The organism is Streptomyces bugieae (genome assembly GCF_036352915.1).
In the GTDB taxonomy this organism is placed as follows: Bacteria; Actinomycetota; Actinomycetes; order Streptomycetales; family Streptomycetaceae; genus Streptomyces; species Streptomyces endophytica.
This window is the reverse complement of the sequence record NZ_JAZBJP010000036.1, coordinates 1-57,671: the sequence shown is the minus strand read 5'-3', so window position 1 is coordinate 57,671 and position 57,671 is coordinate 1. Positions and strand designations below refer to the sequence as shown.

At 74.0% G+C, this 57,671-nt stretch carries 46 protein-coding genes (1 of these 46 running past the window's edge); 25 read left to right on the top strand and 21 right to left on the bottom strand.

Features of this window, described 5'->3' with window-relative positions:
• The 10 genes from V2J85_RS34140 to V2J85_RS34095 all read left to right on the top strand — a co-directional run.
• A protein-coding gene (locus V2J85_RS34140) for a Crp/Fnr family transcriptional regulator (RefSeq protein WP_261956861.1) crosses the window boundary here: on the top strand, window positions 1–238 show its end. It extends 473 nt beyond the left edge of the window; 238 of the gene's 711 nt are visible here — the last part of the coding sequence; its start codon lies off the left edge, out of view; its stop codon occupies window positions 236–238.
• A gap of 163 nt (window positions 239–401) precedes the next feature.
• A complete protein-coding gene (locus V2J85_RS34135; RefSeq protein WP_261956860.1) occupies window positions 402–1,310 on the top strand; it encodes a nucleotidyl cyclase domain-containing protein in 909 nt (302 codons plus the stop codon).
• 5 nt (window positions 1,311–1,315) lie between these two features.
• Window positions 1,316–3,826, top strand: coding sequence for a hypothetical protein (locus tag V2J85_RS34130; protein WP_330823726.1), 2,511 nt, complete (start codon window positions 1,316–1,318; stop codon window positions 3,824–3,826).
• The gene (locus V2J85_RS34125; RefSeq protein WP_261956858.1) at window positions 3,819–4,898 is read left to right on the top strand and encodes a hypothetical protein; all 1,080 of its coding nucleotides are present in this window, start codon (window positions 3,819–3,821) and stop codon (window positions 4,896–4,898) included. Before V2J85_RS34130 ends, V2J85_RS34125 begins: the two co-directional genes overlap by 8 nt.
• Window positions 4,898–5,449 (top strand): Pycsar system effector family protein, encoded by a 552-nt coding sequence (locus tag V2J85_RS34120; RefSeq protein WP_261956857.1) that lies wholly within the window; start codon window positions 4,898–4,900, stop codon window positions 5,447–5,449. The genes V2J85_RS34125 and V2J85_RS34120 overlap by 1 nt, the downstream gene beginning before the upstream one ends.
• Window positions 5,450–5,589: 140 nt before the next feature.
• Window positions 5,590–7,860, top strand: a complete 2,271-nt coding sequence (locus tag V2J85_RS34115; protein WP_330823725.1) for a choice-of-anchor X domain-containing protein — start codon at window positions 5,590–5,592, stop codon at window positions 7,858–7,860.
• Window positions 7,861–7,984: 124 nt separating this feature from the next.
• Window positions 7,985–11,497 carry a tubulin-like doman-containing protein gene (locus V2J85_RS34110; protein WP_261956855.1) on the top strand — a complete coding sequence of 1,171 codons (3,513 nt, stop codon included), beginning with the start codon at window positions 7,985–7,987 and terminating at the stop codon, window positions 11,495–11,497.
• Complete coding sequence (locus tag V2J85_RS34105) at window positions 11,494–14,091, top strand: hypothetical protein (RefSeq protein ID WP_330823724.1); 2,598 nt, start codon at window positions 11,494–11,496, stop codon at window positions 14,089–14,091. The genes V2J85_RS34110 and V2J85_RS34105 overlap by 4 nt, the downstream gene beginning before the upstream one ends.
• Window positions 14,088–16,196, top strand: coding sequence for a serine/threonine-protein kinase (locus tag V2J85_RS34100; RefSeq protein ID WP_261956853.1), 2,109 nt, complete (start codon window positions 14,088–14,090; stop codon window positions 16,194–16,196). Before V2J85_RS34105 ends, V2J85_RS34100 begins: the two co-directional genes overlap by 4 nt.
• The gene (locus V2J85_RS34095; RefSeq protein ID WP_330823723.1) at window positions 16,193–18,493 is read left to right on the top strand and encodes a hypothetical protein; all 2,301 of its coding nucleotides are present in this window, start codon (window positions 16,193–16,195) and stop codon (window positions 18,491–18,493) included. The genes V2J85_RS34100 and V2J85_RS34095 overlap by 4 nt, the downstream gene beginning before the upstream one ends.
• 57 nt (window positions 18,494–18,550) lie before the next feature.
• Here the strand turns inward: V2J85_RS34095 and V2J85_RS34090 are convergent, their stop codons facing one another.
• On the bottom strand, window positions 18,551–18,787 hold the full coding sequence (locus tag V2J85_RS34090) for a chaplin (protein WP_261956851.1): 237 nt from the start codon (window positions 18,785–18,787) through the stop codon (window positions 18,551–18,553).
• Window positions 18,788–19,095: 308 nt separating this feature from the next.
• Here V2J85_RS34090 and V2J85_RS34085 point away from each other — a divergent pair, with 308 nt between their 5' ends.
• Window positions 19,096–20,211: a TerD family protein gene (locus tag V2J85_RS34085; protein ID WP_330823722.1), complete on the top strand. Its 1,116-nt coding sequence runs from the start codon at window positions 19,096–19,098 to the stop codon at window positions 20,209–20,211.
• Between the two features lie 79 nt (window positions 20,212–20,290).
• On the opposite strand, the gene V2J85_RS34080 is transcribed toward V2J85_RS34085, so the two are convergent.
• Both V2J85_RS34080 and V2J85_RS34075 read right to left on the bottom strand, forming a co-directional pair.
• Window positions 20,291–20,962 (bottom strand): DUF305 domain-containing protein, encoded by a 672-nt coding sequence (locus V2J85_RS34080; protein ID WP_330823721.1) that lies wholly within the window; start codon window positions 20,960–20,962, stop codon window positions 20,291–20,293.
• 98 nt (window positions 20,963–21,060) lie between these two features.
• A complete protein-coding gene (locus V2J85_RS34075) occupies window positions 21,061–21,537 on the bottom strand; it encodes a DUF6153 family protein (RefSeq protein WP_330823720.1) in 477 nt (158 codons plus the stop codon).
• A gap of 288 nt (window positions 21,538–21,825) precedes the next feature.
• Between V2J85_RS34075 and V2J85_RS34070 the strand changes: the two genes are divergently transcribed.
• Window positions 21,826–22,734 carry an SCO2400 family protein gene (locus tag V2J85_RS34070; protein ID WP_261956848.1) on the top strand — a complete coding sequence of 303 codons (909 nt, stop codon included), beginning with the start codon at window positions 21,826–21,828 and terminating at the stop codon, window positions 22,732–22,734.
• Between the two features lie 16 nt (window positions 22,735–22,750).
• On the opposite strand, the gene V2J85_RS34065 is transcribed toward V2J85_RS34070, so the two are convergent.
• Both V2J85_RS34065 and V2J85_RS34060 read right to left on the bottom strand, forming a co-directional pair.
• The gene (locus V2J85_RS34065) at window positions 22,751–24,268 is read right to left on the bottom strand and encodes a chitinase (RefSeq protein WP_330823719.1); all 1,518 of its coding nucleotides are present in this window, start codon (window positions 24,266–24,268) and stop codon (window positions 22,751–22,753) included.
• A 175-nt stretch (window positions 24,269–24,443) separates the two neighbouring features.
• Window positions 24,444–25,847, bottom strand: a complete 1,404-nt coding sequence (locus V2J85_RS34060) for an MFS transporter (protein WP_330823718.1) — start codon at window positions 25,845–25,847, stop codon at window positions 24,444–24,446.
• A gap of 138 nt (window positions 25,848–25,985) precedes the next feature.
• Between V2J85_RS34060 and V2J85_RS34055 the strand changes: the two genes are divergently transcribed.
• The 4 genes from V2J85_RS34055 to V2J85_RS34040 all read left to right on the top strand — a co-directional run bounded on the left by V2J85_RS34055 (window position 25,986) and on the right by V2J85_RS34040 (window position 29,098).
• Window positions 25,986–26,924, top strand: coding sequence for a LysR family transcriptional regulator (locus V2J85_RS34055; protein ID WP_261956845.1), 939 nt, complete (start codon window positions 25,986–25,988; stop codon window positions 26,922–26,924).
• Window positions 26,925–27,064: 140 nt separating this feature from the next.
• Complete coding sequence (locus tag V2J85_RS34050) at window positions 27,065–28,255, top strand: helix-turn-helix domain-containing protein (RefSeq protein WP_330823717.1); 1,191 nt, start codon at window positions 27,065–27,067, stop codon at window positions 28,253–28,255.
• A gap of 73 nt (window positions 28,256–28,328) precedes the next feature.
• Entirely contained in the window at window positions 28,329–28,712 is a 384-nt protein-coding gene (locus tag V2J85_RS34045) for a DUF6415 family natural product biosynthesis protein (RefSeq protein WP_330823716.1), read from the top strand.
• A complete protein-coding gene (locus V2J85_RS34040) occupies window positions 28,709–29,098 on the top strand; it encodes a hypothetical protein (protein ID WP_261956842.1) in 390 nt (129 codons plus the stop codon). Before V2J85_RS34045 ends, V2J85_RS34040 begins: the two co-directional genes overlap by 4 nt.
• A 39-nt stretch (window positions 29,099–29,137) precedes the next feature.
• Here the strand turns inward: V2J85_RS34040 and V2J85_RS34035 are convergent, their stop codons facing one another.
• From V2J85_RS34035 to V2J85_RS34025, 3 genes are all read right to left on the bottom strand, one after another.
• Window positions 29,138–30,649, bottom strand: coding sequence for a protein kinase domain-containing protein (locus V2J85_RS34035; RefSeq protein ID WP_261956841.1), 1,512 nt, complete (start codon window positions 30,647–30,649; stop codon window positions 29,138–29,140).
• 157 nt (window positions 30,650–30,806) lie between these two features.
• Window positions 30,807–31,547 (bottom strand): PP2C family protein-serine/threonine phosphatase, encoded by a 741-nt coding sequence (locus V2J85_RS34030; protein WP_261956840.1) that lies wholly within the window; start codon window positions 31,545–31,547, stop codon window positions 30,807–30,809.
• 45 nt (window positions 31,548–31,592) lie between these two features.
• Window positions 31,593–32,729 (bottom strand): site-2 protease family protein, encoded by a 1,137-nt coding sequence (locus V2J85_RS34025; RefSeq protein ID WP_261956839.1) that lies wholly within the window; start codon window positions 32,727–32,729, stop codon window positions 31,593–31,595.
• A 123-nt stretch (window positions 32,730–32,852) separates the two neighbouring features.
• Between V2J85_RS34025 and V2J85_RS34020 the strand changes: the two genes are divergently transcribed.
• On the top strand, window positions 32,853–33,140 hold the full coding sequence (locus V2J85_RS34020) for a hypothetical protein (RefSeq protein ID WP_261956838.1): 288 nt from the start codon (window positions 32,853–32,855) through the stop codon (window positions 33,138–33,140).
• 251 nt (window positions 33,141–33,391) lie between these two features.
• Window positions 33,392–33,805 (top strand): hypothetical protein, encoded by a 414-nt coding sequence (locus tag V2J85_RS34015; RefSeq protein ID WP_261956837.1) that lies wholly within the window; start codon window positions 33,392–33,394, stop codon window positions 33,803–33,805.
• A 71-nt stretch (window positions 33,806–33,876) separates the two neighbouring features.
• Here V2J85_RS34015 and V2J85_RS34010 read toward each other — a convergent pair whose 3' ends face one another.
• From V2J85_RS34010 to V2J85_RS34000, 3 genes are all read right to left on the bottom strand, one after another.
• Window positions 33,877–34,263: a hypothetical protein gene (locus tag V2J85_RS34010; protein ID WP_261956836.1), complete on the bottom strand. Its 387-nt coding sequence runs from the start codon at window positions 34,261–34,263 to the stop codon at window positions 33,877–33,879.
• A gap of 377 nt (window positions 34,264–34,640) precedes the next feature.
• Complete coding sequence (locus V2J85_RS34005; protein WP_330823715.1) at window positions 34,641–35,366, bottom strand: transglycosylase family protein; 726 nt, start codon at window positions 35,364–35,366, stop codon at window positions 34,641–34,643.
• A gap of 280 nt (window positions 35,367–35,646) precedes the next feature.
• Complete coding sequence (locus V2J85_RS34000; RefSeq protein ID WP_261956834.1) at window positions 35,647–36,456, bottom strand: 4'-phosphopantetheinyl transferase family protein; 810 nt, start codon at window positions 36,454–36,456, stop codon at window positions 35,647–35,649.
• A 326-nt stretch (window positions 36,457–36,782) separates the two neighbouring features.
• On the opposite strand from V2J85_RS34000, the gene V2J85_RS33995 reads away from it, so the two are divergent.
• Both V2J85_RS33995 and V2J85_RS33990 read left to right on the top strand, forming a co-directional pair.
• A complete protein-coding gene (locus V2J85_RS33995) occupies window positions 36,783–38,000 on the top strand; it encodes a sensor histidine kinase (RefSeq protein WP_330823714.1) in 1,218 nt (405 codons plus the stop codon).
• Window positions 38,001–38,177: 177 nt separating this feature from the next.
• Complete coding sequence (locus tag V2J85_RS33990) at window positions 38,178–38,828, top strand: response regulator (RefSeq protein ID WP_261957539.1); 651 nt, start codon at window positions 38,178–38,180, stop codon at window positions 38,826–38,828.
• Between the two features lie 12 nt (window positions 38,829–38,840).
• Here the strand turns inward: V2J85_RS33990 and V2J85_RS33985 are convergent, their stop codons facing one another.
• Window positions 38,841–39,446, bottom strand: coding sequence for a TetR/AcrR family transcriptional regulator (locus tag V2J85_RS33985; RefSeq protein WP_330823713.1), 606 nt, complete (start codon window positions 39,444–39,446; stop codon window positions 38,841–38,843).
• A gap of 139 nt (window positions 39,447–39,585) precedes the next feature.
• On the opposite strand from V2J85_RS33985, the gene V2J85_RS33980 reads away from it, so the two are divergent.
• A complete protein-coding gene (locus V2J85_RS33980; RefSeq protein WP_330823712.1) occupies window positions 39,586–40,731 on the top strand; it encodes an FAD-dependent oxidoreductase in 1,146 nt (381 codons plus the stop codon).
• 248 nt (window positions 40,732–40,979) lie between these two features.
• Here V2J85_RS33980 and V2J85_RS33975 read toward each other — a convergent pair whose 3' ends face one another.
• From V2J85_RS33975 to V2J85_RS33960, 6 genes are all read right to left on the bottom strand, one after another.
• The gene (locus V2J85_RS33975; protein WP_330823711.1) at window positions 40,980–42,806 is read right to left on the bottom strand and encodes an FAD/NAD(P)-binding protein; all 1,827 of its coding nucleotides are present in this window, start codon (window positions 42,804–42,806) and stop codon (window positions 40,980–40,982) included.
• Between the two features lie 88 nt (window positions 42,807–42,894).
• Entirely contained in the window at window positions 42,895–42,972 is a 78-nt protein-coding gene (locus tag V2J85_RS41495) for a class III lanthipeptide (protein WP_410011375.1), read from the bottom strand.
• A 287-nt stretch (window positions 42,973–43,259) separates the two neighbouring features.
• Window positions 43,260–43,337, bottom strand: a complete 78-nt coding sequence (locus V2J85_RS41490; protein WP_410011375.1) for a class III lanthipeptide — start codon at window positions 43,335–43,337, stop codon at window positions 43,260–43,262.
• A gap of 9 nt (window positions 43,338–43,346) precedes the next feature.
• Complete coding sequence (lanKC, locus tag V2J85_RS33970) at window positions 43,347–46,028, bottom strand: class III lanthionine synthetase LanKC (protein WP_330823710.1); 2,682 nt, start codon at window positions 46,026–46,028, stop codon at window positions 43,347–43,349.
• Entirely contained in the window at window positions 46,025–46,726 is a 702-nt protein-coding gene (locus V2J85_RS33965; RefSeq protein WP_330823709.1) for a GNAT family N-acetyltransferase, read from the bottom strand. Before V2J85_RS33965 ends, lanKC begins: the two co-directional genes overlap by 4 nt.
• A 63-nt stretch (window positions 46,727–46,789) precedes the next feature.
• Entirely contained in the window at window positions 46,790–48,055 is a 1,266-nt protein-coding gene (locus V2J85_RS33960) for a beta-ketoacyl-[acyl-carrier-protein] synthase family protein (RefSeq protein ID WP_261956827.1), read from the bottom strand.
• A gap of 450 nt (window positions 48,056–48,505) precedes the next feature.
• On the opposite strand from V2J85_RS33960, the gene V2J85_RS33955 reads away from it, so the two are divergent.
• Window positions 48,506–48,685, top strand: coding sequence for a DUF5708 family protein (locus V2J85_RS33955; RefSeq protein ID WP_330823708.1), 180 nt, complete (start codon window positions 48,506–48,508; stop codon window positions 48,683–48,685).
• A 439-nt stretch (window positions 48,686–49,124) separates the two neighbouring features.
• On the opposite strand, the gene V2J85_RS33950 is transcribed toward V2J85_RS33955, so the two are convergent.
• A complete protein-coding gene (locus V2J85_RS33950; RefSeq protein WP_330823707.1) occupies window positions 49,125–50,429 on the bottom strand; it encodes a helix-turn-helix domain-containing protein in 1,305 nt (434 codons plus the stop codon).
• A gap of 485 nt (window positions 50,430–50,914) precedes the next feature.
• On the opposite strand from V2J85_RS33950, the gene V2J85_RS33945 reads away from it, so the two are divergent.
• Entirely contained in the window at window positions 50,915–51,583 is a 669-nt protein-coding gene (locus V2J85_RS33945) for a DUF1707 SHOCT-like domain-containing protein (RefSeq protein WP_261956824.1), read from the top strand.
• Between the two features lie 14 nt (window positions 51,584–51,597).
• Window positions 51,598–52,440 (top strand): ABC transporter permease, encoded by an 843-nt coding sequence (locus V2J85_RS33940; protein ID WP_261956823.1) that lies wholly within the window; start codon window positions 51,598–51,600, stop codon window positions 52,438–52,440.
• Window positions 52,441–52,629: 189 nt separating this feature from the next.
• On the opposite strand, the gene V2J85_RS33935 is transcribed toward V2J85_RS33940, so the two are convergent.
• Both V2J85_RS33935 and V2J85_RS33930 read right to left on the bottom strand, forming a co-directional pair.
• Window positions 52,630–54,354, bottom strand: a complete 1,725-nt coding sequence (locus V2J85_RS33935) for a thiamine pyrophosphate-binding protein (RefSeq protein WP_330823706.1) — start codon at window positions 54,352–54,354, stop codon at window positions 52,630–52,632.
• Window positions 54,351–55,592 carry an aldehyde dehydrogenase family protein gene (locus V2J85_RS33930; RefSeq protein ID WP_261956821.1) on the bottom strand — a complete coding sequence of 414 codons (1,242 nt, stop codon included), beginning with the start codon at window positions 55,590–55,592 and terminating at the stop codon, window positions 54,351–54,353. The genes V2J85_RS33935 and V2J85_RS33930 overlap by 4 nt, the downstream gene beginning before the upstream one ends.
• A 415-nt stretch (window positions 55,593–56,007) precedes the next feature.
• Here V2J85_RS33930 and V2J85_RS33925 point away from each other — a divergent pair, with 415 nt between their 5' ends.
• The gene (locus tag V2J85_RS33925; RefSeq protein ID WP_261956820.1) at window positions 56,008–57,252 is read left to right on the top strand and encodes a helix-turn-helix transcriptional regulator; all 1,245 of its coding nucleotides are present in this window, start codon (window positions 56,008–56,010) and stop codon (window positions 57,250–57,252) included.
• Window positions 57,253–57,671 lie beyond the last annotated feature (419 nt).

Sequence of the window (57,671 nt, the reverse complement as noted above, 5' to 3'; positions counted from 1 at the left end):
GTCCCGGGTCGAGCCCGCCGGCCCCTACGCCCCGCCCGTACCCGGCCGTTCCAGACCCGGGACCGTCGTCCACCTGGCCCAGGACGAGCTGGCGGCCACCGTGGGGGCCACCCGCGAAGCCGTCGCCAAGGCCCTGCGGCTGCTGCGTACGCAGAAGGTCGTGCGTACCGGCAACCGGATGGTGGAGATCCTCGACCCCGCGCTGCTCGCCCTCCTCGCCGAGGGCCATCAGGAATGAGCACGGCCGGAACGCGTGCGGCGGGAACGGGCGCGGCAGGGGCGCGGACCTGACGCGCAGAGCGCACGCCCGGCGTGTGTAAACGGCTACAGACGGCCCCGGTCCCGGGCCGGAAGCTGATGGGGACGGCAACCGAACAGAACGGCAGGACAGGGGGCTCGGGGTGGACGACGGCGCGAGGGATGTCGCGGAGGCGCACTACGAGTTGGTGATCAGCGTCGACGCCCGGCGGTCCGGGGAGTACGACGACGTGGACAGGCCGCGGATGCGTGCCCGGATCTACCGGATCCTGGAAACGGCGTTCAACCACGCCAAGGTGGCCCGGGACGCGGTCCACATGGAGGACCGCGGCGACGGCGTGCTGCTGTCGGTGGCCGGCCGGATCGCGGTGACCCGGCTGCTCGGCCTGTGGATGGTCGAGGTGCGCGAGAACCTGCGGGACGAGAACCGCGGCCTGCGGGTGCCCCTCGGGCTGCGGGTGGGTATGAACGTCGGCCCGGTGGTGCGCGACGGCCGCGGGGTCAGCGGGCGCGCGGTCGATCTCGCCTGCCGGCTGGCCGACTCCCCCGTCGGGCGGCAGCTGCTGGACGCCGAGCGGGCGGATCTCGTGCTGGTGGTGTCCGAGTCGCTCTACGAGGACGTGGTCCGCAGCGGCGGCAAGTTCATCGAGCCGGCGCGCTACTCCCGGGCCCGGCTGGCGCTCAAGGAGGGCGCGGTCACCGCCTGGTTCCACCTTCCCGGACGGGACGCACCGGCGATACCGGACGGCCTCGATCCGGGCGAGGGGCGGACGCGTGCGGTGCGGGGCGCCGGGGACGCGGGGGGCGGGGCCGCGGGGGGCGGGGCCGGGGTCGCCGATGTGGACGGCCGCGACGGCGAGGACGAACAGGACGACGAGGACGGCGGCGAGGACGGCGACCGCGACGGGGGCGGCGGGTCGGGTGGGTCCGGCGGGTCCGGTGGTGACCGGTACGTCGTCCGGGGCGATATGTCCCGGCACGAAAACAACGTCTACCACCAGGGCGTGCACATCGGGCGGATCACCGGCGACACCGAGCGGCGGAAGGGCTGAGGCACGTGGCCGAGGAAGAGCAGGCGGGGGGACCGGCCGAGCCCGAGGCCCCGAAGGCGGCCGGCGGGCCGTCCCCGGAGGGCGAGCACAAGGCCCGGGGCAAGGACGGTGACGACCGGGCGCGCGGGGCGGACGACAAGGGGGACGGCGGCGAGGACGGCGGCGAGGCCGCGGAGCGGGAACGCGAACGGGAGCGCGCCGCGGGGCGGTTCAAGGAGCGCACCGGCAATCCGCTCGCCGGGGAGGAGAGCGAGGACGGGCCGACCGACCTCGCCGCCGCGTCGCGGGCCCGCCGCGCCACCCGGATGCTGTTCGACACCGGGCGGGACCTGAACAGCTTCGACCGTTCGTACATCCAGAGCGCCCACATCGGGGACATCCACCTGCGGATGGACGCCCGGCAGGCCGCGGCGGGGGTGCGCAGCGGGCCGGTACCGGACGAGGAGCTGCGCCGGCTCCGACGGGTGCACGTCGAACCGGAGGGGTACTTACGGCTGCGCAACGCGCTGCGGGCCCGCCGGCTGCTGGTGCTCGGCGCGGCGCCCGGCACCGGGCGCACCAGCACCGCACTGGCCCTCCTCGACGAGGTCACCGCCCTCGCGGGGGACGGCCCGGGCGAGGAATCCGGGTCCGGGCCGCGGGTGTTGCGGGTGGACGTCGAGACGGACGGCGGTGTGCCGAAGCTCGCCGGTTCGCTGGAGGAGCGGCACGGCACCGGCTATCTGCTGGAGCTGTCGCTCGGCAAGCCCGGTGCGCTGCCGCCGGACGCGATGGACCTGGACGGGCTGGCCGCGGCGCTGGACGAGCGGGAGTCGTTCGCGGTGATCGTCGTGACGGTCGGGTCGGCGGCGAATCCGCTGCTGGCCGGGCGGTACGGAATGCTCTGCCCGCCCGTGCCCACGCAGGAACTGCGCACCGCCCGGCTGCGGGAGCGGCTGGAGGAACACGTCGCGGCGGCCGGGGACGAGGGGCCGGACGGCGGGACGCGGGTGGCCGAACTCCTCGCCCGCGCCGAGGAGTTGGCCGAGCGGACGGAGATCAGGGACGCGGTCGGGCTGAACGACCTGCGCCCCGCCGAGGCCGAACTGCTCGCCTCGCTGCTGGCCGGGCATCTGCTGGACGACGTCTCCTACGAGGAGCTGCTGACCGGCTGCCGGAGTCTCGCGACGGGCCAGGCCCACGAGTGGTTCGCCGGGGTGGACCGGGCGCTGGCCGCGCCGCCGCCGGCCGCGGACGGGAGCGCGGGACGGCGGCCGGGGACGGCGGCGCTGTTCCACCCGGTGGCGTTCCGGATCGCGCTGGCCGTCCTGGGCGGCGCCCCGCACAGCGCGGTGGCCGCCGCCGCACACCTGCTGACCTGGGAACTGTCGGTCCAGAGCGATCCGGACCACACCCCGGCCCGGCCGCTGTTCTGCGACGACCCGGAGTCCGACCTGGCGCTGTCCCGGGCCGAACTGACCGACGGCGAGGTCGAGGTGGCCGGCACCGAGGTGCCCGCCCAGCTGATCTGGTACCGGGGGGCGGCGCTGCCCGGCGCGGTGCTCAGCGAGGTCTGGGACCGGCACTTCCCGGTCCGCGGCCCGGTGGTGCGCTGGCTGCGGCTGCTGGCCGACGACCCCCGTCCCCAGGTGTGGATGCGCGCCGCGGTGGCCGCCGGGGAGCTGTGCGTACGGGACTTCGACCACGGTTACGCGGAGCTGATCCGGCCGCTCGCCGAGGCGGGCACGCCGCGCCGGCGGATCTTCGCGGCCACCACGATGGACCAGGCGGCCGGGCACGCCTCGCACCGCAAGGCGGTGCGGCGGCTGGTCGACGACTGGAGCCGGTACGGGACGAAGTCGCTGCGCTGGACCGCGGCGATGGCGCTGGGCTACGGGAACGCCGCGGCCACCACGGACGACGCCCTCGACGCCCTGGCCCGGATCGGGGTGCGGGACGACGGGGAGCAGCTGGCGGTCGCCTCGTTCAACGTCGTCCGGCTGCTGGCGCTGCCGGACGGGGCGACGGTGCTGCGGCGGATGGCGGAGTGGACGCACCACAAGCGCGAGCCGTACCAGGACCTCGGTCTGGTGACCACGGTCCGGCTCGCGGTGACCAAGGTGGACGAGGTGCTGGACTCCGAGCCCGACTCCGGGCTCGGGGACCGCGGGGACTGGCCGCTGCCGCTCGCCCTCGCCGTCGCGCACCCCGAACTCGTCGCCCCCATGGCCGACTTGATGTGGACCGCGCTGAACACCGCGCGGTCGCAGGAAGTGGCGATGGACGCACTGGAGGCCCTGCTGCGCACGGCCGTGCGCAAGGACGGCACGGAGTGGACCCAGCCGGGGCTGGCGGCGCTGCTGCCCGCGCTGGCGACCGAGGAGCACGACCGGCGGCGGCTGGACTGGCTGCTGCGCCGAATGATGAAGGATCCGGACAATCCGCTCCCCGACGCGCAGGCGCGCTCCCTGTGGTGGCTCGCCGTCCCGCCGCGGGACCGGACGGGCGAGAGGTACCAGGAGGAAACGCATGGCTGACGACCAGGGCGTGGCGGGGGGCGGGGCGGACGGCCCGGGGCCGGCGGGTCCGTTCCTGCGGGAGTACGCGCCGACGGGCCCGTTCCGGCACACCAGCGCGCGGACCGCGTCGGTGCTGTTCTACCGGAACGGCGGCTACAGCGTGGCGACCGTCTCCGGCGTCCAGCACCACGACAAGCGGGCGCTGGCCCGGCCGCACACCATCTGCGAGATCGCGCTCGGCACGTTCGTCACGACGCTGCAGCTGGAGCTGCCGGCCGCCGGGGGCACCACGTTCTTCAAGGCCGAGGTGGAGATCCACTGGACGGTGAGCGATCCCCATCTGGCCGCCACCGAGGTGGTGACCGACGTCGCGCAGCGGCTCACCGCGCCGACGCTGGAGCGGCTGCGGGAGGTCTCCGCGGAGTTCCCGGTCAACCAGGCCGAGCAGGCCGACCGCGCCATCACCCGGCAGTGCGCCGGCGGGCGCTGGGACGACCTGGGCGCCGATCTCGGGCTGCGGGTGCGGCTGTACGTACGGCTGCGGGTGGACGACCGGACGATCCATCACATGGACGACATCCGGGACGCGCACGCCTCGGCGGAGGTGACCCGGGTCCACCAGAACAAGTTCCGGGCCATGCTCCAGGGCGGGGAGCTGGACCAGCTCAGCTACATGCTGGCGGCCGAGCCCGAGGCGGCCAAGGCCTTCCTGGAGAAGATCCGCCAGGAGGGCCGGGCCGACGAGAAGGAGCGCGTCGAACGGCTCTTCGCCATGGTCGACAGCGGCCAGATCCACTCCACCGATGTGGAGGCCCAGGCGCTGGAGCTGCTCAACCGGGGCCGCCACAGCGTCCAGGGGCCCATCGGCTCGCTGCCCGCCCGCCGGGACACCCCGCAGCTGGGCCCGGGCACGTCCGAGCCGTTCACCCCGGACTGGGTCGCGGACGACCCGCCGTCCCGGGCCGGGCGCCCGTCGTACCTGGACAAGGACGACCCGGCGGACGGCGGTCCGGTGGACGCCGAGCCCGAGCCGCCGCGCCGCCGCCGGCGCAGCCGCGACGACGGATGGTCCTGGGCGGAGGAGGACTGATGACGGCCGACGGCGGTACGAGGAACTCCCCCGACCCGGTCGTGCCGGTGCCGGACGGGGGTCGGCACGGCCACGACCGGGCGGGGGAACGCATCGCCGAACGGCTGCTGAACACGGTCCGGGAGGACCTCGGACGGGCCGACTCCAAGGCGGCCGTGCTGCTCTCCGGGGCGCTGGCGCTGCCCGCGTTCCTGATCGGGTGGCACGGCGCGCCCGACTGGCGCGGTCCGGCCGACCTCACGCTGGTCGCCGCCGGGGTGCTCTGGGCGGTCGCGGTGGCCGCGCTGGTCCGGGCGCTGATGCCGCGTACCGGCACGCTCCGCACGCAGGACGGGGTGACGTTCTTCGGCGATCTGCTGGCCCCAAACGACCTGCCCCGGCTGGCCGCCGAGGTCGCCGCGGCCGGGCGGGACCCGGTCGGGTGGCTGCTCATCCAGGCCGTGGACGTCAGCTCGATCCTGTCCGCCAAATACCGGGCCATCCGCTGGGCGGTGGGCGCGCTGGCCCCTTCGGCGGCGCTGGCCCTGGCCTGGAGCCTGACCGCGCGCTGACCGGCGGCCGGCCCGGCGCCGCCGCCCGGCGGCGCACCACCACGCACACGACGCAGAAACGAAATAAGGGGACGGCCGTGGGAACAGTGAGGGGAAAACGGCGGAACGGAAGGGGCTGGGCGCGGCGCGGTGCGGTCCGTGTGCTGGGCGGCGCCGCGGCGCTGATATCCCTGCTCGCGCCCGCCGCCCATGATCCGGTGCCGGCGGCCGCGTCGAAGCCGGCCTTCACGTCGGTCAACTACGCGGTGGCGGTGGACGAGTCGGCCAGTCTGGCGCCCGACGACATGAAGGCGGAGAAGGCCGCCGCCGCCCGGATCGCGGTGGGCGACGTCTCCTCGGCGTCCCACGTCACGGTCTTCGGTTTCGCCGCCGCCGAGTCCGGTGACCAGCGTGCGGTGGACCCGGTGTGCCCGCGGACCACGCTGGACGCGGCCGGGCGGGACTCGATCGGCGGGTGCGTCGGCAAGCTGCACGGCCGCAAGAAGGACGAGGGCACCGGCACGGACTTCCCGAGCGCGATACGCCAGGGCGTGCACGAACTGAGCTCCGGCACCGACCCGTCGGTGCCGCGGGTGCTGTTCCTGCTCACCGACGGGCAGATGGACGTCACCGGCAGCCCGCAGTACGGCGACCCCGCGCACCGCAAGGACGAGGGCGAGCGGCAGCTGGACCTGGAGCTGAAGAACGCCCGGGCGCAGGGGGTGCAGATCTGGCCGCTGGGCTTCGGGCCCGACCCGGACAAGGCGCAGCTCGACCGGATGGCCGCCGGCGGCTACCAGAAGGGCTGTGTGGAACTGCCCTCGGCGCTGCCGACGGCCGACAAGATCTCCGGCGCCAAGGACCTCGGCGCGAAGCTGGAGAAGGTCTTCGCCGCGGCGCACTGCCTGCGCTACCAGCCGGGCTCCAGCCCCCAACTGCCGCCGGCCACCATGGAGGTCGGCATCTCGCCGCTGGCGACCGTGGGCAGCATCGTGGTCGACAAGAGCGACCCCAAGGTGACGATCACCTACATCGACCCGAACGGCCATCAGGTGCCCACCTCGGGGTCGTACCGCAAGTCGCACTTCGAGCTGGCGGGCGCCGGGGACACCGTCGAGGCGCTGAAGATCGTCGACCCGGTGCCCGGCGTGTGGCAGGTGAAGGCCGAGGCGCCCGAGGGGCACCGCTCGCTGCCGGTCGGGGTCAGCGTGCTGTGGCAGGGCGAGCTGCGCGGCGCGATCACCATGGACCCGCCGTCGCCGCAGGCCGGCCAGAAGGCCACGGTGACCATGCGACTGCAGACCCGCGAGGGCTACCAGATCAAGGACCCCCGGGACTACGCCGGGCTGCGGGTCCGCAGCGAGCTGACCGGGGACGGCTTCGCCGCGGTGCCGCTGCGGCTCACCGACGACGGCAAGGGGCCCGACCCCACGGCGAGCGACGGCTCGTTCACCGGTTCCGTGACGATCCCGCACAGCGCCAACGGGGCGCTGAAGGTGAGCGGCACGCTGACCGCGTCGGGCCTGAGCGCGGACACCCGCAGCGAGAGCGGCCTGGTCGCGCCGGACGTGCTGCCGGTGTCCGGCACGCTGCGGCTGCCGGCCGCGGACGCCCACCCCGGGGACGAGGTCACCGGCACCCTGAGCGTCCACAACACCGGCAAGACCCCGCACACCCTGCGACTGTCGGTCGCCGACCTCCAGCCGGGGCTGGTGTCGGTCACCCCGGCCGAGATCGAGCTGACGCCCCATGACTCCGGGACGAAGACGGTGACGGTCCGCCTCGGCCCGGCCGACGCCTTCGGCGACCGCCTCGACGACGACGGCCTGAAGCTCGGCGGCACCGTCACCGCCGTCGACACCACCGACCACGACCGGACGGTGGTGCGGGCCCCGCTGTCGGTGACGGTGACGCCGGAGCCCGGCATCTGGGACGCGTACTGGTGGGCGTTCCTCATCGGTGCCGCGGTGATCGCCGCGGTCGTCGCCGTGGTCCTCGCCTGGCTGCGGCAGCGGCGCGGCCGCCTGGACCCGTACGGCCTGGTGCTGCAACTGGTCTCCGAGGACGGCGACGTGGTCGCCACGCACCCGGCCGGGCACGGGCACAAGCAGTGGTACGAGTTCGCGGTCGTCGAACCGCACCGCAGTCCGCGCATCGAGCGGCGCAACCACGGCCGGTACGCGATCCAGCGCAGCCCCGAGGGCGGCGCGTGGCTGCGTGAGCGGGGCGCCGGGCGGACCCGGCTGACCGCACACGGCACCGTCCCGCTGGCCGACGGGCTGAGCCTCTCCCTCGGCGAGGAGACCCGCTCCACCAAGTCCCGCCGCAACCGTCCCACTTGGGGCTCTCGGCCGCGGACCGGCCGGACCCCCACCACCCCCACGGCCGCCACCGAGGACGACGGCACCAGCACCTACGAGTCGTACCGGTGACGCGCGGGGCGGGCCGGTCGCGCACCGGCCCGCCCCGGCGCACCGTCCCGCGGCCGCCGGGCCGCGCGCACCGCACAGATCGACGACGGACCGGCCGCCGGTACGGCCACAACGGGAGGAACCCATGAAAATCTTCCAGCCGATGCTCTTCGTCGGCCTGGGCGGCACCGGTGGCCTGGTCGGCGCCGAACTGGAGCGCCGGCTGCGGGCCGAGCTGTGCGGTCCGGACGGCGTCGCGCTCAGCCACCTCAGCGGCCACGCCCCCTACCAGCTCCCCGACTGCCTGCAGTTCGTGTACGCCGACTACAGCGAGACCGACCTCCAGCGCCTGCCGCAGTTCAACGTGGACCCGTCGCTGCGGGCCGCGTACGCCCGTACCTCGCGGGCCACCCACAACCTGCTGCCCAACTTCGACAGTTCGCCGGAAGTGACCAAGATGCTCCGGGCGAGCCTGCGCGAGGAGGTCGCCGACTGGCTGCCGCCGCGCATCGACGAGCCGAAGGTCACCCCGCTCCACAACGGCGCCGGCCAGCTGCCCACCGTCGGCCGCGCCGCCCTGTTCGCCACCCTGCGGCACAGCCTGGCCCCGGTCCTGGAGCCGCTGCTCCAGGCGATCGACGCGATCGCCAAGTCGGCCGGTGAACTGAGCGAACTGGGCGGCGGCAAGGTCAACGGCTGCGACGTCTTCGTCGCCTTCTCGGTGGCCGGCGGCACCGGCGCCGGGATCTTCCTGGACTACCTGCACCTGATCAACCAGGCGTTCAAGATGCGCCGGTTCGACGGGGTGAAGATCTACCCGCTGGTCGTGATGCCGTCCTCGTTCTCCTCGGCCGCCGGCGGCGGGCGGGAGGCGGACCTCAACGCGGCCCGGGCGCTGGTCGACCTGTTCCGGCTGGTGGACGGGCAGAACGCGCCGACCGAGGGCGCGGAGATCGGCGACCTGGACCACGACTCCTCCGGCCTCGGCATCCGCTACCCCGGTACCACCCCGATCCGGCTGCGGACCGGCATCCTGCCCACCGCCTTCCTGTTCAGCCCGACCGCCGGCATCCGCCAGGACGACCTGCGGCGCTCCATCGTCTCCCTGGTGATGTCGCTGATCGGCACCGAACTGGGCGACGGCCGGTCCCGGGGCCGGACGACCGCGGCCGACGACGACTACCAGACCTTCGCCGCGAGCTTCATCAACCGGGGCGTGCACCGCAGCGCGATGTCCCCCACCGGCATCGGCCGGCAGGGCGTCTCCACCAGCCTGGTGGCCTCGATGACCGCGCCGATGGACCAGCTGGCCGACCTGGTGGCCGGCCGGCTGCTGCGGGAGGCGGTCACCGACCTCGTCGAGCGGCCGCGGACCACGCTGCGGGACGGCGCGGTGCCGATGATCCGGCAGCTGTTCGCCGACTCCGGCCTCGAAGAGCTGTGGGAGCGGCGGCAGTTGCCGGTCCCCGAGCCCGAGCCGCTGCCGCGCGGCAGCCGGGCCATCGAGCAGGCGCTGGGCGAGCGGATCGCGGACATGCAGCGGCTGCTGGCCGACCTGCAGTCCGTCGCCGACCGCCAGACCGCCTCGATGGCCGACCGGTTCGTGCCGCGCCCCGCCATCGACAAGTTCCTGCAGAGCGTCGACCCGTTCCTCGCCGAACGCATCGTGCGCGGCGTCCCGGACAGCGACGAACCGATCGCCCGCCTCGGGTTCCTGGGCATGCTCAACAGCCGCGCGGTCGCCCCCCAGCGCCCGGCGGGGGTCACCGACCAGCCGCCCAAGACGCCGCGGATCAAGGGCCGGCTGGCCGGTATGTCACCGGCCCGCTGGGGCGACGACGACGTGCAGGAGGCCCTCCGGGCGCAGGACGCCTGGTACCTGTGGCGCAGCCGGATCGTCTGGCACGAGGCCTGGCGGGAGCAGCAGCAGCGCTGGCAGCCGCAGGCGGACGCCGCCGGCACCGACCTCGGGCGGCTGGTGAACGCCTTCCGCAAGCACTCCGAGCAGGAGCGGAAGCTCTCCGCGCAGAAGGGCCTCGAACTGTACGAGGACCGCACCGGCATCTCGTACCTGCTGCCGCCGCAGCGCACCCTCAACCACTTCTACGAGGACCTGGTCACCCGGCTGGTCCGCCGCGAGGGCCTGCGCGAGCACGACGACGAGGCCGCGCTGCTGCTCAAGATGGTCGACGGGGACACCTGGCGCGCGGTGCACGCGCAGAGCCGCCGCAACCCGGACGGCGCGGTGGCGGCCGTCAAGGCCCAGCTGGAGGGCCGGATCACCCGGCTGTTCGCGGAGAGCGGCGAGCACCTGGAGGAGCGGCCGCTGCTGCCGCCGATGGGCACCCTGCTGGCCGCCGCGGCGGGCGACGCGGACGCCACCGACCAGGTCAGCAAGGAGGCGCTGGAGCTGTTCGGCCGCAAGCTGACCGGGCTGCTGCCGGTGGGCTTCACGCCGGAGGGCACCGGCCCGCTGCGGGTGTTGGTCACCTACCCGCGCGTCCAGGCCGTGGAGGAGGTGCAGGAGTTCCTCGGCAAGGCGCTGCGGCTGCCCTCCGACGCCAAGAACTCGGTGGAGTACCGCGGTGTGGAGAGCGACTCGATCACGGTGGTGCTGTTCCGCAGCGAGATGAGCCTCACCCAGGTGCCGGAGGCCCGCAAGGTGCTGCGCCAGTGGGCCCGGGCCAAGGACAGCGAGCAGGCGCACGACGTGCTGCGGTGGCGGCAGCGGCTCGGCTACCGGGACAGCTGGATGGTGAGCAGCGAGGAGGACCGCCGCGCCATCCTGCACCGGCTGCTGTGCTGCATGTGGAACGGCCAGGTGGACGTGGTGGACGGCGACACGTCCTCGCCGGACCGGGTGCGGCTGCGGCTGTTCCCCGAGAAGGGCGAGAACGTGCCCGGGGTCCGGCTGCGGCTGGGCGACTTCCCCGGCGGGGTGTCGAGCTGGGCGGAGCTGCTCCGCTCGTACGAGCGCTGGACCGTCCTCGACGACGAGCGGATCGTCGAGGACTACTGCCGCGAGCTGATGGGGGCCCAGCCGCAGGGGCTGGCCCGGAGCGGCAGCGATCCGCATCCGCTCTTCGTCGAGCTGGTCGAGAAGATCGCGCCGGCACAGCTGAGGCTGCTGGAGGACCGCCGGGAGCGCGGCGGGGAGCGGGTCGAGGGCTGGGTCCGGCCGCTGTGGGAGTTCTGGGCGGAGACCCTGCCGGCCGCGCTGGACACCGAGTTCGGCGACCAGCGCGCGATCCAGCCGACCCTGCGCACCCTGCTGGAGCACGTCCGCGGCGGCACACCGGAGCCGCGGCCCCGCAAGGAGTTCTCCGAGCCCCGGCGCCCGGTGACCGAGGACGACGACTGGGGCACCGCGCCGCGGTCCTCGGCCGGGGCGTACCGGGACGACGACGCGTACGGCGAGGACGCGTACGGGAGCGACCGGGACCGCGAGGACCGGGACCGGGACCCGGGCCGCGATCGCGAGGACCGGGACCCGGGCCGCGACAGCGACCGCGACCGGCTCAACGGGCACGCCGCCGGCGACGGCCGGCCGTGGGCGCCCTGGGACGACGAGGCCCGGGAGGACCGCTCGTCCGGCGGTGCCGACGACGGCGGCCGGGACCGTGCCCGCCGCAACCCCTGGGACGGTGATGCGGAGTGACCACGACGGAGGAGGTCACCGCCGTCGTCCACCTGGACCTGCGGACGCAGGCGGGGCAGCTCGACACGTCCGCGGCCGTGCGGTCCGCGGTCGCCCGGCAGCTCGGCCGGGCCGGGTTGCCCGAGCCCGACCACCCGCTGTTCCTGGTGGTGGACACCCCGGCGGGACTGACCGAGCACCAGCGGCAGTACGAACTCCTCGCCGCCTACCGGGCGTTGGGCGAGGTCCGGATGCTGGTGCTGCTGGTGGGCAGCGCACCCGCCGTGTACGCCGGCGACGAGGAGGTGCTGCCGCCGGACCGGCGGCTGGTGCGGCCCGCGGTGCTGCGCGGCTCCGGCACCGCGCTGCTGTGGGCGGGCGATCTGCGCTCCGCGCGGACCGCGCTGGAGCAGCCCGCGGCCGACGATCCGGCGGCGCTGGCGGTCCTGGTGGACCTGCTGTCGGTGCCGGACGTCTTCCAGCGGGTGCTCGACGACCTCGGGTCGCTGCCCGACACCGTCGCCGCGCCCGGGGTCCGGCTGCTGGAGCAGGACCTGCCGCCCGAGGTGCGGGACCGGGCCTGGCGCGATGCGCTCAGCCGGTTCGCCGGCGAGGACTCCGACCACGCACCGGAGTTGCCGGCCACCCGGTCCGGCGCCGATCTGCCGGAGCCGCTGCGCGGCCTGGTGGCCGGCCGCGGCGGCCGCGACCTGCGGCACCGCGAGACCGGCGGGGTGGCGGACGACGCGTACCGCGCGTGTGCGGAGGCGCTGGACGACGCGGAGGAGGAGCTGGCCGGGCTGCGGACCGTCCTCGGCCTGCTGCGGCCCGTCCACCGGGGAACGTTCGAGGCCGAGCTCGACCGGGCGCACCAGGCGCTCGTCGACTACCGGGAGCTGGTCGCGGGCGCCCTGCACAGCGGCGGGGTCTCGGGCGCCGCACCGTCCGCCGCCGAATCCTCCGCCCGGCTCGCGGCCCTCGGCCTGCGGGTGCCCTCGGCCGAGGGCGTGGGCGAGCGGATCGGTGAGGGGCTGCGGGAGTTCGCCGGGAAGCTGCTGGGGCAGGGGCTGGCGCTGCGCGCGGTGGCCCGGCGGTTCACCGCGCTGGCCGGGCGGGTGGAACCGGTGCCGGGCTCGGCACTGCTGCCGCGGCTGGCCGACCTCCCGATCGCCGACGCGGTGGCCGGGCGGTCCGGCGCGGCCGCGGGCCCGCTGCCGGTGGCCCCGGCCGCGGTGGTGGCGGCGGGCGGCGCGGGGCTGCTCGGCGCCATGTGGCAGGGGCCGTTCCTGGCCCTGGCGCTGCTCGTCCCGCTGGTCTTCGTGGGCCTGGCAGCGCTCGGCGCGACCCGGCTGCGGGGGACGGGGCAGCCGGGCCGGTGGGCCGTGGGCCCCTGGATCGCGGCGTTCGTGGGCGCGGCGGCCGGAGTGACGGTGGCGTACGCGACCGACCCGCCGCTGTGGCTGAGCACCGCCGCGGCACTGGTCGGCGTCTGCGCCGCGGTGGAGACCGCGCGCCGGCTGTGGCGTACCGCGGCCGACACCTGGGGCGCCGACCAGGGCACCCTCGCGATGCGCCGGGCCCTGGCCGGGGTGGACGCGCTGCTGGCCGAGGCGGTCCGGGAGCACTGGGCCGCCGACGAGCGGCTGTACTGCGCCGACGCGGCCCGGTCCGTCGCCGGCATGCTGCGGGCGACCGCGGCCGCCGCGGACGCCGAGGCGGCCCCCGAGCCCGACCGGCCGGCCGGCACCGGTACCTCCGGCACCGAGCCGTCGGCCGCCGACGACTGGCTGTCCAGCGCCTCGGCCCTGGAGACGGGCACCTTCGCGGTGGCCGACGATGCGGACGGCGACTGGGCCAGCGCCTACGCCTGGGACGACGAGCCCTCCTGGGACGAGCCCGCCGCCCCGGCCGAGGAACAGCGCCCCGCCGGGCCCGCCGACTCGTGGGAGGACCGCACCGCCGGTGCTCCGCGCTGGCTGGACCGGGAGAGCGGCGAGGGCGGGCCGGAGCTGGTCGCCACCCTCGCCGGGGACCTGACGGACGCCGCCATGGTCGCGATGGCGCCGTACTGGGGCGCCGTCGAACGCGGCCAGGCCGGGACGCTCGCCGTCCGGCGCACCGAGGAACGGGTCCGCGAACTGCTCTCGGCGGCCCGCCGGCACCTCCAGCACAACGGGGTGCTGGCCGCACCGCCGTTCGCCGCCGGCCACCGCGTCCGCGCCACCTCGGCGAACCTCCTGGGGACCGACCCGCAGCGGGTGGCCGAACTGGTGGGCGCGGAGGCCGACCGGCGGGCCGTGGTGCAGCTGTCCTCGCCCGAGCAGGGCACGCTGCTCAACCGCGACCCGGCGGCCGCGGTGTGGCTCAGGTTCGCGCCGGACGCGGTGCGCGGCGAGGTCGAGAAGGCCTGGCGGGCCGGCGGCACGGGCCAGCCGGCCGACGCGCTGTGGACGTCGTCGGGCCGGTACGCCGGGCTGATCCGGCTCACCCCGCTGCGGATGGGCGTGGTCGACACCGTCCGGCCCCGCGAGAGCCCCGGGCCCGACGGGTTCGGCGGCACCGACGGGCACTCCCAGGTCGATGCGTACGAAGGAAGGGACGGCGAGCCCTGGTGACCAGCACCTCGCACCCCCACGTGGTGCAGCCGGACGGTACCCGGCGGGCCACGCTCGCCTTCACCGTCCCGTCGGGGCGGCGCCGGGTCGCCCCGGTCCGCTTCGGCCGCGAGTCCCGCCGCGATCCGCAACTGCCGCAGCGCATCCGCAACGGCCTGCTCGATGACGAGGGCCAGCAGTGCGTCCAGGTCCGGCTGACCGCCGCGGACGCGGCGAACCCGGCGGCCCGGGCCCTGCTGGACGCCGAGGCGGGCACCGCGCTGCGGCTGCACCGGGTGCTCGACGACCCGGAGCACGCGGCGCTCTTCCCGCAGATCATCGGCTACGAACTCGACACCGCCGAGCCGTTCCTGCTGTACGCCGCGCCGCGCGGCACCGCCGCCGCGCGCACCCATGTGATGTCCGCCAGCGACCAGCGGGTGTTCGCCCGGGACCTGCTGCGGGCGCTGTGCCTGCTGGACGGCCAGGGCCTGGTGCTGCGCGGCATCTCACCGGCCAGCGTGCTCTGGGACGGCACCTCGGTGCAGCTCTGGGGGCTGGAGGGGGTGGCCCACATCGGGCGGCCGCGGACCCGGTGGGGCCGGGCCCCCTACTGCCCGCCCGAACAGCGCCGGGGAGAGGGGTTCGTGGACTCCCGGGACGCGGTGTGGAGCGCCGCCCAGGTGCTCTACCAGCTGGTGACCGGACGGCCCGGCCCGGCCGACCGGGCACCCGACGACCTCGCCGCGCACCGGGTGCTCGCCGAGACGCTGCGCGGCGCCTTCGCCCCGCGGGCCGCCGACCGCCCGACCCCGGCCGGGCTGCTCGACCTCCTGGCCCCCGGGGCGGCCCGGCAGCTCACGCTCACCGGGCCCGCCGACGACGAGACGCGCCCGGACCGGGAGGCGTTCGACCAGTCCCTGCGCCTCAAACGGCAGGCCCCCGTCGCCGAGGCCCGGGAGGGGACCGGCGGCGGGCGGGGCACCGGCGACGTCCTCTGCCCGTACTGCCTGGAGCCCATCCAGCTCGACCTCACCGCGCTGTACGTCACCGACAGCCGGATGCAGTACCAGCAGTTGGACGTCAAGGGGATCACCAACGCCCTGCGGCGGCAGGACGTGATGCGGTCCGCCGTCCAGAAGTGCACCGCGGACCCGGACTTCCCCGAGCACTTCATCCCGGTGCCCTACCTCACCTACGGCCGGCCGCTGACCGTCGCGATGGTCGGCCAGTCGTCCACCGGCAAGAGCCATCTGCTGACCCAGATGATCGCCGAGATCACCGACGGCGGCCTGGAGCCGTTCGGTCTGAAGTGGCAGTCCGTCAACCCCGAGCAGCACGCCCGGTTCGTACGGGAACGGGTGCAGCCGCTGCGCAACGGCAAGGTCCTCGACCACACCGGCGGGATCGGGCTGGACGGCTTCGCCCGCTTCGTGGAATCGCTGCTGATCACCGACGCCCGCGGGCAGGTGCGCCCGGTCGCCTTCTTCGACCTCGGCGGCGAGGACCTGGTGCGGACCGATGCCGCGCTCCGCTTCCTGCTCGGGGTCGACGCGCTGGTCTTCGTCGTCGATCCGGCGCTGGCGCTCCCGCTGCCGCATCTGGACCACGCCAGGGAACGCTGGGGCCTGGAGGTGAACCGGGACGGCGATCTCGCCTTCGGCACGGTCCTGGACCGGCTGCCGAAGAACGGCCCGTATCTGGACGTGGCGGCCGCGATGGTGCTGGGCAAGGCCGACCTGCTGCGGTTCCAGCCGCCCGTCGACCGGTGGCTGGGCGAGGCACCGCCCACCGCCCTCGACCCCGCGCGGGTGCGCGAGGAGAGCCGGGACGTCCACGGCCTGCTGCGCCGGCACGCCGGCCAGGCGTGGCTGCGCCCGTTCGACGCGATCCGCCGCTGCACCCTGCACGTCGCGTCGGCCACCGGCGGCCAGGAGGACCACGGCCGCTACCCGACCGGGGTCGGGCCCCGGCGGGTGCTGGCGCCGTTGGTGTCGCTGCTGGCGATGCACGGGGTGATCGAAGTGCCGGGCGGCGCCGAGGCGTTCGCCGTCGGAGGGGCGGCCGCGCGGCCATCGGCGCCGCCGCCGGAAGCCAGCGGATCAGGGGGAGAGGAAGCGGAGTGAGCGACTTCACGGAGCGGAGACCGACGCACCGGACGACGGCCGGCACCGGCGGACCGGCCCCCGCGGGCGGTACGGCCCACACGGGCGGACCGGCCTTCACCGGCGGGCCGGCCGGCGGCGGAGCCGTGGGCACGGTGCACCAGGTGGTCTTCCGGTGGGAGGGCAACCAGGGACGCCAGGGCACCGGGATGAAGGCCGTCGCCCACTCCTGCACGGCCGAGCGCGCCGAGGAACTGGGCCGGGAACTGGGCCCGTTGCTGTGGGTCTCCGGTACGGCCGCGTCCCGGCCGAGCGTCGTCCGCACGGTCTCCCGCGACGGCGACGTGATGCTCGTCCAGCGCTGGCCCACCACCGACCGGGGCGGCCGCCCCAGCACGGTGAGCCATGTCCTGCTCGGTGACCGGGAGAGCCTCAAGACCCGCCTGTGCCTCGGCCTCGCCTACGGCGGTTGGGGCCCCCGGAAGTCCGCGGAAGAGGCAACCGGGATGAAGCCTCCGGTGGAGTGCGCGGAGCTCGAAGCGCTGGCCTACGACCGCCTGCTGGCGATGGAGGAGCGGCTGCCGACGGTCAAGCACCCGCTGATCCTGGTCACCGCGGAGTGGCTGCGCGACCCGTCCCAGCGGGTGTCGCTGCTCACGGACGAGGAGCAGCCGACCGGCCGGCCGGACGGGGACCTCGCGCCGCTGGTCTACCTGGGCCTGTTCCTGCTCTTCGGCTCCTGGCTGGGGCAGGAGTGGACGTTCGCCACGTACGACACGGTGGACAGCCATCCGCTGCGGCTGATGTGCGTACCGCGCTGGGAACCGGACGCCGGCGGGCCGGGCCCGCTCGCCCGGATCGTGGTCCGCAAGCCGGCCCAGCCGCAGTTCGAGCACAAGGCGGCGAACCGGCTGGTCGAGCACCTCCTGGCACATCTGCCGGACAGCCCCGGCCTGCCGCAGCTGGTCGACGGGCTGCGGAACGGCGCGACGCTGGACTGGCCGCGGCGGCAGTCCCTGCTCCGGGACATCCTCTCCGCCGACCGGCCACCGGCCCCCCGCCCGGCCGCCACGGCCCCCCAGCCGGACCCCGGACCGACAGCGGGCCCCGCACCTGCGCCCGCGACGCCACACGTGCCCGCACCGACGCACCTGCCCGCGCCGACGCACGCGCCTGAGCCGACACACCTGCCGCCGCCGGTACGGGAGACGGCGCCGGCACGGGAGACGGCGCCGGTGCGCGAGGAGCCGCCGGTACGGGAGACGCCACCGGTACGGGACACGCCACCGGTACGGGATCGGGACGTACCGCCGCCGATCCAGGACCGGGAGACCCCACCGCCGAACCGGGACCGGCGAACCCCACCGCCGGTCCGGGAAGCGTCACCCGCGGCCCGGGAAACACCCCCGGCCCGAGAGACACCCCCGGCCCGAGAGGCACCGCCGGTCCGCGCAACACCGCCGGCCCAGGAGACGCCCCCGGCCCAGGAGACGCCACCCCCAGCGGCGCCCCGGCCCCCCGCGTCCCACGAGCCGCCCGCGGTGCACGAGCCGTCGCCGCCCCCGGGCCCTCGGCCGTACTCCACCCCCCAGACACCCAGCGCTCTCGAAGTGGCCTCCGTACACGAGGAGTTGCGCAACCCGCTCCCCCGGAGCGCCCTGCAGCGCGATCTGCTGAAGGAGCGGTTGCGCGCCCTGCCCGACGAGGCACTCCTGGACGCGCTGCGTGCCGGTGGGGTGCCGCCGGAGCCCCTGGGGATGCTGCTGGACGAGCTGGGGGACGGCCGGCGGGTGCGGGAGCGCCGGCCGCAGATGCAGCACGACCTGTGCCGGGAAGTCCTCGCCAAGGGCCTGTACTTCGAGCCGAACGGGCTGGACACGGAGCCGGCGTCCCGGATGGCCATGGCGCGCCGGGCCGCCGATCTCTATCTCTGGGCCGTCGCCCCGCTGGCCGGTGACACCCGCCATCTGGCCGATGTGCGGGAGCTGCTGCACCGCATGTGCCGGGACCGCCACCCCACGGCGGGCAACTGGCTGTGGGACACCATCATCGCCCCGGCGAACGGCGTCGCCCCCGACCTGCCGGCCGACGTCTGGCAGCAGATCGTCCGCGACGTGCACCAGAAGAGCCTGGCTCCCACCCCCGCCACCCCGGCGCCCACCGCCCAGCCGCCGGCCCCGGCTCCCCCTACGACCGCACCGGATCCACCCGCCTTCGGGAGCCGGTTCAACGAATGGACCTCCAGCCTGGGCTGCGTGGTGGGCAGCGGCGTCGGCGTGATCCTGGTGCTCCTCACCATCGTGCTGATCTTCTGGTAGCCGACAACGGGAGGGCCCCGGCCGGAAGCAACCGGCCGGGGCCCTCCCCTGTCACGGTCAGTCGCTCACACAGGTGTTGCCGAGGGAGGGGTTGAACAGCCCGACGATGTCGATGCTGTTGCCGCACAGGTTGACCGGCAGATGGATCGGGACCTGGATGGTGTTGCCGGAGATGACGCCCGGCGAATTCAGGGCAGCGCCCTGCGCGCCGCCATCGGCGGCCGCGACACCGGCGCCTCCCAGGACGGCGGTGGCGGTCAGGGCCGTGGCGGCAAGTGCGGTACGGATGCGCATGGTTCCTCCTGCTTGTGAGGTCACACTCGCCCGGAAGCGTCTCCGCGCCCCGGCCCGGAAAACACCCATAGCGCGAGGCAGGGAACGAAACCCCCTGTACGGGTGGGAACGTCGCGTATCGCGTTCCGCCGTACACGCCGGCGCGCCACCGTAGCGATACCGGCGTGACCTTGACCCCGTGTCAGGGACGGAGCATCACCGCCTGGCCCCCTCATCACTTCACGTATTGCGCAACTCAGGAACCACTGGGCGGTGCCCCGCGTTGAAGCCGACGGATGCTGCACGCCCGGACAGTTGTGGAGGAGCAGATGAGTGTGGCCCTGACCAAGGGCGGCAATGTGTCGCTCAGCAAACAGGCGCCCGGCCTGACCGCCGTGAGCGTCGGGCTGGGCTGGCAGGTGGGCGCCGGCGGCGGAGCCGGCTTCGACCTGGATGCCAGCGCCCTGCTGTGCGGCCGGTCCGGCACGGTCCTCTCCGACGACCACTTCGTCTTCTTCAACAACCTCCGCAGCCCGGACGGATCGGTCCGCCACTCCGGCAGCGAACCGGTCGGCGGCAGCGGCGGTGACGACGAACGGATCCACATCGACCTGACCACGGTCCCGCCGGAGGTCGAGAAGATCGTCTTCCCGGTCTCGGTCTACGAGGCCGAGCAGCGCGGGCAGAGCTTCGGCCAGGTCCACAGCGCCCACATCCGGGTCGTCGACGAGACCACCGGCACCGAACTGGCCCGCTACGACCTGCGCGGGGACGCGGCCGCCGAGACCGCCATGGTCTTCGGCGAGCTCTACCGGCACGGCGCGGAGTGGAAGTTCCGGGCCGTCGGCCAGGGCTATGCCTCCGGGCTGGCCGGGATCGCGCAGGACTACGGCGTGGACGTCCTCCGGCCGCAACCGCCGGCCGCCGCACCAGGCGCACCGGCCGCACCCGTCGCGCCGTTCCCGCCGGTCCCGCAGACACCGCCGGTCCCGCAGGCACCGCCGGCAGTCGCCCCGTCGGCCCCGCACACCTCATCCGCCCCCTCACCCACCGGGAGTTCCCCCATGACCTGCTTCTTCGACCCCGGCCACGGCCCCGGCAGCACGCCCGTCACCTGGTCCCCGCAGTGGGGCGTCCCGCGCCAGATCCAGGCGTGCCCCGGCTGTGCCCAGCGCGTCCAGACCACGCCGCCGCCGTACTACTCCGCACCTCAGGCCGGATACCCGGATCCGTACGCGCAAGGGGCCCCGCAGGGCTATCCGCAGCCGGTGCAGCAGGGCTATCCGCAGCAGCCGGACCACCATCAGCAGGGCGGCGGCCGGCGGTTCGGCACCGGTGCGCTGATCGGGGCCGGCGCGGCCGGACTGGTCGGCGGCGCCCTCCTCAACGAGGCCTTCGACGACGACGAACCGGACGTCGTGGTGAACAACTTCTACGAGGAGTAGGCGCAGGGACTTGAACGGAGGGGCGGGCACCGGCGTCCGGGTGCCCGCCCCGTTCCGTGGATGCCGCGGAGCCGACGCGTCAGCCGAGCAGCTTCCGCATCCGGGCGATCTCCGCGTTCTGGGCGGTGATGATGTCACCGGCGAGCGTCTTGGCCGGGCCGTACGCGCCCTGCTCGCGCTCGGTGCCGGCCATCGCGACCGCGCCCTGGTGGTGCTTGACCATCAGCTTCAGGAACTGGGCGTCGAACGCCTTCCCGGTGGCGTTCTTCATCGTCGCCATCTCCTGGGCACTCATCATGCCGGGCATGGCCTTGCCACCGCCGTGGTCCATGCCCTCCATGCCGTGCGTGCCGCCGGGCATCGTGGCCATGTCGTGGTCCTGCGGGACCTTCTCGCCCCAGGACTTCAGCCAGCCGGACATCCTGGTGATCTCCGGGTCCTGGGCCTTCTTGATCGTGGCGGCGAGCGCCTTGACGTCCGCCGAGCCGGCCCGGGTCGCGGCCAGGTCCGCCATGGCCACGGCCTGGCGGTGGTGCGGGATCATCTCCTTCGCGAAGGTGATGTCGGCGGCGTTGTGCGTGCCCGCGGACGCGCCCGCCGTCGCGGACGGCTTGCCGCTCGGGGACGTGTCGTCGGTCCGGCCGCCGTCGCTGCCGCAGGCGGACAGCGTGAGGGCCGCGGCGGTCACGGCGGCCGCCGCCAGCGCGGCGCGACGGATCAGGACGTTTCGGGCATTACGGGTCGCGTGCATGACGCAGAGCTCCTGGGATGTGGTGAAAGTGAAGGCGTGCTCGTCCGCGACGCGGGCCGGCCACGAGGGCGTACGGCGCCGCGCCGGGCGGGCGCGTCCTATATCCGCAGGACCTGGAGCTGGGCGAGGGAGGGCGGGGCGCGGGCCCCGGTGGTGCCGTCCGCCAGCCGCCCCGCGAGCGGCACCGCGCGGTCGGCGGTGCCGGTCAGGGAGGCGGGCAGCGCGGGCAGGACCACGGCGCCGGGCAGCGCGCCCGAGGCGCACGTCGGGTCGGCGTGGTGGGCGTGCCCGGTGCCTCCACCGCTGCCGTCGGCGCCGTCGTCGCGGCCCGGACAGCAGACGTGCTGTCCGTGCTCGCGGGAAGCGGAGCCGGGGGCGGGGGCCGGTGCCGGGGCGGCCGTCGCCATCGCCGGCCGGAGGTGGTGGGCGGCGTGGGAGGAGGACGAGGTGGCCGGCAGCGTGCCGGTGTTCGCCAGTCCGTGCATGCCCAGCAGGCCCGCCAGCACGGCGAGGACGAGCAGCGCCTTGAGCCGCAGCCTCGGCTGCGGGGCGGACGCGTGCTCGTGGATGCTCACGGGCCCATCGTAGGGAAGGCCGTGCGCGGGGCCCGCGCCGGTACCGCGGGGGCCGACTGTGACCCGTGTCGCACAGCGGCGCCGTGAAGTCCAGCCTGCCCGTACCGGATTCATCAGGGCTTGTCGGTCATGCGGGGGCCGCCGCCCGGGAATCTGCACGGAAGCGTCACAACCTCTTCGTATCGCGTCCGGGGGGTGCCGTTAGCGTTGCTGGTCGCTCGATCCCGAGTGCGAACGTGAACCGGTCTCCGGCGTCCCTGGCGGCGCGACAGCACAGAAAGCTCGCAGATGGACTACTGCTCCTCGTGCCGCCGGAACCTCAACGGGGCCCTCGTCTGCCCGGGTTGTGGCGATTACGCCCCGGACATAGCCCCGCCCACCCACCGCCAGGCCCGTACGGGTGCCGAGGCGGCCGCGCTGTGGGAGTCCTGGCAGGCGCCGGACGCCACGGCCGCCCCCTACGAGGACGCCATGGCGCCGGCGAAGACGGCTGCCGCGACGGCCACCGAGGCGGGCCTCGCGGCCTCCGAGGGCACGGACGTCCCGGCCGCGACCGGCACCGGGCAGGGCCGCGCCGCGCGGCGCCGCCAGCTGGCGCGGTGGAAGAAGTACCGCCGCCGGGCGGTGGCCGCCACCGCGTTCGCGCTGGTCGGTGGCACGGTGACCGCGACGCTGCTGCAGAACAACCGGCCCGCCGCCACCCACACCCAGGCCGCCTCGTCGCCGGACCCGGAGACCGTGTCCGCGCCCGGTACCCCGACCGCCTCGGAGGAGCCGGACGGCCGGGCCTCCCGGCACCCCGGTGACCGCGCGCCCCTGGGCCGCCACCGCAAGCCCGACGCCGGCACCGACCGCTCCTCCGCCCCGGCGGCGGCGCAGCAGCCCTCCGCCGCCCCGACGCACTCCGCCGCGGCCCCGAGCACGGCACCGCACACCGCGGCCGCGCCGGCCCCGGGCAGTCACTCCGGCCACACCGACTCGGCACCCGCGGCCGCCGCACCGGCCTCCTCCGGACATTCCGACCAGGGCTCGGGTGGCTCCTCGGCGCAGCAGCCCGCCGGCTCCGGCTCCGACTCGGGCTCGTCCGCGACGAGCCCGACCGCCCCGGCGCAGCAGCCGTCGACGACGCCGAGCTCGCCGTCCACCGAGCCGACCTCGCCGTCCCACCTCTGCGTGCTCGGCGTCGTCTGCCTCTGACCGACCGGGCCGTCGTTCAGCAGGCCCCGAGGTCCTGCCAGACGCCCCATTCGCCGGTGGTGCCGGGTTCCTCGCCGGTCGTCCACCACTTGGCCTTCCAGGTGTGGCCCCGGTGGGAGACCTGCTGGCCGCCGGTGTAGACGGCGCCGGCCGACCAGGCCGCGGCGGTGCACCGGTGGCCGCTGCCGCCGGTGACGGTCAGGGCGTAGGTCGTGCTGTGGCTGCCGGTGGTGCCCGTGCCGGTGACGGTGAGGGGGTACGTGCCCGAGGCCGTCTCCGGGGTCGTGGCGAGGGTGAGGGTCGAGGTGCCGCCGGCGGTCACCGAGGCGGGGCTGAGCGAGGCGGTGACGCCCGCGGGGGCGCCGCCGACCGTCAGCTTCACCGGCTGCGCGGCGCCCGCGGTCACCGCCGTCTTCACCGTGGTGGTGGCCGTCCTGCCCGCGGCGACCGAACCGGCGGCGGGTGCGGCGGTCACCGAGAAGTCGTCGGCCGGCGTGCCCGTACCGCCCGTGAAGGGCGCGAAGGTGTGGGTGAAGTCCCAGGTGTTCTGCTGGATGCCGGAGCAGTTGTCGGCGGCCGCGCCGCCGGGGCAGCCGCCGTTGTCCCGCTGGAGCGCCCAGAACGACAGGGTGTTGAGGCCCTTGGCGGCCGCCCAGTCGTAGACCTGGGTGGCGTTGGCGGGGGTGAAGGTCTCGGCCGGGCCGAAGTCGTCCACGCCGGGCATCTCGGTGACGCCGATCATCCCCCACAACTGGGCGGCGGACTTGCCGGGGTAGAGCTGGGCCAGCTGGTCGTGCAGGCCCTGGGCGGCGGTCTTGGTGTCGGCCGCCATGTCGTGGGCGGCGTTGTCGTAGTAGTCGAACGTCATGATGTTGGCGACGTCCACCCGCGTGCCGTTGCCCACCGCGTTCCGCAGCACCGCGAGGCCGCTGTCCGCGAGGCCGTGCGTGGTGGTCGGCAGGGTGTAGGAGATCTGCAGGGTGCGCCCGTTGGCCGCCGCCCAGTCCTGGACCTGCTTGAGGGCCTTGTTCCGGCGGTCGATGCCGGCGGCGTTGTCCAGCGAGTCGACCTCGATGTCCATGTCGAGCCGGGCCACGTCGTAGGTCGTGACGACCTTCTCGTAGGCGGCGGCGATCCTGCTCACGTCCGTACAGCTGTCGGCGATCTCGGTGCCGGTGGTGTCGGCGGTGTAGCCGCCGAACGAGGGGATGGCGTCCCCGCCGCGGGCCTGGAGGGTCTTGATGTCGTCGCCGAACGCGGCCGGGGAGACCGGCATCCGGGTGTCGCCGTTCCAGTAGGGCGTGCACGAGCCCTTGGCCTCCGTCTGGAGGAAGGCCATGGTCAGGTGCTTCGCGCCCGAGGCGGCGGCCAGCGCGGCGGGGCTCTCGCCGGTCCACGCCTCGAAGTAGGGGGCGAAGACCCGGTCCGGAAGGGGGGGCGCCGCGTGGGCGGTGCCGCCGCCCAGCGCGGTCAGGCCGGCCGCGGCCACCACGGCGGTGGCGAGAGCCGCCCGGAAGGAGCGCATACGTCTCATGTCTGTCCCAGGGGGGTGAGAGGGGAGGACGTCGCCAACTCCCGCCACTGACACGGGTGTTGGGCGCGAGATACGCACTATGGGATAGCCCCGCGGACGACCGCCCGTCAATGGACTGGACCAAGACAGGAATAGACCAATTCGCGGACGGCGGCGCTGCGCGCCTGCCCAGCTTTCAGGCGGCGCCCTGGACCACTCGCCCGCCCCGGGCGAGGAAGACGACGGCGAGCAGCCCGACGGCGACGAGCACGGCGCCCGCCACGGACGGGCCGGGCAGGGTGCCGAGGACGGCGACACCGAGCGCGGAGCCCGCCTGGCGGATGCCGCTCAGGGCCCCTTGGCCGGTCGCGGCGGACTCGGGCGGCGCGGCGACGGCCATCTCGGCGGCGGCACCGGGGATGGACAGGGTGCCGGTGGCGGCCAGCGCGAGTTCCGCCGCGACGAGGAGGGGCAGCGGCGGATGCGGTCCGCCGGCGCAGGCCAGCAGCACACCCGCCAGCGCGGCGGCGGACATGCCGGTCAGCAGCACCGGGCGCGCCCCGTACCGCGCCACCAGCCGCCCGGTGAAGAACGGCATCACACACACCGGGAAGGTGAGCGGCAGGACGGCCAGACCCGCGCGCAGCGGCGGGAGCGCGTACGCGTGCTGCAGCCACACGCTGAGCGTGTACAGCCCGCCGAAGTAGGCGAAGCAGGAGACCGCGGCGGCCACCATGGCGATGCGGACCCGCGGCAGGGCGAACAGCGCGGGCGGGAGGACGGGGGCGGCGGCCCGGCGCTCCCACAAGGCCAGTACGGCGAAGGTGAGCAGCGCGGCGGCGATCGGGGCCCAGGCGGCGGGCGCGGCCCAGCCGTCGAGCCCCGACTCGACCAGCCCGAAGGTGAGCGCCCCGAGCACGGCGGTGGAGAGCAGCAGACCGGGGCGGTCGACGGCCCGGGTGGCCCGGACGGGCGGGGCCGGCAGCCGGCGGGCCAGCAGCAGCGCGGCCAGCGCGAGCGGCGGGTTGACCAGGAAGACCAGCTGCCAGCCGCCGAGTTCGACCAGGGCGCCGCCCAGGACCGGGCCGGCGGCGGCGCCCAGGCCGCTCAGCGCGGTCCAGGCACCGATGGCGCGGGTGCGGCGGGCGGGCTCCGGGTGGAGCGCGATCAGCAGGGCGAGCGAGGCGGGCACCAGCCCGGCACCGGCGGCGCCGAGCAGCGCACGGCCGGCGATGAGCAGACCGGCGTCCGGAGCGGCGGCACAGAGCGCGGACAGCACGGCGAACGCGCCGAGCGCACCGCGGTAGAGCCGGCGGGCGCCCCAGCGGTCGGCGAACACCCCGGCGGCGAGCAGCAGTCCGGCGAAGACGACGGTGTAGGCGTCGACGGCCCAGGGCAGCGCGGCGGGCGCCGGGTGGAGGTCGCGCTCCAGGTCGGGGACGGCGACGTTGAGCACGGAGGTGTCGAGGAGGACGAGCAGGTTCCCGGCCGCGATACCGGCGAAGGCGAGCCGCGAACGGGGCGGCGCGGACGGCGGGGCGGACGGCGAGCGGTCGGTGGTCAGGGAACTGCCGGGGGACACGGCACGGTCGGTGGACATGGGAGAACCGTCGCCCGGGGACCGTTCGGCCCGCGACGACGCAATTCCGATGGCCCCATCGGGAATTCCGATGGCCCACGGCACGGCGAAGGCCACCGCCCCCTCAGGAGCGCCCGCGGCCGGTGGCATCCTGACCGGGTGGACACTCGCTATCTGCGTGCCTTCGTCGCCGTGGCCGAGCACGGCGGGATATCCGCCGCCGCGCAGCAGCTGGGCTACGCCCAGTCGAGCGTGAGCGCCCAACTCAAACGGCTGGAGGCGGAGCTGGGCGCGACCGTACTGACCCGCGGCGGGACGGGCGCGGCGCTCACCGACGCCGGGCGGCGACTGCTGCCGCATGCGCGCGAGGCGCTGGTGCTGGAGGACCGGATGCGCCGGGCCGCGCTCGGGGACCGCCCCCGGCTGCGGATCGGTGCCCAGGAGTCGCTGGCCCACGCCTGGCTGCCGGAGGTGCTGGCGGCGCTGGAATACGGCGCGGGCGGCCCCGGCGCGAGCGCCGACATCGAGCTGACGGTGACCGGCCGCAGCCGCCTCCACCCCGCCTTCGCCGCGGGCGAGCTGGACCTCGTCTTCCAGTACGACAACGGGGTGCCGGCGCTCGGCCCGCACGCCGTGGTGGGCCACGACCGCACCGTCCTGGCGGCCGCGCCCGGCCACCCGCTGGCCCGGCAGGACACGGTGGCGGCCGGGGAGTTGCTCGGGTACGACTTCCTGGTCGCCGAGCCGGGCTGCACCTCCGACATGCTGGTGGACCGCCTCGGCCGGGACCTGCTCGCGGGGGCCCAGCTCACGATGGTCGTGGGCTCGTTCTCCGCGCTGCTGCGGCTGACCGGGCACGGACACGGCCTGGCCCTGCTGCCGGAACTGGCGATCGCCCGCGAGCTGGCGGCCGGCGAGCTGACCGCGCTGCGGCTGGCCGGACGCCTCCAGCCGGTCGCCATCGTCGCCCACTGGCACCCCCGCCCCGGCCTGGCCGAACCCGCCGTGCGGGCCCTGATCGACCTGGCCCGCCGGGCGGACCCGCTGCCGGACGTCACCCGCGGCGGGGACAGCGCAACGGCGGGAACGACCCACTGAGATGACGCGCGGCCGTGCCGCAACCGACCCTCCACGCACGGAATCAGGCGAACGGCCCCCGGTCGAAGCCGGGGCCATTCGATCGCGCGCCCTCGACGACCGGGGGTACCGTTCTGGTGTCGAGCCAGAACGGAGGCCGCATGCCCGAGCACGCCGACATGCACATCGGTGCCCGCGTCCGCACGATCCGGAAGCGCCGTGGGCTGACGCAGCGAGAACTTGCGGATGCCTCTGGGGTATCCCTGTCCCTCATCCGGCAGTTGGAACAGGGCGCGGCACCGGGCACCCGCATGGAAACTGCCCACAAACTCGCGGCCGCTCTCCGCGTCACCACCACGACGCTGCTGAAGCGCGACGATCAGCGCGGTGTCGAACCCGCCGAGCGATGGCGTGCTCTCCAACTCTCCGTCCAGCTCGGCGTCGGCAGCCCCTCGGAACCGCCGACGGTGAAGGGCGTGGAAGCCCTGCTGCCCAGCGTGCGCAGTGCGTACTTCAGTAATCGTCTCGCCGACCTCTCGGCACTCCTGGGGCCGGCACTGCGCGATGCCGATGCGCTGGGGGACTCGGTCGTTGCCCGCGGGGTACGCGCCCATCTGCTGCAGATCGCCGGGTCGGTGCTGACGCAGGTGCGCGAATTCGACGCCGCGGTGACCGCACTGCAGCGCGCCTTGGACGACGCGCCGGACCGCTTGCGCGCAGCGGCGGTTGTCACGACCTGGAGTTGGCTTCTCGTCCGCCAAGGCCGGCTGCAGGCAGCGCGGGAGCTGGCGACACGTTGGGCCGACGACGTCGAGCCACGCATGTCGAGGGCGACGCCGGAGGAACTGGCGGCGTGGGGGTGGCTTCTGATGCAGGCTTCGGCAGCGAACCTGCGAGACAACCGGCGTGGCGAGGCAGCCGACACGATGCGCCTCGCGCAGTCGGTATCCGTCATGCTCGGCCGTGAGCTGCCACGCGGCACCGAACGGCTCACGACGTGGGGCCCGACCACCGTGCGCTACAAGGCGGCCGAGCGGCACATCGTCCTTGACGAGCCGGACAAGGTCTTGCGTGCGGCAAAGCGGCCCCGCCGCACGCAGGCTCGACAGCGGCCGGCGCTGGCGGTGTCGACGGAGTACCACCGCCACAGGCTGGACGTGGCGAAGGCACACACAATGATGAGGCAGTACGGGGAAGCAGTCGACGTACTGACCGACGTGCACGCGAACGCGCCCGAGTGGCTGGCCAGCCAGCGTTACGCACAGGACATCCTGGGCGACGTGGTACAGAAGCGCCGGACACTGACCCCGCGGATGCGGGAGTTGGCAGACGCCCTGTCAGTCCCCTTGTAGGTACTGGCACTTCTGGCGCAGGGGCCGAGAAACTGCCATTGAGGCGCTGGTCACACGCTTCTACCGTCACAGCATGGACACCGAGCGTGTACGGCTTGCGGCGTCTTCCGTCACCGGCGGCGACCCGGTCGACGTGGAGACAATCAGCGAGACGATCCGGCGTGCGCTGCGCCTCGGCAGCGGACGGCCGGATCGCGCCGAGCTGGCAGCGGCCCAGGAGGAGTTACGGGGGCATATCGCCCTCCTCATCCCCCTCGCCCGGCAGGAGTTTCGCCGTCTCAGCCGTCGTGGGGACGAGACCCAGGCGCGCGAGCTCGCGGCCCGCATCGACGGTACGGAGCGCCGGGCCGGGCAGGGGCTCCCGCGCGACATCCTCGCCGCACACGTGCAGATCGGGCACCTCACGCGGGACTGTCAGTACCTGCTGGCCACACACACCGCGGCGGATTGGCGATGAGTCGGGCCCCGCTGGCGTTCGTCTACGACCGGTGTGCGAGCCGCCGCATGCGGGCCCGGACCGAGCTGGACATGCGGCTGACCGGCTGTCACGCCCATGCGGACCGGATGGGATGGGTGCTGGCGGGACACTGGATCGACCTCGGCGACCATGCGATGGGCACCCACCGCCCACAGCTCGGCACCCTGCTGGACACGATGCGGGCGGAGGCGGGCCGACGGGAGGTGCTGTGCCTGATCCACACCTGGGGCCGGCTGGCGAGCGACGACACCCACCGGCAGGTTCTCCAGCGGCGCATCGTCGAGGCGGGCGGTTGGACCGCGACGACCTTCGGTGAGACCGATCGTCGCAGTGTCCGCGCCGCGCTCGTGGGGAGGCAGGCCTGACCCCACACCAGCGCCCCGTCGCAACCTACGTGCGGCAGGTCAGGCGGCCGACCGCGTCCGGGACTTGAGGACCTGGGTGCCGATGGCCAGGGTGACGGCGAGGAGGAGGACGTAGAAGACGCCTATCTTGCGTAGGTCGTCGAGGAAGAACCAGACGGCGGTCAGGGCGGTGAACCAGAAGGCCACCAGCGCGAAGCCACCGGCGCGTTCGTCGCGGTACCCGGCGGCGAGGCACAGCGCGGCGACGACCGCGAGGAGCAGGGCGATGACGACGTAGTGGGTGTCCCAGCCCAGGTAGCCGCGGGCCAGTTCGGACCACACGGCGACCGCCTCGGCGACCGGCCCCCACACCACCGCGCAGGCGAGCCGCGCCGACCAGAGCAGGAGCACCGCACCGGCGACCGCGGCGAGCAGCGCGACGCGGGAGAACTGGCCGACCTCGATCACCTGCGAGCGGGAGATGACCAGCGCCAGCACACAGCCGAGCAGCGCCACCGCGCCCTCGGCGGTGGGCCGGAAGACCACCCCACCGGGCAGCCACCGGCGCGGCGGCCGGGGTGCGGGATCCGGTACGGGCTCCGGTGCGGCGGCCGGCCCGCTCGACGGCGCCGGGTCGTGCGACGGTGCCGGGCCGGCCGGTGCCCCCGCCCGCGGATCGAGCGCGGTGGGGGTCGGGACGGCGGCGGGGGCGGCCGCGGGTACCCGTTCGGCGGCCGGTACCGGCTCGTGGGCGGGGGCGACGGCCTCGGTCAGGGCGGTGCGCATCGCGGCGGCGCTCGGGTACCGGCCGCCGCGGTCCTTGTGCAGCGCCCGGAGGATCACCGCGTCGAGGGCGGGCGGCAGTTCCGGCCGGAGCCGGGACGGCGGGACCGGGTCGGCCGCCAGGTGCTGGTGCATGACGGAGAACGGCGAGTCCCCGGTGTACGGCGGGCGGCCGGTCAGCAGCTCGTGGAGCAGGCAGGCCACCGCGTAGAGGTCGGTGCGGTGGTCGGTCTCGGCGCCGTTGATCTGTTCCGGCGCGAGGTAGGCGGGCGTGCCGACCGCCACCCCCGTGCCGGTCAGCCGGGTGGCCACCTCGCTGAGCGCCTTGGCGATGCCGAAGTCCACGACCTTGGCGGTGCCGTTGCCGGTGAGCATCACGTTGGCGGGCTTGATGTCCCGGTGGACGATGGCGTGCCGGTGGCTGTGGTCGAGCGCGTCCAGCACCTGGCAGGTGAGGTCGACGGCCTGCGCCGGGGGCAGCGGGCCCGCGTCGAGGACCCGGCTCAGGGTGCGGCCCTCGACGTACTCCATCACCAGGTAGGGCTCGGTGGACCCGTCCGCGGTGTCCTCGCCGACGTCGTGCACGGTGGCCACACCGGGGTGGTTGAGCGCGGCCGCGGCCCGCGCCTCGCGCTGGAACCGGCTGAGGAACTCCGGCTGCCGCGCCAGCTCGGCGGAGAGCGTCTTGACCGCGACGGTGCGACGCAGCCGGTGGTCGACGGCCCGGTGGACGGTCCCCATCCCGCCCTGCCCGAGCTGTTCCACCAGCTCGTATCGCTGCCCCAACATCCTGCGCTCCACCGGGTTCCTCCACGGACCGTCACCGTTTGCACCACGGCCGAAGACGTCACCGGGCGGGGGCGGGTTCCGTACGGGGAGGGCGTGTGGGATCCCCCACTGCGCCCCCGCGGCGGCCCGGGGGCGGTCCGGCCGTCGCCCGGGACCGTCAGTCCCCGATGCCGATCAGCGCCAGCGTGATGTTGTCCGGCCCGCCGGCCTCGATGGCGGTCTTCCACAGTTCGAAGGCGGCCCGGCCGGTGTCGTGGGCGCGCAGGAGGTCGTCGAGCTCGGATTCGGGGACCGGATCGGTCAGGCCGTCGGTGCACACCAGGTAGCGGTTGAGCGGGGTGAGCGGGGCGGTGGTGACGTGCGGGGTGATCTCGTTGTACGTCCGGGTGCCGCCGAGCGCCTGGGTGACCAGGGAGGTGGTGCGGTGGCCCGGGGCGAGCGGCGGGCTGTCGTCCACGCTCATCCGGTGCAGGCCCTCCTCGGTCACGGACAGCACCCGGCTGTCGCCGACGTTGAACACCACCAGGGACTCGCGCAGCACCACCGCGCCGGCGACCGTCGTGCCCATGGTGCTCAGCTCCGGATCGCGCCCGGCGGCCGCGTACACCGCCCGGTTGCAGACGTCCAGGGCCTCCCGGACCGCCTGTTCGCTGCCGAGGCCGGGGCCGACCGCGGCCAGTTGCCGGACGGTCAGCGCACTGGCCACCTCACCGGCCGGCTGGCCGCCGATGCCGTCGGCGACCGCGACCACGAGCGGGGTGCCCAGCGGGAACACCAGCGTCTGCGGGTTCTCGGTCACCGTGCCGCACAGCGTCCACGGCCCGGCCACCAGGCTGTCCTCGTTGTGGTCGCGCAGCAGCCCGGGATGGCTGAGGGCGGTGACGGTGATGTAGGGCATGGCGGGTCCCGTCTCTCGTCGGCCGGCGCGGGCCGGCCGTGGTGGTCAGCCCTGGCCGCCGCTGCCGCCCAGCGTGCGGCGCCGCAGGAGCCGGGTGATGTCCTTGGCGGTGACGATCCCGACGAGGTGGCCGCCGTCGACGACCAGGATGCGCGGGCCGGTGCGCAGCCCGATCCGGTCGATCGCCTCGCCGAGCTCCTCCTCCGGGGCGGCGACCGCGCACTGCGACAGCGGCACCGCCACCTCGCGCACCCGCAGCGTCTCCCGCTCGGCCGGCGGTACGGCCGCCAGCCGGCGCAGCTGGACGAGCCCGCTGGGGCGGCCCTCGAAGTCCAGCAGCGGCAGCGCGGAGTGGTGCGCGGGCACGGCCACCTCGTCGATGAACCGCTGGACGCTCAGCCAGTCGGCGCCGCTGGTCACCGGGGCCGTCATGGCGTCGGCGACCCGCAGGCCCCGCAGCTCGGTGTGGAGCGCGGCGCGGCGGTGTTCCGCACCGGCCACGACCATCACGAAGAGCCCGACGAAGACGATCCACAGGCCGCCCGGCGCCCCGCGCAGCACGGAGATCCAGCCGCCGGCCACCAGCAGGACGGCGAGCACCTGGCCGCTCCTGGAGGCCGCCAGGTCGGCCCGCTCGCGGTCCCCGGTCCGCCACCACAGGACGGCCTGGACGACCCGCCCGCCGTCGAGCGGTACGGCCGGCAGCAGGTTGAAGACGCCGAGGAAGAGGTTGGCCCAGCCGAGCCACATCAGCACCACCGCGGGCACCTCGGCCCAGCCGGTGAGCTGGGCCAGCCCGATGCCGGCGCCGAGCGCGACGCCGCCGACGAGCAGGCTGGTGAGCGGGCCGCTGACGGCGACCGCGAAGGCCGCGGCGGCGGTCTGCGGCCGGCCCATCCGGGTCATCCCGCCCAGCGCCCACAGCGTCACGTCCTCGACGGAGATCTGCTTCCGGCGGGCGGTCGCGGCATGGGCGGTCTCGTGCAGCAGCAGGCTGCCGGTGAGCAGCGCGGCACCGACGACCCCGGCGAGGGCGTAGACCGCCTCCGGCCGGCCCGGGGTCCAGGCGGGCAGGGCCTGCCGGCCGAGTCCGTAGGCGAACATCACCACCAGCAGGGGCACGCTCCAGTGCATCCGCAGCGGTACCCCGGCAACCTGTCCGACACGCACCGAGCCGTTCATCGCCGTCTCCCACGCCCATTGTCGCTCGCGGGCCGCGTTCTCCGCTGGACAGACGTCCTACGCTGGTCGTACGGCCGCGATCGCGGTCGCACCGTCCGTACCGGGCTCTGCCGGAGGTGCGCCATGGGGCACAGCCACCACTTCCACCTTGATCAGGGGGGCCACTCGATCACCGTGAACGTCGGTCCCGGCCGGGACGGGGAGGTGGAGCTCCTCGTCGACGGCAAGGTCGTCGCCTACCGCAAACACCACGCGCCGGGGATGAACGTGCTCAGCGGTGAGCTGCCCGACGAACCCGTCCACCCCTTCCGGGTCCTGCTGCGGCAGCCGCACCTGGTCCCGTCCGTGCCGCGCTGCACGCTGGAGCTGGACGGGGTCAAGCAGCCGATGCCGGAGCGGCTGGTGCTCTGAGCCGGGGTGCGGCCGCGGGCCGTCCCCGGGGCCGCGGCCGGCCCGATGCCGGGGGTGCGCCGTGGGGCGTTCCGGGGCGAGGTCCCGGGGACGGCCCGTCCTAACGGCAGCACCCCGGCCCGAGTTGTTGGGCCACCCGGCTGATTCTGGCCGACGAGCGTTTTACCTCCTGCGGGTTGAAGGGGGATGCGGACCGGCAGGCGCAGCACGATACGTCTGGCATCGGAACGATGAACAGGCGAGGGAGCATCGTGAGAAGACTTGCGCAGGCGGGCACCGTCATCGGAGCGTGCGGACTGGTGCTGCTCAGCACCAACACCGCCCAGGCCGTGACCATTCCGGGCGAATCACTGCTGTCGGCGGCGGTAGGGGCCGACCTCGGCACCATCACCGGCATGGTTTCGGGCGTGATGTGCAACAACCGCCTGGCCGATTTCCACTACAAGTCCCCCAGGATCAACTCGCCGTCGCCGCAGCCCTGCATCAACGGGCCGGTCCACAGCGGCAACAGCGTGCACAGCGGCAACTTCATCAACCACGGCAACCCGAACCACAGCGGCAACTTCGCGAACACCAACGGCTCGACCAACAGCTCCAACCTGGTCAGCGGCGCCCAGCAGGGCAGCGGCAACACCGTCCAGAAGATCCTCAAGCTGCATCCCTGACCCGTCCGCACCACACACAGCGGCCCCGCTTCCCGGTACGAACCGGGAAGCGGGGCCGCCGCGATTGGCCGTCAGATCCTGGTCGATCCGGGGCCGTTGTGCTGGATGTCGTTGCCGGTGTGGTTCTCGGCACCCGTCGTGCCACCACTGTCGACGTTGGTGTTGCCGTTGCTGTTGGTCGGGCTGCCGCTGTCGCTGTTGTTGCCGGACATATGGACGTTCTGCGAGTTCTTCGTATTACCGGAGTTGACCGGTCCGTTGACGCAGACCCGGGCCCGTGGCGAGCAGCGGATGATGGAGTGGAAGGAGGCCCAGACGTCGCTGTCGATCACGTTGCCGCCCGTTCCGAACCCCCCGTACCCGCCGTCCCAGGCCAGGGCGGGGCTGACCCCGCCGGCGGCCAGGAGCATGCCGCAAGCTCCTGCGATCACGATGCTGACGCGTGTTCTCTTCTTCACTGTGCGCTCCTGCACTTCGCGGTGGATGAACCCGCGGTCTTGCTACCGGGCGAGCCCGCCTGTACCAAGCCTGAGCAACGGCCCGTCCCTCTCATTCACCCTCTCCGACCACTGGATTCACCGTGACGGCCCTCGCTTTGCCGGCATCCCTGGTGGACCGCCGCACCCCGGCAAACCCGGCCGCGGTGGCCGCGCGCCGACCGGATCCGTCTCCCCGCCGCCGGGTAAACGGCCCGGCGAATGGCCTGCTGCACACCCTCGGCGCCGGGTTCGTCCGGCGTCCTGGTCGGCGTGGACGGCGAGGAGGAACTGACCGGTCCGGCAGTTCGGCGACGGCCACGTACGGGTGGCGGTGCGCCGAGGTCCCGGGAGGTCCGCTACGCCCGCAGGCGCAGCCGCTGGCCCGGGAAGATGTGGTCCGGGCCGTGCGGGAGCTTGTGCTTGTTGAGCTCGTAGAGGGCCTGGGTGCCGCCGGGGACCTGGTTCCGCTCGGCGATGACGGAGAGGCAGTCACCGGTGCGGACGACGTAGGTCGCGTGGTTGGGGTGGTGGTACGCCGCGGCGCGGACGGCGGGATGGGACCCGGGCGACGGGGCCGGTGGGGCCAACTGGTCGTCGTCGGCGGGCGGTTGCTGCTCCGGGTCCGTGGTCCGCGCGGTCTGCGGGGGCGGGGCGGAGGTCCGCGGGGCCGGCTGGTCCGGGGCGGCGGCCGGCGGGGCCTGCTGGCCCGGGGAGGAGGCCCTGGGGGACTGCTGGGTGTAGGCGCAGCGCGGCCAGGCGGAGAGGCCGCGGTCGCGGACGATGCGCCGGCCGACGGCGATCTGCTCGGAGCGGGTGGCCAGGTCGGCCCGCGGGGCGTAGCGCCTGCCGCCGTAGGCGCGCCAGGTGGCGGGGTCGATCTGCAGGCCGCCGTGGTAGCCGTTGCCGGTGTTGATGTGCCAGCGGCCGTTGCTCTCGCAGTCGGCGATCCGCTCCCAGTCGGGCACCGGCCCGGACGGCGCGGCCGCGGCGGCCCGGTGCGCGGCGAGGCCGACGACGGCAAGCACGGCGAGCAGCACGGACAGGAGGGTGTGGGCGGATCGCTTGGCGAGGGGCGACGGCATCACGGGATTCCTCCGCTGTGCTCCGGCGGCGCCGTGACGCGCTACTCGCCACGACCGGTGGGCACGCACCAAGTAACCCGGCAATATGGTTTTCGGCATGTCCGGGAGGTGCGACATGCGCGAGTTTCACCCGGGTGGTCCATTGCCCGTCCGCTTCCGGTGCCGTAGTGGTCCGTTACGGTGCCGTCGCCCACGCCCGCCCGCGTTATGGCCCGAATTCCGGCCAGTGGCGGAAATTCCCCGCCGACCGGATTCCCGGGCCGGATGTGGGAACGGGCATTCAGCTGACCGAATAGGCGAAGGAAGGGGCGAGCGGGAGCGGTTCCGGGGTCGCCACCGCGAACTCGTAGGAGGGGGAGAAGGTGAAGTTCCGTACCGAAACCGGAACGTCACAGCCGTAGGGGCCGGGCACGGTGACCGTGCCGTGGTCCGCCGGGAAGCCCGCCTCGATGCGCTCCGGAGCGCTGGACAGCCCCCCGCCGGCGGCCTGCATGGCGGCGTCCTTGCGGACCCAGAAGCGGGTGATCATCCGCTCCCGCTCGGTCTCCGGGAAACGGTCCGCGGCGCGCAGTTCCCGGGCGGTCAGCACTTCGCACGGGGTGTGCGGCGGCGGACTCCCGCGCCGCACCGACTCCACCGAGAAGCCCATCTGCCGGGCGTCCTCCCCGCAGGCCACGACCAGCAGGCCGCGCGTTCCGTACAGCTCCCAGTAGGAGGCCTCGGCCATCGCGGTGCTCACCCGGGCGGGGAGCCCGGACAGCAGCCAGCGGCGCGAGGCGTCGTCGAGGGTGGCCGCGGAATGGCCGTTGAGCCCCAGACAGCTGTCCGGGGACAGTGCACTGCCCGAGCCGCGGAGGGAGGAGGGCGAGCCGGCGGAGGAGGGGGCGGAGGGCAGGTACGACAGGGAGGGGGAGGGGACGAGAGCGGACGGGGACGACGGGGAGGGGCCGTCCTCGCCGATCGGGACGATGAATATGGGGACGGGGGCGAGGGGCGCCAGGCGGGGCCGGGCGGGGTGGTGCGGGCGGCCGGGGACGTCCTGGTCAAGGTATCCCGGACAGAGTTCGAGAAGAGCGGCGTTCGTTTCCACGTACTTTCCGTCCTCCACTGGTGAGCGGTGCCAAGACTGCCCTGGGTGAGTGGCAGCCCGTCAAGCAGTTGGAGTCTCCCCCTATTCCACCTACATCGATCGATACAGACAGCCCAAGGTTTGCAGATCCTCCGGATCCTTCGAGTCATCCCTCCTGCTGATGTCCGGCTACATACTTCGATGTACGGGAGACCGACCCAAATTCGGGCGCCAGGGCCAGGAGAACGGGCAACGCCCGGAAGTACTGTCCTCGTGTGTGGTTACGTCTTTTCAGAGGTACGAACGCGCGCCGGCCTCCCCTGCCGCTCCGTGACCTCAGACTGGCCGTGGGCTTCTTCGCCGCCTGTCTGATTCTCTACGTCCTGGGCGGCTCCCGGGTCATGGGCGACATCCCCGTCTGGCAGGCCGTCCTGCCGGTCGTGGTGCTGTGCACCGCGAGCGCCTTCCGCAGCACCCTGCCGACGGCCGCGGTCTCGGTCGGCACCGCCACCGTCCTCGTGGAAATGACGTCGAGCGGCGGCCTCGGCCCGGTCCTGGTCTACACCGACCTGCTCTACGCCGCGGCGCTGTACGGCGCGCCCTGGCTGTGCCGGGTGCTGCAGTTCGGGACGGTCGCGGTCACCATCGCCACCACCATCACCCTGATCGCCATCAGCGACCGTTCCGAGGGCGTGACCACCGGCGTCATCGTCGCCATGCTGCTCATCTCCCCGGTGTGGACCGGCATCCTGATACGCAACCACAAGGAGCGCGCCGACTCCGAGCGGGAGCGCGCCGCGCAGATCAACCGGCTCGCGGAACTGGACCGCAAGACCATCCTGCAGACCGAACGCACCCGGATGGCCCGCGAACTGCACGACCTGGTGGCCAACCACCTCAGCGCGATCGCCATCCACTCCAGTGCGGTGCTCTCCCTGACCGAGGCCCGGCGGGACCGGAACGGCGAAGCCGGATCCGCCGGGTCCGGGGAATCCGCCGGGTCCGGGGAGGACGACCCGGTACTGCGCGCCCTGGCCGTCATCCGGGAGAACAGCGTGCAGGGGCTGGCCGAAATGCGCCGCATGGTGGTGCTGCTCCGCTCCGACCGGGGCGTCGACGACGACTGGGACCGGCCGCAGCTCAACGCCCTGGGCGCCCTGGTCGAACAGGCCCGCCCGGCCGCCGACGCCGCCGCGCTGACCCTCCACACCGAGTTCCCCGAGACCTTCCCCGAGGTCTCGTCGGTGATCGAGGTGACCGCGTACCGCATCGTGCAGGAGGCGCTGACCAACGTCCTCAAGCACGCCTCGTCGGGCCGGGTGCGGATCCGCTGCGAGGCCGGCACCGAGCGGCTGACCATCTCGGTCGACAGCCCGCTGGCGCTGCCCGACGCCCGCACCCGGCAGCGCCCGGTGGCCGCGCTGACCACCGGCGCGGGCGCCGGGCTGACCGGGATGTCCGAGCGGGCCGCCCTGGTCGGCGGCATCTTCGACGCGGGGCCCGACCGCACCGCCCCGGGACGCTGGCGGGTGCGCGCGGTGCTCCCCCTGACCCAGAACACCTAACGAACCGGAACGGGGGCGACGACGAGAGGCCCAGCGGCCGAGAGGCGGACCAACGTGAACGAATCGGTGCAGGCATTACGGGCACGGCGAGCCATACGGGAGGACCTGGTGCAGGACACGGCGGCGGACGGGCGGACGGACCAGCCGGCGGAGCAATCGTCCGAACGGCCCCCGCACATCCGGGTCCTGGTGGCCGACGACCAGGCCGCCGTCCGGTCCGGCCTGGTCCTCGTGCTGCAGACCGATCCCGGCATCACCGTCGTCGGCGAGGCCGGCGACGGTGAGGCGGCGGTCCGCATGGCCGACGAGCTGCGCCCCGACGTGGTCCTGATGGACATCCAGATGCCCCTGCTCAACGGGGTCGCCGCGACCCGCCTGATCGTCGAACGGCAACTCGCCGAGGTCCTCGTCCTGACCACCTTCGACATCGACGAGTACATCTTCGGCGCCCTGCGCGCCGGCGCGGGCGGCTTCATCCTCAAGAACGCCGAGCCGACCGTCCTGGTCGGCGCCGTACGCGAGGTCGCCCACGGCGAGGGCTTCCTCACCCCGGCCATCGCCCGCCGCCTGATCACCGAGTTCGCCCACCGCCCCCCGTCGGCCCGCCCGACCCTGCCGCAGGGCACCACCCAGGCCCTCGACACCCTCACCAAACGCGAACGCGAAGTCCTCGCCTGCATCGCCCGCGGCCTCCCCAACAGCGCCATCGCCGCATCCCTCAACCTCGCCGAGGGCACGGTGAAGACCCACACCAGCCGCATCCTGTCGAAGCTGAACCTGCGCAGCCGGGTGCAGGCGGCGATCCTGGCGCAGCAGCAGGGGATCTAGCCGCGTACGCGGTCAGCCGTCCTCGCCGGGGTGGTCCTCGCCGCGGGCCAAGGGGGTCGTGGCCCAGCCGTGCTCCAGGAGGGCGAACAGGTCGCGGATGGCCTGGGCCGGGTCGGGGCTGGTGCGGGCGAGGGTGGGGGCCTCCAGGGCGAAGCGGGCCAGGCCGGTGATGGCGAGGTCGTCCGGGGGCAGCCCGGTGGCGTCGGCGAGCGTGGCGGCCAGCGCCTTCTCGTGGCGCGACCACATGCGCCGGGCGGCATCCCGCAGCGCGGGAGTGGATTCGACGAGGACGAAGACGGGGTCGTCGGCCCGCAGGGCCGTACGGGTCCGCACCAGGTGGTCACGCAGGGCGTGCAGAACGGGCTGACCAGGGGCCCGGTCGCGAACGGCGGCGACCAGGGCGCTCTCGACGTCCGCGTCCAGGTCGAAGACGAGGGCTTCCTTGCTGGGGAAGTGCTTGAAGAGCGTGCTCAGCGAGACGTCGGCCGCCTCCGCCACGTCGCGGACACCGACGTTGTCGTAGCCGCGTTCCGTGAACAGCCGCAGCGCGGCATCCGCCAGGGCCTGCCTGGTCTGGGCCTTCTTGCGCTCGCGGCGCCCTGTCGTCGTCTCGGCCATGCCCCCACCCTACCCCAGCTGAGGTGACTCGATCGGAAAGGAAGTCGGATAGGAAATCGAATCAGTTGTACTTTTGTAACCGCTGTGCTTCTGTGGTTGCTCCGCACCCTCTCGATCCGTGGAACGGAGCGTGACCCCCATGTCCACCACCCCTCGCATCGCGATCATCGGCGCCGGTCCCGGCGGCCTCGTCTGCGCGCGTGTCCTGCAGCAGCACGGCCTGCCGGTCACGGTCTTCGAGCGCGAGAGCGACCCCCGCTCCCGCTCGCAGGGCGGCACCCTCGACATCCACGAAGACACCGGCCAGGTCGCCCTGCGCGCAGCCGGACTCTTCGACCGGTTCCGCGCGCTGTCCCGGCCCGAAGGCCAGCAATGGCGCCTCTACGACCGTCACGCGGCCCTGATACGTCACGACCGGGCCGGCGAGGACGACCTGAGCAAGCCCGAGATCGACCGCGGCCAACTGCGCGCCCTCCTGCTGGACTCCCTCGCGCCCGGCACCGTCCGCTGGGGCCACGGTGCCGAGGCCGTCACCCCGCTGCCCGACGGCACCGTCCGGCTGCACCACCACGACCGCACCGTCGAGGACTTCGACCTGGTCATCGGCGCCGACGGCGCCTGGTCCCGGGTGCGCCCCGCGCTCTCCGACGCCCAACCGTCCTACGCCGGGGTCACGATGGTGGAGATCCACTTCGACGACGTCGACCGCCGGCACCCCGGCATCGCCCGCCTGGTCGGCAGCGGCACCATGTCGGCCAAGGCGGGCCGCCGCAGCCTGGTGCTGCAGCGCAACAGCAACGGACACGTCCGCGGCTACGTCACCTTCCGCGGGCCCCAGGACTGGCACGCCGGCCTCGACCTCGCCGACACCGAAGCCGTACGCGCCCGCCTCCTCGCCCAGTACCAGGGCTGGGACGAGAGCCTGCTGGCCATCCTGCGCGACAACGAGGGCGCCTTCATCAACCGCCCGATGTTCGTGCTCCCGGTTCCGCACACGTGGCAGCGCGTCCCCGGCATCACCCTGCTCGGCGACGCCGCCCACCTGATGCCGCCGGTCGGCGTCGGTGCCAACCTCGCCCTGCTCGACGGCGCCGAACTCGCCCAGGCCGTCATCGACCACCCCACCGTCGACCAGGCCCTCGACGCCTACGAGAGCGTCATGCTGCCGCGCGCCGCCGACCACGCGAAGACCGCCCAGCAGATGCTCACCAGCCTCATGCCGGACACCGACTCCGACGCCGCCATCTTCCCCGACACCCAGTGGCCGGCCACGCCCGCACGGTAAGCGGATCACGGGTACCCCCACCGGCCTCGACTTCCCCCCAACGGGAGGGGACGGGCCGGAGGGGCCGGTTGTGGGGACGTAAAGCGTCAGCAGTCCCCACAACCGGCCCCGGAGGCCCGTCCCCGCACCCAACAACCACCCAGCCCGCCGCAGGCGCAACGGCGAACAACACCCGCGGCGCCGCAGACGGGTACGTGGGAGGCGCCGCAAAGCGCAACGGCGAGCAACCCCCACGGCGGGAAAGCCAACTACGTGGGGGGATCAAGCCGCGCCAGCAAGCTCCGCGCAACCCCATCGTTCTGCCGGAAGAAGATCGCGTCCGTCCCCGGGCGGGGGAACTGGGCCGGGCCGGCGATGACGCGGTCGTGGTGGGTGGTGCCGTGGGCGTCGACCGGGTGCAGGTCGGGGCCGGACAGCCGGAGTTCGCCGGTCGGGGTGCCGTCCTCCGTGTGGGCCTCGGTGAGTTCACCGCGGGAGAGGAGGGCACGGAGCAGCGGGTCCGCGAAGCGGTCGGGGGCGGGGGCCGACAACCGGGCGTCGAGGAGGACGGCGGCGTCGTGGGCGACGCCGGGCACCGCGGGGCTGGTGGCGCGGAAGACCGGGCCGGTGCCGTCCGTGGCCGGCGTCGTGATCTCCACGCGCATCTCGGGGCCCACGAACACCACCACTCCGGCCTCGGCCAGGGCGAGCAGTTGCTCGGCGCGCAGGGGCGGGGGGCCGGAACTCAGGTACGTGCCGAGGGAGAAGCGGGCGAGCGCGTCCGTCAGCTGGTCACCGGCCAGGTCGCCGGAGCGCCACAGGTCCTCGATGACCGCGCCGGTGCGCTGGAGGCCGTCCACCAGCGCGGTGGTGACAGCCCGGGCCGGGCCGGTGCGGCGGTGGTGGACCTCGGCGAGGTGCGCGCGCAGCCAGCGCTGGAGGCCGTCGGCGTCGGCGAAGCGGCGGCCGGCGAGCGGGGCGGACAGGCGGTCGAGGTCGAGGCGGTCGGCGGGGTCCGGAACGGCCTCCCGGGCGAGCTTGGCGAGGCGGTCCGCGTCGGTGAGCAGGAGCGCGTACTGGGCGTCGAAGTCGTCCCACGTCATACGGGCGCGGGCGGGCTGTTCGGCGAAGAGCGCGCGGTAGTGGCACCAGCCCAACTCGGCCAGGACCAGCGGCCAGACGTCGCGGCCGAAGGTGGCGCCGGGGCGGGACAACCGGGCCCGGCAGGCGTCGGCGGTGGCGAAGCGCGGGGCGGCGGGCCGGGACGGTACGGCGGCGCGGGCCGGCTTGGGCGGGAGGGGGACACCGCGGCGGGAGCCCGCGTACAGGCGGGGCTCGCGACCGGAGGGCAGGTAGCGGAGCCGGCCGTCCGGGGTGCGGTCGAAGCGGCCGCCGCGGCCTTCCGTCAGCAGGGCGAGGCAGTCGATGAAGACCAGGCCGAGGCCGCGGACGACGACCGGCGCGCCGGGCGGGACGGCGTCCAGGGCGGCGGGGTCGGCGGGGCCCGGCCCGATGCGGGTCAGGCCGGCCGGTGCGGGCTCGGTACGCACATCCGGATGCCCTTGCGCCAGCACCACCCGGTCGGCGAGGAAGGGCGGTTCGGCGGAGTCGAGGACCACCTGTTGGCGGGTGCCCGGTGCCGCGCCGTCCACGGACGTCCGGCGCAGGTCGATCGCGCGCGCCCGGTGGACGTACAGGCGGACCGAGGAGGGCCGCCCGGCGGTCACCGTCTCGAAGAAGTGGCGCAGGTAGCGGCCCTGGTCGCGGCGCGCGGCGTAGGCACCGTCGTGCAGCGGGCCGGTCAGCCACTCGGCGGTGGTGGGGCCGGGGCGCGGCGGCCCGGCGCAGGAGACGCTCGGGTCGGGGTAGAGGGTGACCTGCTCGGCGGCGGAGTTCATCCACAGCAGGCCGGGCTGGTCGGTGCGCCAGGTGCGGCCGGCGCCCGGCGGGTACGGGTCGACGAGGTGCAGGTCCAGGGGCCGGTCGCCGTACAGGGCGGGGACGTTGGCGAGGATCCGCTCGACGAGGGAGGTGCCGCGGGGGCCGCAGCCGATGATGCAGAGGGAGCGGGCCGCCGGCTCGGTACGGTCGTTCAACTCGGCTCACCCCCCGAGGAGTTGGGCTACGCGGAAAAAGGGAACCCGGTGGCCCCGCGCCGGGAGCACGGGACCACCGGGTACCGGGTCAGCAGCCGGTGCTGACGGTGGAGCCGAGCGCCTGGGCGTCACGCTCGCCCGGCACCTCCAGACCCTGAAGATCCATGATGCTCATTTACGACACCTCCCTTCCGTTGTCCGTTCCGGATGCGTAGAGTGCGTAGGACGACACCGAACTCGGTGTCAGCAGCCGCCGCTGAGGGTGGAGCCGAGCGCCTGAGCGTCACGCTCGCCCGGCACCTCCAGACCCTGAAGATCCATGACCGACATGTGAACCTCCCTCCGGGGGGTGAGCAGGAACGGTGGACAGCGCTACTGACGTGCCAGGTGCCGTTGCGGGACACCTGCATCCGACGGGCCGTGCAATGACGGTGCACGGCCCTTCGGCGTCATTCAGCAGCCGGTGCTGACGGTGGAGCCGAGCGCCTGGGCGTCACGCTCGCCCGGCACCTCCAGACCCTGAAGATCCATGATGGTCATTTACGACACCTCCCTTCCGTTGTCCGCAGTGCCCGCCGGCCCGGTCGGGACGGTGGGGGTCGCGGTGCCGTGGGCACCACGGGCGCGCTCCGGGACGGCCGGTTGACCGGCCGCGGCGGACCGCGGGTCAGGGAGGAACGGCAGCAGCGGGGTGCCCCGTTCGGCGGCGGAGAGTGCCAGCAGTACGCCGGCCCCGCCGGTGGCCACGTCCATGGAGATCCGGGCCCGGCCGTCACAGGGGAAGACCGTTGCGCCGTTCAGCGTCATGGCGTGCTGGTGGAGGTTGGTCAGATGGCGGCGCAGATACCGCTCGGCGGTCTCCGGTGGCCAGGGGGCCTGCGCGCGCAGGGTGGCGAGGGTGCCGATGAGACCGGCGCGGCCGCCCCACAGGCCCGACTCGATGACGAAGTCGGAGGAGCAGGCCCGGAGCAGGCCCGGCAGCGCCTCGCGGAGGCGGGCGTCGTCGCGGTGGCGGAGGAGTTCGGCCGCCACGAGGGCGATGCCCGCGCTGCCGTTGTCGAGGTAGGGCAGCAGCCGGAAGCCCTCGTCGACCTGGAGGGTGTCCTGCGGCCCGGGGCTGCAGCGGTCGAGGTCGCGGTGGACGGCGCGGACCGCCTCGTCGAGCAGGGCGGGGTCGCCGGTCGCGCGGTGGGCGCGGAGCAGGAAGAGCGCGGGGCCCGACCAGCCGTACATCAGGCCGCCGGCGTGGGTGGAGCCGCGCCGGCGGGTGCGCTCGACGGGTTCGGTGCGGGCCGTGGCGAGCCGCGCGGTGACGCGGTCGGCCAGGTCGAGGGCCTGCTGCCGCAGGGCGCCGTCGTCCAGTGCGTCGGCGAAGTGCAGGAGGTTCAGGCCGACGCCGGACAGGCCGCGGTAGAGGCTGGGGCAGTGGCGTACCGGGAGCCGGTCGGCGGCCCGGTCGAGGGCCCGCAGGGCTCCTTCGCGGTCGCCCAACTCCTCAAGGACGTAGGCGATTCCGTGCAGGCCGTCGTAGAAGCCGATGCGTTCGGCGGTGACCCGGTCGACGGCGGCGCGCAGCCAGGCCGCGCCCTCCTCGTCGCGTTCCCCTAGGGCGGTGTGGCGGGCCCACAGGACGCCGGCGGCGCCGTGTCCGAAGCCCGCGCCGCCCTCGGCGAACTGCGCGAAGTCGCCGGGGTGGAGCCGGTCGGTGCGGTGCGGGGTGGCGCTGTCGCGCAGGCCGCGGTCGATCGAGGCCAGGATGTCGGAGGGTGGGAACGCCTCCGGCACGCTGCGCAGCGGCGACGTGGTGTTGTCGTTCGGGGCGAGCTGGGGGGCGAGCCGGGACACCAGGTGGCCGGGGAGGCCGAACCGGCGGGTCGCGGTGTCGAGCAGGGCCGACGCCTTGTCGGGGGCCAGGCCGCCGAGCGCGGCGAGCGGCAGGAACAACCACAGGGCGATCGCGGCCAGTGCGTAGTGGTCGCCGTCCGCGCCGGTGGCGTCGGCCCGGTGGAAGCCGGGGGCGCCGAGGCTGCTGGGGGTGGCCAGGTCGATCGCGTCGGCCACCTCGAAGTCCAGGAGGACGGGGACGTCGCCGGGCTGGATGATGAAGTTGCCCGGGTGCAGGTCGCCGATGCGCACCCCGCGGTCGTGCACCGAGGCGATCAGTTCCTCGATCCGGCCGAACAGGGCGAGGGCGCGGTCCCGGTGGGCGGCCACCGCCGCCTCGTCGGTTTCGGGGACGGTCAGCGGGTAGAGCCCGGCGAGCCAGGACTGGAAGTCCTGCCCCTCGATGTCCTCCAGGACCAGGAAGAGGTGTTCGCCGGCCTGGAAGGTGCCGAAGGTGCGGGGGATCCCGGGCAGTCCGGCCAGCTTGGTCAGGATCCGGTGCTCGTGGGCGAGCCGGGCGACCGCGTCCCGGCCGACGCCGTCGGTGCCGGAGTACGGCCGGCCCTCCTTGAGGACGACGCTGTGCTGTCCGGCGCCGAGGGCCTGTTCGCCGGCCGGTTCGGCGCGGTAGACGCCGCCGCCGTGCGAGAAGTGCAGCGCGCCGGTGATCCGGTACGGGAAGTCGTCCACGGCCTGCCGGGCGGCCAGCGAGTCCTTGAGGACGTCGGGGACGGTGACCCAGTCGGGGGTGTGGAAGACCGGGGTGCGGCGGTCCGGTTCGGGCGTCCCGTCGGGGCGCCGGAAGGCCGGGACCAGCTCGCCGTCGGCGTCCTCCATGTAGTGGGTGCGGAATCCGCCGTAGCGGACGTAGAGCGGGCCCTGACGGAAGCGCAGGTCGGTCAGGACGTACGGGCCGGGGCGGCCGCCGACGATCGCGTCCAGTCCTTCGAGGGTGCGGGCCAGTTCGGCCTCGTCCGCGGGGTAGACGGTCAGCAGCTTGCCGGCGGAGGAGCGCTGGGCGTACTTGCGGCTCAGGGCGCGCTGGACGTTGGCGCTCTTGAGGTACTTGAAGGCGATGCCGTGCCGGGCGCAGTAGCCGGCGACGTCGGCGAGGGTGCGGGGGGCGTCGTCGGGGGACGCGCTGACATGGATCTTCCAGCCCTGGTCGGGGAGCCGGTCCTCGGGCGGGCGGCAGATGGTCCAGGCCTCGTTGTCCTCGCGGGTCCAGCCGTCGGGCAGCGGCGGGGCGGGGAAGCGGGTGGCCTCCAGGTCCCAGTTGCCGGGCCAGTCGAAGAAGGTGCGGTCGGCCAGGGCGAAGCTCTCGGCGCCGTCTCTCATGCGGCACCTCGCTCGGCCGGGACGATCTTTCCGGGGGCGGTGACGTCCGGTTCCAGGTAGGGCGTGAGCGCGGTCCGGTCGGCCGTGGCGAGGTGCTCGGCGAGCACCGCCCTGGCCTGCACCTTGTCGTCCTCGGACACGAAGTCCTCCAGCCCGACGGCCAGTACGCGGTTGTCCTCGCTGGGCTTGAGCGAGGCGTAGTGCTCGTCGCGCAGCAGGCCCCACACGATCGCGTCGTGGTACTCGCCGTCGAGGTAACAGTGGTCCCGCAGGATGCCCTCGACCACGAACGGGGTCTTGGTCATCAGCCGGATGATGCCCTTGTTGTAGCCGGCGGTGGTGACCTGCACCCGGTGGGCGTCGAGCTGGTGGAAGAGGTAGTCGACGAGGAGGACGACGGCCTCCGCGCCGTAGCCGCGGCGCCACAGTTCGGGCGAGCCGATCGCGCCGCCGACGGTGTAGCCGCCGATCCGGCCCGACCGCTGGTAGCTGACGGTGCCGATGCGGGTGCCGTCCTTGGTGCGGATCACCAGGTGGTGGACCCGGCCGGAGCGGTTGGCCTGCTCGACCTCGGCGGCGCCCAGCAGCTCCCAGTCACCGCTGAGCACGGCCGCGGGCGAGCCGGGGCGCAGCCAGGAGGCGATCGCGGCCCAGTCGTCGTCGCCGGGCCATTCCAAGGTCACCAGTCGTCCCTGCATGGTGCGTGTCCCTCCTCTGTGGTCTCGTGTGTCAGCGGGTGCGGCTCTCGGGCCGCGTGCGGGTCATGTGCGGTAGCGCGTCAGGACGAGGACGGCGTTGTGGCCGCCGAAGCCGAACGAATTGCTCAGCACCGCGTCGCCGTCCCAGTCGCGGGCGCCCTTCACGACCAGGTCGAGGTCGTCGTCCTCGGGGTGGTCGCAGTTGCGGATCGGCGGGATCCTGCGGTCCCGCAGCGAGAGCACCGCGGCGGCGGCCTCGGCGGCCCCGGACGCGCCGAGCATGTGCCCGGTCATGCTCTTGACCGCGGTGACCGGTGTGCGGCGCAGCTGGTCGGGGCCGAGCACCTCGCGCAGCGCGGCCGCCTCGATGCGGTCGTTGAGGACGGTGCCGGTGCCGTGGGCGCTGACCTGCCCGACGTCACCGGGGGTCAGACCCGCGTCGGCGAGCGCCCCGCGCATCGCGCGGACGGCGCCGGCACCGGTCGGGTCGGGGGCGGTGGCGTGGTGGGCGTCGGTGGTGGCGGCGTAACCGGCGACCTCGGCGAGGATCGTCGCGCCGCGGCGTTCCGCGTGGCCGGCCTCCTCCAGGGTCAGGACGGTGGCGCCGACGGCCATCACGAAGCCGTCGCGGTCCCGGTCGAAGGGCCGGCTGGCGCCTTCGGGGTCGTCGTTGCGGCGGGACAGCGCCCGGGCGTTGGCGGTGCCGGCCAGATCGGCGGCGGTGAGGGAGTCGTCCGTGCCGCCGGCCAGGACCACGTCGGCCCGGCCGTGGCGGATCAGTTCGGCCGCCTCGCCGAGGGCCACCGCGCCGGTCGCGCAGGCCGCGGAGACCGCGCAACTCGGGCCGCTGATGCCGTACTTGATGGACAGCAGGCCGGCCGGGTGGTCGATGGCGGTGAGCACCGAGTGGTACGGGGAGACCCGCCGCGCGCCCTGGTTCTTGAGCACGTCGTACTGCTGCTGGATGGCGTGGGCGGCGCCGTAGCCGGAGCCGATCACCGCGGCGAAGCGGTACGGGTCGACGTCGGCCCTGGGTTCGAGGCCGGCGGCCCGCATCGCCTGGCCGGCGGCGACCACCGCGTACTGCGTGAAGAGGTCGGTGCGCCGGACCTCCTGCGGGGTGAGGAAGCCGGAGCCGGCCGGGTCGAAACCGGTGAGGTCGCCGCCGATGCGGACCGGGAGGCCGGAGGTGTCGAAGCGGGTGAGCGCGGTGACGCCGCTGCGGCCGGCGAGGAGGGCGGTCCAGAAGTCTTCGGTGGTGTTTCCCACGGGGGACACCACGCCGCAGCCGGTGACGACGACGCGCCGCCGATCCGTGCGTAACTCCATGAAACGCCTCCTGATTTCCTGCCCCGTTGTCACGCTCGGGGCGTCCTCATGACCAGAAACATGACAGCTGAGTCATCGGCTTGTCAACAGGTTGCGGGAGAAGTGGTCAGTCGAGGTTTCCTGTCACTCCGGGGCATCAGGCCTCGCACCAGCGGAAACGCTCTCAAGACGATGACTGACAGAGTCAGGAAAATTGACTATGGCGACGGTTCGAGGAGGCGAGGAGGGGGCCCGGGCGCGGTGGGCGAGCTCCGGGGGCGCACGCCCCACAGCCCCCTGGTAGGGCCCGGCGTACATAGAAAGTGACAGTCCGCGGGCCGGAAAGTGCCTACCTGCGGACGATCCGGAGGCCGGGCCGCGACGGGACGCTGGTGACTACCACCGCCCCGCGCCGGCCGGCCGGGGCGCCATCACCGGGACCATCACCGGGACGAGGAGACAAGGGAACCGATGAAGGGTATTGCGGTAGGCATTGTTCTGGCGGTCGTCGGGCTGGTCCTGTGGCTGACCACAAAGGAAGTCGAGACGCCGATCGTCTCCCTGCACAAGGCGGGGCTCATCCTGGCGATCGTGGGCGGCGCGGAGGCACTGTTCGCGCTCCTCGGATTGGGAAAGAAAGCTAATAAATGAATGCGTCAATTACGCGCAATAACGACATAAGGGCATAGCACCCCAGGGCCCATTGCGCCGCCGCGGCGTCTTTCCGTCCCGGCGGTCGCCCGCCCGCTTTTGCGACCGGTCGCACCGCAAATCCCGTTCACCGGCCACGTATATGCGGACCGCGGCCTTGATTTTGTGCTCAACCACCATGGATGCCGATGCGGCCGTCCGCCGGCTTTTCCGGCCGCCGGCCGCGCATCTGCCATTGCCGCGTTTGCTTTCGCGTTCGCCGGGCGGCCTCGGCAGGCCCGCCGGCGCGCTCGCCGGACGTCTTCGACCGGCGGCTCACGCGCGCGTCGGAACGGCTTCAGGAGCCGCATCATGAGCCGCTTCATGAGTCGCTTCGGAGCCGCCTCGGAGCGGCTTCAGGGCCATCCCGGAGCGGCTTCAGCGCCGCCCGAGGGCTGCTTCAGAGCTGCTCTTGCGGCTGCCTGGCCGGGCTTTCGGCGAGCCGCACGAGCCGCTCACGGGCCCGCTCGGCGTGCCGATACGCCTGGGCCCGCCGGAACAGGTCGGCGGACTGCCGGTAGTGTCCGGCCGCCCGCTCACGGTCCCCCACCCGCTCGCACGCCGCCGCGATCTCCTGGAGCGCGGCGGCCTTCTCATGGCTGCGGCCGGTCTCGGGCAGCGCGGCCAGCTCCTCGCCCAGGGCGGCCAGCCGGTCCCGGTCGCCGGAGGCCTCCGCACAGACCGCGTCCGCGGTGGTGAGCCAGAGCGGGAATTCCGGTTCCTGCGCCACCGAGGCGACCACCAGCCCGCGTTCGACGATGCTGCGCGCCGCCGCCGAATCGCCGCGGTGCAGCAACAGCAGGGCGTACTGGCCGTTGACCTTCTCCCACAAGGGGAACCCGGCGGCCGGGGTGACCCGGCGCGCGCACTCGCCCAGCAGCTCGGCGGCGCGCTCCCACTCGCCGCGGTCCCGCAGCGCGAGCGCCCGGTGCAGATCGATGGTGGCGCGCGGCCCGGGAAGGACGCCGTCGGCCGGCGGGCGGGGGTGCTCGGGCTCGGGGGCCCAGTCCGGGCAGCCGCTCCAGTAGGCGCAGCGGGTGAGCACGTCGAGGACGAGCAGCAGGTGGAAGCCGGTGCCGGGGCCGGTGGCCGGGCCGGTGCCGGGGCCCTGGGCCACGCGGCGGTCGGTGCATTCGAGGTAGCCGGTGAGGGCGTAGCGCAGCCCGTCCTGCACCCGGCCGGCCGATTCCAGCAGGTCGGCGAGGGCGATCAGGGCACGCAGCCGGGCCTCGGCGTACGGCGCGGGGGCGAGCGCGTCCAGCATCCGCAGCAGGACGTCGGCGCCCTCGTCGGCGCGACCGAGCGAGCCCAGTATTTCGGCAATGGCGAGCTGCGCCTCGGTAAATACGTCGTCCTGCCTGCCGGCCGGCTCCATCGAGGCCAGTGCGCGGAATTCTGAGAGCGCTCCCTCGGCGTCGCCGCCCTCCCATTGCCGGCGGGCCGCGACCAATCGTCCGACCAGGTCCAGCCGGCGGGCCAGGCCCGGACTTTCGGCCGGCTGGGGGCTGCTGGAGATTTCGTCCACGCCGACGCCGAGGCGGGCCGCGAGGATCTTGAGCGCCCGGCCACTGGGAATGCGCTTCCCGCGCTCGACCAGCGAGATGTAGCTGGACGACATATCGGACCCGGCAAGGTCGTGCTGCGTCATTCCCGCGCTGACCCGAAGCTCTTTGATTCGCCGCCCGGTGTCCGCCAGCTCAGGCATTCGCCAAACCCTCCGGATTTCGAACAGTGGATGACTCCGGCCGGTCGGATCAAAACGCCGAGTCACAATGAGTGCTGGGTACTTTACCAAGCAGTCAAGAAGAAGTCGACCGATATTCGGATTCCTTCACCGGTCTTCACCGGTGGTCACCGAGATCATTTCCCGGGTGACTACCGGAGCGGAAAACCGGCCGCCGAGTACACCAATGCCGGGGAAGTCCGCCGCCCCGTCAATCCCCCGGAACCGTCACGCGCGGCCGGCCCCTCCCCCGGCGGACCCCGTCCGCCACGTCCCGTGGCCCCGCCCGCCGCCTACGCCCCGCCCACCGCCTACGCCGCGACCGCCTCGTACGCCGAACTGTGTGCCCGGGGCCGCGGGTCAACCTTTCGATGTACTACCCCGCGCCGATGTCCACGCCCGGTCCGACGTGGTGCGATGAGCACGCACACGCCCCACCACCGCCGGACCCCGCGGAGGCACCCTCCATGACCCAGCCCCAACGTCCCGACCTCACCAAGGATGTGGCGCCCGCATCCGCCTCCCCCGGCCTCTCCGGATCCGCCCGCTCGGTGCTGGCGTCGGACGCCGAGCGGGAGGCCATGGTCGAGCGGCTCAGGGAGGCCACCGCGGAAGGCCGGTTAACCCTCGAGGAGCTCGCCGAGCGCTCCGAGGCGGCGTATCTGGCCCGGACGCGCGAGGAGTTGGCGTCCGTGGGCGAGGACCTCCCCCATGTCACGGCCCCCGCCACCGCCGGCTCCGGCCAGCGTTCCTTCCGCGCCCTCTTCGGTGACCTCGTCCACCACAGCCCCGCGCTGGACCACGGCATCGAGGCCACCGCGGTCCTCGGTGACCTCACCCTCGACCTGTGCTCCTCCCCCGCACCGCCGACCGGTGAGCTCACCATCGAGGCCAAGGCGCTCGTCGGCGATGTGCATCTGCTGCTCCCCGAGGGCGTCCGGGTGGAGATGAACTGCAGCAAGGTCTTCGGCGACCTCCGCGATCTGACCCGGGCGCACTCCGGCCCCGAGTCCGTCACCCCGCTCATCCGCGTGACCGGCTCCGCCGTCTTCGGCGACATCATCGTCGCCCACCCCAGCAGCGACCGCCGCTCGTACTGGCAGAAGTGGCTGGACGAACGCCGCGGCCGGGCCTGACCGGAGGAGCAGCCGTGACGACCCTTCAGGCCGCGCCCCGCCCCGAGGCGCCCGCCCCCCTCCGCGACGAGGGCCGGATCGGGCTGCGGGCCACGGCCCGGCACACCGGCGCGCTGGTCCGCCGCAACCTCCTCCGGATCCGGCAGAACCCGGAGTCGATGATCGACGCGCTGCTGATGCCGATCGTGCTGACGCTGCTGTTCGTCTACGTCTTCGGCGGGGTGATCGGCCGCGGCGGCAGCCGCGCCCAGTACACCGCCTTCCTGGTGCCGGGCCTGATGGTCATCCTCGGCATGACCATCGCCATGGCCGTCGGCACCGGCGTCAACGACGACTTCCGCACGGGCGTGATGGACCGCTTCCGCACGATGCCGATCGCCCGCTCCTCGATCCTCGTGGCCAAGGTCGTGGTGGAGACGGGCCGGATGCTGGTCGCCATCACGGTCCTGCTGATCGTCGCCGCCCTGCTCGGCTTCGACTTCTCCGGCCGCTGGCCCGGTATAGCCGCGGCCATCGGCCTGACCACGCTCTTCGGCACGTCGCTGATCTGGATCTTCATGCTCCTCGGGCTGACCCTGCGCACCGCGCAGGCCATCCAGGGGCTCTCGGTGATCGTGCTGACCCCGCTGCAGTTCGCCTCCTCGATCTTCGTCTCGCCCACGACGATGCCGGACTGGCTGGCCGCCTTCACCCGGATCAACCCCCTGACCCACATGGCCGACGCGGCCCGTGGACTCACTCTGGGGGAGGGCCCGGTGGCCGGCCCGGTGCTCTGGACGGTGGTGTGGTCGGTGGGCCTGACCGCGCTCACCGCCCCGCTGGCCGTCGCCAAGTTCCGCCGCAAGACCATGAACTGACACCGATCCGTACGCAAGGGAGCGCATCCCCGTCACGCCTTCGGCGTGGCTCCCCGTACGAAGAAGACGTGGACCGGCCCCGCCCCCGGCCACCCCCGAGCCGGGGAAGGGGCCGGCCCACGCACGCCCCGACGCACGCGGGGGCCGTGCCGCCGACGGCGGCACGGCCCCCCATGGGCCGGGTCCCGGCTACTCCTCCTCCGCCCGCTCCGGGAAGTCGCCCGCCGCGCCCGTCATCCCCGGTGGGGTGTCCGCCAGCGCCACCGCCACCTCGACGACGGACGTGGTGCCGGCGGCGACCTCGCGCCAGGCCGCGGCCAGCGCGTCGGACAGCCGGTCGGGATCCGTCACCCGGCGGTGGCCCAGGCCGTACGCGCCGGTCAGACCGTCGGTGCCGGTGGGCCGGGGGCGGGTGAAGGCGAAGCGGGAGCCCGGGCCGGAGACCCGGTCGAGGTTGGACTGCAGCCAGCCGTAGCCGCCGTTGTCCAGGACGACGTAGAGGACGGCCGCGCCGGCGTCCGCGACCGTCGGCAACTCGGCGCGGAAGAGGTGGAAGGCGCCGTCGCCCACCACCGCGACCACGGGCCGCCCGGCCGGCTCGGCCAGCCGTACGCCGACCGCGGCCGCCGCGCCGAAGCCCAGCGGCGTCTGCTCGCTGGGGACGACGGAACCGCCGCCGGCACCGAGCGCGTAGTGCGGGAAGAAGTACGACCACATGTCCTGCAGGCCGTTCTCCTGGACGAGGACCCGGCCGGCGGGGACGGCCCGCTCCAGGTCGGCCAGCACCCGGGCGACCGGGACGGTGCCGTCCGGCGCCCGTTTCCCGGCCTCCTCGGCCCGGTCCGCGGCGCGCTGCGCCAGCGCGGCCCGTACGGAGCGGACCCGCTCGGCCCAGGTCCCGTCCGGCCGGTGCCCGTCGAGCAGCCCGGCCCAGCCGTCCACGGTCGCCGCCACGTCCGCCAGGACGTACGCCCCCGGACGGTCCAGGACCAGGCTCTCCTCGCCCAGGACGGCCTGGACGACGGGGAGTTGGTCCGCACCCTCCGGCCAGCCGAAGGTGGCCGTCTCCTCCAGGCGGCTGCCCAGCGCGACGACCAGGTCCGCCTCGCGCCACAGGGCGTCCACCGGCCCGACGGTGTAGAGGCCGCTGACGCCGCAGTGCAGCGGGTGGTCCTCGGCGACGGTGCCGCGGCCGGAGGCGGTGGTGAAGATCCCGGCGCCCAGCCGCTCGGCGAACCGCTCGATCCGGCGGTCCGCGTTGCGGTGCCGGGCACCCCCGCCGACCAGCAGCAACGGCCGTTGTGCGGCGGTGATCCGGGCCGCGGTCGCGGCCAGCGCGGCGGGGTCGGGGGCCGGCCGCTGGGGCACGGCCGGGCGCCAGGGCCCGGTACGGGGGACGGGTTCGCCGGCGATCTGCTCGGCGAGTTCGACGTAGACCGGTCCGGGCGTGCCGTTGACGGCGAGCGCGGCGGCCTTCTCCAGGGCGGCCGGCAGCCGCTCGGCGTGGTCGACGCGGACCGCCCACTTCACGTACGGGCGGACCGCGGCCAGCTGGTCCAGCTCCTGGAAGGCGCCGGTGCCGACCCGGTCCAGCCGGGTGCCGTCGGCGATCAGGATCAGCGGTACCGCGGCGGAGCGCGCCTCCAGCAGGCCGGTGAGCGCGTTGGTCACCGCCGGGCCCTTGCCGATCACGCAGACCCCGGGGCGGCCGGAGGCCAGCGCGTAACCGGTCGCCATGAAGACGGCGTTGCGCTGGTCGCGGCAGAGCACCACGTGGACGTCGGAGTCCTCCAGCGCGCCGAGCGGCGCCATGTCGTCACCGGGCAGCCCGAAGACCGCGGTGGTGCCCAGGTGGTGGAGGTGGTCGGCGATCGCCGCCCAGGCGGACGGGTGGGCCGCGGGGTGCCGGCTCATCGGCCGCCTCCCGGACGGTGGGCGGCGACGGCCTTGGAGATCAGCACGGGCTCGGCGCGCAACTCCCGGCCGTCGGATATGTAGTTGGCCATCCGGCCGTAGCCGCCGAAGGGGGCGTTGCCGTCGTCGATGGACAGCAGGGTGGTGTCCAGGGTGACGGTGGTGCGCCGGCGGAGCGCCTCGACGAGGGCGGGGGCGTGGCCGTAGACGCTGGAGCCCAGGGCGCGTTCGGTGAAGGTGCCGGTGGTGAGGGTCGCGGCGAGCGCTTCCTCGTCGCGGTAGGAGGCGACGTTGAAGATCGGGGCGAAGAACTCCGGCACGTGGGTGCGCGGGGTGACCTCGTCGCCGACGACGACGGCGGGGTCGAGGCGGCGGGCCCGGAAGTCGACGTGCCCGCCGTGCACGATGCCGCCGCGGTTGCGGGCGAGGAACTGCGCGCCGTCCTCCAGCGCGCTCTCGTAGAAGATCGGCCCGAAGTCGGCGTCCGGGTCGGTGTACGGCCCGTAGCGCAGCCCCTTCAACTCGCTGACCAGGGCGTCCACGAACGGGTCGAGCAGCGAGGCGTGGACGGTGAAGAGGTCCGGGCCCAGGCAGTCCTGGCCGGTGTTGAGGACGCGGATGGCGAGGGCGTCGCGGGCGGCCCGTTCGACGTCGGCGCCGGGGGCGACCACGAACGGGTTGACGCCGGAGCCGAGGAAGAGGAACAGCTGGCCGGGGGTGAGCCGGGCGCGGATCTGCTCGGCGTTGGCGTAGGCGCCGGTGAAGACGACGACGTCCGCCGGGCTGACGTGGTCCTGGAGGAACTCGCGCTGGCTGGCGGTGGTGAGGGTGATGGGCAGGCGGTGCTGCTCGGCGAGCAGCGCGTGCAGCCGGCGCATCTGGTCCTTGACGCGGCTGGAGGGGCGGAAGACCAGCCGCTCCGTGTAGAGGGCGGGGACCAGGAGGTAGAGGGCGTAGGAGTAGAGGATGACGTTCGACGGCATGAAGGCGGCCAGCCGGGGGACGCGGCCGGGCCGGTGGGTGGCCACCTCGTCCAGGGCCCCGTCGAGGGTGGCGACGGTGGACTCGATCTCGTAGCGCGCGGCGCGGTGGGTGGAGATCTCGCACAGCAGCGCGTGCACGGTGTCGGCGTTGTCCACCAGAAAGTCCCGGACCCGGTGCACGGCCGCCGCGCGTCGGCCGTCGACACGGTCCTCCGGCTCGGCGGCCACGGTCGGCCATGCGGGAGCGGAGCTCATATGTCCCTCCTCGGGGCGTAGTCCATGGAGGGTCAGCGTCAGCCAATTGTCATTTATTGTCAAGTAAAGTCATTACACTCGACCGGCCGTTGTGACAAGTACCTCTCGCCGCGTCCCGTCCGCAACCCCCGCCACGGACCTGCCGATCCCCGCCCTACCGGCCCGAACACGCCTCCGAACTGTCGCGATGCCCGTCGCACGAGCAAGAGGAATACCGACCTCCGTAAGTGACAAAAAATGACTCCTCGCCGGAACGAAGGTCGTCCACAGAGGCCCCCGAGCGGGCGTCCGGTGAGTAGACTCCCCGTCATCACGTTCGGCCGTCCGGCGCCGTCCGTACACCGTCACTGTCCGTCCGCCCAACTCAACTGCGAGCGATTCCTTGGTGATTGAGCAGCCTGCTTTCGGGAAGCGAGTGCGGGAGGTCCGCCGCGCGCAGGGCCTGTCCCAGGGGGACCTCGCCGGGGGCGATCTCTCGCCCAGTTACGTCTCGCTGGTCGAGAACGGCCGCCGGATCCCGAGCGCCAAGATCGCCCGGTCGATCGCCGAACGGCTCGGCACGACCGTCGAGGCACTGAGCGCCACCGAGGAGCCCGGCGCCCGGCTGACCCAGCGCCTCGGCCTGGTCGGCCAGTTGGTGGCGGCCCGCGCCAGCCAGCTGGCCGGCGACTGGGCCGCGGCGCGGCGCCAGCTGGAGGCCGTGGTGGAGCAGGCCGGCGGCGCCGACCAGGACGAGGTGCGCTGGGAGGCCCACTGGGAGCTGGCCACCGTCCTCGGGCGGCTGGACGATCCGGCCCGCCATGAGGCCGCGCTGCGCCGACTGCTCGACGACCCGCTCACCCGCACCGCGCCGGTACTGCACGCCCGCGTCGCCATCGAACTCGCCCAGCTGCTGCGCACCGAGGGCCGCCTGCCCGAGGGCGTCCGCTTCGCCGAGGAGGCCGTACGGGTCACCGCCGAGCTGGAGCCCGGCCGCCCGGAGCGGGCCCAGGCCCGGATGGCGCTGCTGTCCGCGTCCGTCGACAGCGGCGAGTGGAGCCGCGCCCAGCAGCTCGGCACGGAGCTGCGCGCCGAGGCCGCCCCTCTCCCGGCCGGCGAACTGCGGGCCGGCGCCCTGTGGGCGGTGGCCGGTGCGCAGTATCTGGCCGGCCACCCGGACGAGGCCCTGGAGCTCCTCGCCGAGGCCGAGGACCTGCTCGCGACGACCGACGGCGTACGGCTCCGCCTCCGGCTGGCCCGGGCCCGTACGCTGCTGGCGCTCGCGGCGGGCCCGGCGGACGAGGCGGACGCCCTGCTCACCCGCGCCCGGCAGGCCACCGCGCTGGTCGGCACCCCCTCGGCCCGGACCTGGCTGGCGGTCCTGGAGACCGCCGCGGCACTGCGCCGCGACGACGGGCCGGCGGCCGCCGACCACGCCGCGGGGATCGACCTCACGGCCGGTGACCTCTCCCCGCTCGACCGCGCCCGCTGCCTGCTCCACCTGGCCCGCGCGCACCGCGCAGGCGGCCACGAGGACGCCGCCGAGGCCGACTTCAAACTGGCCGCCGAGGGCTACGAACAGGCCGGCGCCTTCCGCCTCGCCCTGGAAACCTGGCGCGAACTCACGGCCGGCGCCCGCCGCACGGAGGGCGGGGACCCGCACGCGGTCCTCATGCCGTAGTTCCGCTTTGCGGCGCCTCCCACGTACCTGGCTTTCCCGCCGCGGGTCGTCTCGCCGTTGCGCGCTTTGCGGCGCCCCGCACGTAGCCGTCTGTCCCGCCGCGGGGCTTGTTCGCCGTTGCGCCTGGCGGCGGGCGTTTGTGTTTTGGGTGCGGTGCCGGCCCTCCAGACTCCGTCCTCCGGTCCAGCCCCTCCCGTGAGTGGGAGGTGAGAGCTGGTTGGGGGCGTGCGTTGTCTGTTGACCGCACGCGTGTGGGCATTACCTGCACCCCCACCATCGTTTTCTTTCCCTCTCACGGGAGGGGACGGGCCGGAGGGGCCGGTTGTGTGGACGTAAAGCGTCAGCAGTCCACACAACCGGCCCCGGAGGCCCGTCACCGCACCCAACAACCACCTGGCCCGCCGCAGGCGCAACGGCGA

What these genes read in the sequence shown, in the direction of transcription:
- V2J85_RS33930 (WP_261956821.1), bottom strand. Translation starts at nt 55,592, where the DNA reads ATGAGCTCCGCTCCCGCATGGCCGACCGTGGCCGCCGAGCCGGAGGAC.
- V2J85_RS33950 (WP_330823707.1), bottom strand. Translation starts at nt 50,429, where the DNA reads ATGCCTGAGCTGGCGGACACCGGGCGGCGAATCAAAGAGCTTCGGGTC.
- V2J85_RS33980 (WP_330823712.1), top strand. Translation starts at nt 39,586, where the DNA reads ATGTCCACCACCCCTCGCATCGCGATCATCGGCGCCGGTCCCGGCGGC.
- V2J85_RS34110 (WP_261956855.1), top strand. Translation starts at nt 7,985, where the DNA reads ATGAAAATCTTCCAGCCGATGCTCTTCGTCGGCCTGGGCGGCACCGGT.
- V2J85_RS33955 (WP_330823708.1), top strand. Translation starts at nt 48,506, where the DNA reads ATGAAGGGTATTGCGGTAGGCATTGTTCTGGCGGTCGTCGGGCTGGTC.
- V2J85_RS34020 (WP_261956838.1), top strand. Translation starts at nt 32,853, where the DNA reads ATGGGGCACAGCCACCACTTCCACCTTGATCAGGGGGGCCACTCGATC.
- V2J85_RS34070 (WP_261956848.1), top strand. Translation starts at nt 21,826, where the DNA reads ATGGACTACTGCTCCTCGTGCCGCCGGAACCTCAACGGGGCCCTCGTC.
- V2J85_RS33945 (WP_261956824.1), top strand. Translation starts at nt 50,915, where the DNA reads ATGACCCAGCCCCAACGTCCCGACCTCACCAAGGATGTGGCGCCCGCA.
- V2J85_RS34085 (WP_330823722.1), top strand. Translation starts at nt 19,096, where the DNA reads ATGAGTGTGGCCCTGACCAAGGGCGGCAATGTGTCGCTCAGCAAACAG.
- V2J85_RS34035 (WP_261956841.1), bottom strand. Translation starts at nt 30,649, where the DNA reads ATGTTGGGGCAGCGATACGAGCTGGTGGAACAGCTCGGGCAGGGCGGG.
- V2J85_RS34025 (WP_261956839.1), bottom strand. Translation starts at nt 32,729, where the DNA reads ATGAACGGCTCGGTGCGTGTCGGACAGGTTGCCGGGGTACCGCTGCGG.
- V2J85_RS33960 (WP_261956827.1), bottom strand. Translation starts at nt 48,055, where the DNA reads ATGGAGTTACGCACGGATCGGCGGCGCGTCGTCGTCACCGGCTGCGGC.
- V2J85_RS34125 (WP_261956858.1), top strand. Translation starts at nt 3,819, where the DNA reads ATGGCTGACGACCAGGGCGTGGCGGGGGGCGGGGCGGACGGCCCGGGG.
- V2J85_RS34080 (WP_330823721.1), bottom strand. Translation starts at nt 20,962, where the DNA reads ATGCACGCGACCCGTAATGCCCGAAACGTCCTGATCCGTCGCGCCGCG.
- V2J85_RS34030 (WP_261956840.1), bottom strand. Translation starts at nt 31,547, where the DNA reads ATGCCCTACATCACCGTCACCGCCCTCAGCCATCCCGGGCTGCTGCGC.
- V2J85_RS41495 (WP_410011375.1), bottom strand. Translation starts at nt 42,972, where the DNA reads ATGGATCTTCAGGGTCTGGAGGTGCCGGGCGAGCGTGACGCCCAGGCG.
- V2J85_RS34005 (WP_330823715.1), bottom strand. Translation starts at nt 35,366, where the DNA reads ATGCCGTCGCCCCTCGCCAAGCGATCCGCCCACACCCTCCTGTCCGTG.
- V2J85_RS34065 (WP_330823719.1), bottom strand. Translation starts at nt 24,268, where the DNA reads ATGAGACGTATGCGCTCCTTCCGGGCGGCTCTCGCCACCGCCGTGGTG.
- V2J85_RS34060 (WP_330823718.1), bottom strand. Translation starts at nt 25,847, where the DNA reads ATGTCCACCGACCGTGCCGTGTCCCCCGGCAGTTCCCTGACCACCGAC.
- V2J85_RS34045 (WP_330823716.1), top strand. Translation starts at nt 28,329, where the DNA reads ATGGACACCGAGCGTGTACGGCTTGCGGCGTCTTCCGTCACCGGCGGC.
- V2J85_RS34120 (WP_261956857.1), top strand. Translation starts at nt 4,898, where the DNA reads ATGACGGCCGACGGCGGTACGAGGAACTCCCCCGACCCGGTCGTGCCG.
- V2J85_RS34090 (WP_261956851.1), bottom strand. Translation starts at nt 18,787, where the DNA reads ATGCGCATCCGTACCGCACTTGCCGCCACGGCCCTGACCGCCACCGCC.
- V2J85_RS34040 (WP_261956842.1), top strand. Translation starts at nt 28,709, where the DNA reads ATGAGTCGGGCCCCGCTGGCGTTCGTCTACGACCGGTGTGCGAGCCGC.
- lanKC (WP_330823710.1), bottom strand. Translation starts at nt 46,028, where the DNA reads ATGAGAGACGGCGCCGAGAGCTTCGCCCTGGCCGACCGCACCTTCTTC.
- V2J85_RS33965 (WP_330823709.1), bottom strand. Translation starts at nt 46,726, where the DNA reads ATGCAGGGACGACTGGTGACCTTGGAATGGCCCGGCGACGACGACTGG.
- V2J85_RS41490 (WP_410011375.1), bottom strand. Translation starts at nt 43,337, where the DNA reads ATGGATCTTCAGGGTCTGGAGGTGCCGGGCGAGCGTGACGCCCAGGCG.
- V2J85_RS33985 (WP_330823713.1), bottom strand. Translation starts at nt 39,446, where the DNA reads ATGGCCGAGACGACGACAGGGCGCCGCGAGCGCAAGAAGGCCCAGACC.
- V2J85_RS33935 (WP_330823706.1), bottom strand. Translation starts at nt 54,354, where the DNA reads ATGAGCCGGCACCCCGCGGCCCACCCGTCCGCCTGGGCGGCGATCGCC.
- V2J85_RS34050 (WP_330823717.1), top strand. Translation starts at nt 27,065, where the DNA reads ATGCCCGAGCACGCCGACATGCACATCGGTGCCCGCGTCCGCACGATC.